General features: G+C 60.2%; 49 protein-coding genes (1 of these 49 running past the window's edge). 27 read left to right on the forward strand and 22 right to left on the reverse strand.

The window, feature by feature from the left end; all coding sequences use genetic code 11:
• Positions 1-473: 473 nt before the first annotated feature.
• From AC1Q8Q_RS24355 to AC1Q8Q_RS24370, 4 genes are read right to left on the reverse strand one after another with little or no spacing between them, the layout of a single operon-like run.
• Positions 474-1,928 carry a curlin gene (locus tag AC1Q8Q_RS24355; RefSeq protein ID WP_492615587.1) on the reverse strand — a complete coding sequence of 485 codons (1,455 nt, stop codon included), beginning with the start codon at positions 1,926-1,928 and terminating at the stop codon, positions 474-476.
• Positions 1,929-1,955: 27 nt separating this feature from the next.
• Positions 1,956-2,417, reverse strand: a complete 462-nt coding sequence (locus tag AC1Q8Q_RS24360; RefSeq protein ID WP_020796234.1) for a hypothetical protein — start codon at positions 2,415-2,417, stop codon at positions 1,956-1,958.
• Positions 2,418-2,477: 60 nt separating this feature from the next.
• Positions 2,478-4,730: an Ig-like domain-containing protein gene (locus AC1Q8Q_RS24365; RefSeq protein WP_492615588.1), complete on the reverse strand. Its 2,253-nt coding sequence runs from the start codon at positions 4,728-4,730 to the stop codon at positions 2,478-2,480.
• Between the two features lie 35 nt (positions 4,731-4,765).
• Entirely contained in the window at positions 4,766-6,112 is a 1,347-nt protein-coding gene (locus tag AC1Q8Q_RS24370) for a hypothetical protein (protein WP_454865703.1), read from the reverse strand.
• A gap of 289 nt (positions 6,113-6,401) precedes the next feature.
• Between AC1Q8Q_RS24370 and AC1Q8Q_RS24375 the strand changes: the two genes are divergently transcribed.
• The 5 genes from AC1Q8Q_RS24375 (at position 6,402) to AC1Q8Q_RS24395 (ending at position 14,950) form a co-directional block, all read left to right on the forward strand.
• The gene (locus tag AC1Q8Q_RS24375; protein ID WP_492615589.1) at positions 6,402-7,850 is read left to right on the forward strand and encodes a sensor histidine kinase; all 1,449 of its coding nucleotides are present in this window, start codon (positions 6,402-6,404) and stop codon (positions 7,848-7,850) included.
• Between the two features lie 186 nt (positions 7,851-8,036).
• Positions 8,037-10,844 (forward strand): multicopper oxidase domain-containing protein, encoded by a 2,808-nt coding sequence (locus AC1Q8Q_RS24380; RefSeq protein ID WP_492615590.1) that lies wholly within the window; start codon positions 8,037-8,039, stop codon positions 10,842-10,844.
• Positions 10,845-10,861: 17 nt separating this feature from the next.
• Positions 10,862-11,956, forward strand: a complete 1,095-nt coding sequence (locus AC1Q8Q_RS24385) for an SCO family protein (protein WP_489328033.1) — start codon at positions 10,862-10,864, stop codon at positions 11,954-11,956.
• A gap of 101 nt (positions 11,957-12,057) precedes the next feature.
• A complete protein-coding gene (locus AC1Q8Q_RS24390; RefSeq protein WP_489328034.1) occupies positions 12,058-13,551 on the forward strand; it encodes a sensor histidine kinase in 1,494 nt (497 codons plus the stop codon).
• Positions 13,520-14,950: a sigma-54-dependent transcriptional regulator gene (locus AC1Q8Q_RS24395; RefSeq protein ID WP_492615591.1), complete on the forward strand. Its 1,431-nt coding sequence runs from the start codon at positions 13,520-13,522 to the stop codon at positions 14,948-14,950. The genes AC1Q8Q_RS24390 and AC1Q8Q_RS24395 overlap by 32 nt, the downstream gene beginning before the upstream one ends.
• A 30-nt stretch (positions 14,951-14,980) precedes the next feature.
• Here AC1Q8Q_RS24395 and AC1Q8Q_RS24400 read toward each other — a convergent pair whose 3' ends face one another.
• Positions 14,981-15,361: a hypothetical protein gene (locus AC1Q8Q_RS24400; protein ID WP_168757854.1), complete on the reverse strand. Its 381-nt coding sequence runs from the start codon at positions 15,359-15,361 to the stop codon at positions 14,981-14,983.
• 178 nt (positions 15,362-15,539) lie between these two features.
• Between AC1Q8Q_RS24400 and AC1Q8Q_RS24405 the strand changes: the two genes are divergently transcribed.
• The 5 genes from AC1Q8Q_RS24405 to AC1Q8Q_RS24425 all read left to right on the forward strand — a co-directional run bounded on the left by AC1Q8Q_RS24405 (position 15,540) and on the right by AC1Q8Q_RS24425 (position 21,961).
• Positions 15,540-16,346 (forward strand): class I SAM-dependent methyltransferase, encoded by an 807-nt coding sequence (locus AC1Q8Q_RS24405; protein WP_151141820.1) that lies wholly within the window; start codon positions 15,540-15,542, stop codon positions 16,344-16,346.
• 186 nt (positions 16,347-16,532) lie between these two features.
• Positions 16,533-17,909 (forward strand): L-serine ammonia-lyase, encoded by a 1,377-nt coding sequence (locus tag AC1Q8Q_RS24410; protein ID WP_020796244.1) that lies wholly within the window; start codon positions 16,533-16,535, stop codon positions 17,907-17,909.
• 28 nt (positions 17,910-17,937) lie between these two features.
• Positions 17,938-18,957, forward strand: coding sequence for a GlxA family transcriptional regulator (locus AC1Q8Q_RS24415; protein WP_492615592.1), 1,020 nt, complete (start codon positions 17,938-17,940; stop codon positions 18,955-18,957).
• Positions 18,958-19,182: 225 nt separating this feature from the next.
• Positions 19,183-20,394: a creatinase gene (gene creA, locus AC1Q8Q_RS24420; RefSeq protein WP_492615593.1), complete on the forward strand. Its 1,212-nt coding sequence runs from the start codon at positions 19,183-19,185 to the stop codon at positions 20,392-20,394.
• Between the two features lie 226 nt (positions 20,395-20,620).
• Entirely contained in the window at positions 20,621-21,961 is a 1,341-nt protein-coding gene (locus AC1Q8Q_RS24425) for an MFS transporter (RefSeq protein WP_020796247.1), read from the forward strand.
• Positions 21,962-22,097: 136 nt separating this feature from the next.
• Here the strand turns inward: AC1Q8Q_RS24425 and cahR are convergent, their stop codons facing one another.
• From cahR to AC1Q8Q_RS24440, 3 genes are all read right to left on the reverse strand, one after another.
• Positions 22,098-23,114, reverse strand: coding sequence for a transcriptional regulator CahA (gene cahR / locus AC1Q8Q_RS24430; protein ID WP_020796248.1), 1,017 nt, complete (start codon positions 23,112-23,114; stop codon positions 22,098-22,100).
• A 309-nt stretch (positions 23,115-23,423) separates the two neighbouring features.
• The gene (gabP, locus tag AC1Q8Q_RS24435) at positions 23,424-24,818 is read right to left on the reverse strand and encodes a GABA permease (protein ID WP_020796249.1); all 1,395 of its coding nucleotides are present in this window, start codon (positions 24,816-24,818) and stop codon (positions 23,424-23,426) included.
• A 79-nt stretch (positions 24,819-24,897) separates the two neighbouring features.
• Entirely contained in the window at positions 24,898-25,680 is a 783-nt protein-coding gene (locus AC1Q8Q_RS24440; protein ID WP_020796250.1) for a creatininase, read from the reverse strand.
• A gap of 384 nt (positions 25,681-26,064) precedes the next feature.
• On the opposite strand from AC1Q8Q_RS24440, the gene AC1Q8Q_RS24445 reads away from it, so the two are divergent.
• Genes AC1Q8Q_RS24445 through AC1Q8Q_RS24460 form a run of 4 tightly spaced genes read left to right on the forward strand, consistent with a single transcriptional unit; the run spans position 26,065 to position 30,063 of the window.
• Positions 26,065-27,192 (forward strand): extracellular solute-binding protein, encoded by a 1,128-nt coding sequence (locus AC1Q8Q_RS24445; protein ID WP_492615594.1) that lies wholly within the window; start codon positions 26,065-26,067, stop codon positions 27,190-27,192.
• Positions 27,193-27,215: 23 nt separating this feature from the next.
• Positions 27,216-28,139: an ABC transporter permease gene (locus AC1Q8Q_RS24450; protein WP_042955250.1), complete on the forward strand. Its 924-nt coding sequence runs from the start codon at positions 27,216-27,218 to the stop codon at positions 28,137-28,139.
• A complete protein-coding gene (locus AC1Q8Q_RS24455) occupies positions 28,136-28,933 on the forward strand; it encodes an ABC transporter permease (protein WP_492615595.1) in 798 nt (265 codons plus the stop codon). The genes AC1Q8Q_RS24450 and AC1Q8Q_RS24455 overlap by 4 nt, the downstream gene beginning before the upstream one ends.
• 41 nt (positions 28,934-28,974) lie before the next feature.
• Positions 28,975-30,063 carry an ABC transporter ATP-binding protein gene (locus AC1Q8Q_RS24460; RefSeq protein ID WP_492615596.1) on the forward strand — a complete coding sequence of 363 codons (1,089 nt, stop codon included), beginning with the start codon at positions 28,975-28,977 and terminating at the stop codon, positions 30,061-30,063.
• Between the two features lie 28 nt (positions 30,064-30,091).
• On the opposite strand, the gene AC1Q8Q_RS24465 is transcribed toward AC1Q8Q_RS24460, so the two are convergent.
• Positions 30,092-30,490 carry a hypothetical protein gene (locus tag AC1Q8Q_RS24465; protein WP_492615597.1) on the reverse strand — a complete coding sequence of 133 codons (399 nt, stop codon included), beginning with the start codon at positions 30,488-30,490 and terminating at the stop codon, positions 30,092-30,094.
• A gap of 212 nt (positions 30,491-30,702) precedes the next feature.
• Here AC1Q8Q_RS24465 and AC1Q8Q_RS24470 point away from each other — a divergent pair, with 212 nt between their 5' ends.
• From AC1Q8Q_RS24470 to AC1Q8Q_RS24495, 6 genes are all read left to right on the forward strand, one after another.
• A complete protein-coding gene (locus AC1Q8Q_RS24470) occupies positions 30,703-31,371 on the forward strand; it encodes an ABC transporter ATP-binding protein (RefSeq protein ID WP_020796257.1) in 669 nt (222 codons plus the stop codon).
• A 1-nt stretch (position 31,372) separates the two neighbouring features.
• Positions 31,373-33,844 carry an ABC transporter permease gene (locus AC1Q8Q_RS24475; RefSeq protein ID WP_492615612.1) on the forward strand — a complete coding sequence of 824 codons (2,472 nt, stop codon included), beginning with the start codon at positions 31,373-31,375 and terminating at the stop codon, positions 33,842-33,844.
• Positions 33,834-34,907, forward strand: coding sequence for a lipocalin-like domain-containing protein (locus tag AC1Q8Q_RS24480; RefSeq protein WP_492615598.1), 1,074 nt, complete (start codon positions 33,834-33,836; stop codon positions 34,905-34,907). Before AC1Q8Q_RS24475 ends, AC1Q8Q_RS24480 begins: the two co-directional genes overlap by 11 nt.
• A gap of 117 nt (positions 34,908-35,024) precedes the next feature.
• A complete protein-coding gene (locus tag AC1Q8Q_RS24485) occupies positions 35,025-35,267 on the forward strand; it encodes a hypothetical protein (RefSeq protein WP_020796260.1) in 243 nt (80 codons plus the stop codon).
• 132 nt (positions 35,268-35,399) lie between these two features.
• The gene (locus AC1Q8Q_RS24490) at positions 35,400-35,981 is read left to right on the forward strand and encodes a hypothetical protein (RefSeq protein ID WP_033044852.1); all 582 of its coding nucleotides are present in this window, start codon (positions 35,400-35,402) and stop codon (positions 35,979-35,981) included.
• A 355-nt stretch (positions 35,982-36,336) separates the two neighbouring features.
• Positions 36,337-37,014: a type 1 glutamine amidotransferase domain-containing protein gene (locus AC1Q8Q_RS24495; protein WP_492615599.1), complete on the forward strand. Its 678-nt coding sequence runs from the start codon at positions 36,337-36,339 to the stop codon at positions 37,012-37,014.
• 107 nt (positions 37,015-37,121) lie between these two features.
• Here the strand turns inward: AC1Q8Q_RS24495 and hglS are convergent, their stop codons facing one another.
• The 3 genes from hglS to AC1Q8Q_RS24510 all read right to left on the reverse strand — a co-directional run bounded on the left by hglS (position 37,122) and on the right by AC1Q8Q_RS24510 (position 41,042).
• Positions 37,122-38,501 (reverse strand): 2-oxoadipate dioxygenase/decarboxylase HglS, encoded by a 1,380-nt coding sequence (gene hglS, locus AC1Q8Q_RS24500; protein WP_492615600.1) that lies wholly within the window; start codon positions 38,499-38,501, stop codon positions 37,122-37,124.
• Between the two features lie 111 nt (positions 38,502-38,612).
• Entirely contained in the window at positions 38,613-39,569 is a 957-nt protein-coding gene (locus AC1Q8Q_RS24505; RefSeq protein ID WP_492615601.1) for an alpha/beta fold hydrolase, read from the reverse strand.
• Positions 39,570-39,590: 21 nt separating this feature from the next.
• Positions 39,591-41,042 (reverse strand): flavin-containing monooxygenase, encoded by a 1,452-nt coding sequence (locus AC1Q8Q_RS24510; protein WP_492615602.1) that lies wholly within the window; start codon positions 41,040-41,042, stop codon positions 39,591-39,593.
• Positions 41,043-41,233: 191 nt separating this feature from the next.
• On the opposite strand from AC1Q8Q_RS24510, the gene AC1Q8Q_RS24515 reads away from it, so the two are divergent.
• Entirely contained in the window at positions 41,234-42,307 is a 1,074-nt protein-coding gene (locus tag AC1Q8Q_RS24515) for a diguanylate cyclase (RefSeq protein WP_492615603.1), read from the forward strand.
• A gap of 391 nt (positions 42,308-42,698) precedes the next feature.
• On the opposite strand, the gene AC1Q8Q_RS24520 is transcribed toward AC1Q8Q_RS24515, so the two are convergent.
• Complete coding sequence (locus AC1Q8Q_RS24520) at positions 42,699-43,568, reverse strand: isocitrate lyase/PEP mutase family protein (RefSeq protein ID WP_020800000.1); 870 nt, start codon at positions 43,566-43,568, stop codon at positions 42,699-42,701.
• 201 nt (positions 43,569-43,769) lie between these two features.
• Between AC1Q8Q_RS24520 and AC1Q8Q_RS24525 the strand changes: the two genes are divergently transcribed.
• Together AC1Q8Q_RS24525 and cobF are read left to right on the forward strand one after the other, a co-directional pair.
• Entirely contained in the window at positions 43,770-44,342 is a 573-nt protein-coding gene (locus tag AC1Q8Q_RS24525) for a histidine phosphatase family protein (protein ID WP_492615604.1), read from the forward strand.
• Positions 44,342-45,097, forward strand: a complete 756-nt coding sequence (gene cobF, locus AC1Q8Q_RS24530) for a precorrin-6A synthase (deacetylating) (RefSeq protein ID WP_020800002.1) — start codon at positions 44,342-44,344, stop codon at positions 45,095-45,097. The genes AC1Q8Q_RS24525 and cobF overlap by 1 nt, the downstream gene beginning before the upstream one ends.
• A gap of 8 nt (positions 45,098-45,105) precedes the next feature.
• Here cobF and ftrA read toward each other — a convergent pair whose 3' ends face one another.
• On the reverse strand, positions 45,106-46,080 hold the full coding sequence (gene ftrA / locus AC1Q8Q_RS24535) for a transcriptional regulator FtrA (RefSeq protein ID WP_492615605.1): 975 nt from the start codon (positions 46,078-46,080) through the stop codon (positions 45,106-45,108).
• 101 nt (positions 46,081-46,181) lie between these two features.
• On the opposite strand from ftrA, the gene AC1Q8Q_RS24540 reads away from it, so the two are divergent.
• The 3 genes from AC1Q8Q_RS24540 to AC1Q8Q_RS24550 all read left to right on the forward strand — a co-directional run bounded on the left by AC1Q8Q_RS24540 (position 46,182) and on the right by AC1Q8Q_RS24550 (position 49,045).
• Positions 46,182-46,601, forward strand: a complete 420-nt coding sequence (locus AC1Q8Q_RS24540) for a rhodanese-like domain-containing protein (protein WP_492615606.1) — start codon at positions 46,182-46,184, stop codon at positions 46,599-46,601.
• A 363-nt stretch (positions 46,602-46,964) separates the two neighbouring features.
• Positions 46,965-47,744, forward strand: a complete 780-nt coding sequence (locus AC1Q8Q_RS24545; RefSeq protein WP_492615607.1) for an ABC transporter substrate-binding protein — start codon at positions 46,965-46,967, stop codon at positions 47,742-47,744.
• A 188-nt stretch (positions 47,745-47,932) separates the two neighbouring features.
• Positions 47,933-49,045, forward strand: a complete 1,113-nt coding sequence (locus AC1Q8Q_RS24550; protein ID WP_020800006.1) for a succinylglutamate desuccinylase/aspartoacylase family protein — start codon at positions 47,933-47,935, stop codon at positions 49,043-49,045.
• Between the two features lie 8 nt (positions 49,046-49,053).
• Here AC1Q8Q_RS24550 and AC1Q8Q_RS24555 read toward each other — a convergent pair whose 3' ends face one another.
• Together AC1Q8Q_RS24555 and AC1Q8Q_RS24560 are read right to left on the reverse strand one after the other, a co-directional pair.
• On the reverse strand, positions 49,054-49,671 hold the full coding sequence (locus AC1Q8Q_RS24555) for a hypothetical protein (protein ID WP_033042159.1): 618 nt from the start codon (positions 49,669-49,671) through the stop codon (positions 49,054-49,056).
• The gene (locus tag AC1Q8Q_RS24560; protein ID WP_168759167.1) at positions 49,668-51,131 is read right to left on the reverse strand and encodes a PAAR domain-containing protein; all 1,464 of its coding nucleotides are present in this window, start codon (positions 51,129-51,131) and stop codon (positions 49,668-49,670) included. The genes AC1Q8Q_RS24555 and AC1Q8Q_RS24560 overlap by 4 nt, the downstream gene beginning before the upstream one ends.
• A gap of 223 nt (positions 51,132-51,354) precedes the next feature.
• On the opposite strand from AC1Q8Q_RS24560, the gene AC1Q8Q_RS24565 reads away from it, so the two are divergent.
• Positions 51,355-52,071, forward strand: a complete 717-nt coding sequence (locus tag AC1Q8Q_RS24565) for an alpha/beta hydrolase (protein ID WP_033042163.1) — start codon at positions 51,355-51,357, stop codon at positions 52,069-52,071.
• A gap of 3 nt (positions 52,072-52,074) precedes the next feature.
• Here AC1Q8Q_RS24565 and AC1Q8Q_RS24570 read toward each other — a convergent pair whose 3' ends face one another.
• The 6 genes from AC1Q8Q_RS24570 to AC1Q8Q_RS24595 all read right to left on the reverse strand — a co-directional run.
• Complete coding sequence (locus AC1Q8Q_RS24570) at positions 52,075-52,647, reverse strand: DcrB/PsbP domain-containing protein (protein WP_033042166.1); 573 nt, start codon at positions 52,645-52,647, stop codon at positions 52,075-52,077.
• 155 nt (positions 52,648-52,802) lie between these two features.
• Positions 52,803-53,477, reverse strand: coding sequence for a glutathione S-transferase family protein (locus AC1Q8Q_RS24575; RefSeq protein WP_020800009.1), 675 nt, complete (start codon positions 53,475-53,477; stop codon positions 52,803-52,805).
• 83 nt (positions 53,478-53,560) lie between these two features.
• Positions 53,561-54,349: a hypothetical protein gene (locus AC1Q8Q_RS24580; protein ID WP_492615608.1), complete on the reverse strand. Its 789-nt coding sequence runs from the start codon at positions 54,347-54,349 to the stop codon at positions 53,561-53,563.
• 230 nt (positions 54,350-54,579) lie between these two features.
• Complete coding sequence (locus AC1Q8Q_RS24585; RefSeq protein WP_033042172.1) at positions 54,580-55,761, reverse strand: acetyl-CoA C-acetyltransferase; 1,182 nt, start codon at positions 55,759-55,761, stop codon at positions 54,580-54,582.
• A gap of 11 nt (positions 55,762-55,772) precedes the next feature.
• Positions 55,773-56,438 carry a CoA transferase subunit B gene (locus AC1Q8Q_RS24590; RefSeq protein WP_033042175.1) on the reverse strand — a complete coding sequence of 222 codons (666 nt, stop codon included), beginning with the start codon at positions 56,436-56,438 and terminating at the stop codon, positions 55,773-55,775.
• A gap of 36 nt (positions 56,439-56,474) precedes the next feature.
• A protein-coding gene (locus AC1Q8Q_RS24595) for a CoA transferase subunit A (RefSeq protein WP_020800013.1) crosses the window boundary here: on the reverse strand, positions 56,475-57,101 show its 3' portion. 72 nt of this gene lie beyond the right edge of the window; 627 of the gene's 699 nt are visible here — the last part of the coding sequence; the start codon falls outside the window, past its right edge; the stop codon is at positions 56,475-56,477.

Here is a 57,101-nt window from a genome sequence, read left to right on the forward strand (position 1 = left end):
CAAGGATGGCCCATCGCGGCGACCCACGGAGCAGGACCGGAGCGAGGGCATGCCGAGCCTTAGCGAGGCACCGAACGTCAGGGGCAAGAGCCCTTGGTTACTTGGGGCTTTTCCAAGTGACTCGCCGTAAGGGCGAAACCCTAAGTGGCCGTTACCGCGGGAATGGATATGTACTCAGTCAATAGATAATAGGTCGGCTGTCAGGCCGCCATCGCCGGCAAGCCAGCTCCTACAGTAGATCGGGTACAGTTGCGAGAGAATGCTCGGCTGTAAGGCCGCCATCGCCGGCAGGCCAGCTCCCACAGTAGATCGGGTATAGCCGCGAGCGATTGGTCGGCTTGAGGCCGCCATCGTCGGCAAGCCTGGCTCCTACAAGATTGTGACGTCCAAAAAAAGAAGGTGTGAACGCCTGTCTGTAGCCACAAAAAAACCGCGACCCTCCCTCAAGAGCCGCGGTTTTTCACCCCATGCAGTTACTTCTGCAACACAGTCGCACTGTTAGCCGAACCAAACTGCTGCACGTTCGCCATCTGGGTCATGCCACTCTGGTCGACATTGGCAATGTTGCCAGTCCCGCCCTGGGTCACATAGGCGACGTTCATGGTGTCGGTCTGCTTGATGGTGATCATGTTGTCTTCGCCATACAGCTGCGTGGTGAACGCCTGGTTGCCGCTGCCTTCCTGGTTGACGTCGGTGGTGTTGTGGGTGCCGGTGCTGCTGCCCTGGGCCAGGTTGTTGGTGCCGCGCTGGTCGGCGATGAGGATGTTGTCGGTGCCGTTCTGGTCGAAGTACAGCTCGTTGTAGGAATCGGCCTGGGTGACCGTGGTTTTGTTGCCGTAGCCGGTCTGGTTGGTGGTCATGATGTGGCCGGCGTTTTTCTGGGTGAAGTTGGCGACGTTGCCGTTGCCGTTCTGGTTGACGGTGGCGCGTTGGTTGGTGCCGAACTGGCCGCCCATTTGCGTGGCCGGGCCTTTCCAGTTGCTGGCGTAGACCTTGTTGTCGTTACCCGTGGACGTGGCGTTGAGCACATGGTCGGTGCCGGTCTGGTAGGTGAAGTGGATGTTGCCGATGCCCTGTTGATTGAGGGTCACGGTCGAGCCCATGGACTCGAACTGGTCGGCATAGATTGCGTTGAGATCACCGACCTGAATCACTTGGGCAACGTTGTGGTCGCCGAAGCTCTGGTCGACGATGGCTTCGTTGGTCTGGCCGTTCTGGTCGATGGTGGTTTTGCTGGCGACCTGGGTGTCCTGCCAGACTTCGCTGCCGTTGCCGTCGCCATACTGGTTGATGGTCAGGTTACCGCCTTCGCCATTGCGCTGATCACCATAGGCATAGTTGGTGCCACCTGACTGGTTGATGTCGATCTGGCCGTTCATGTGATTGATCTGTTCGGCGGTGGCGTAGTTGGCGGTGCCGTACTGGATGATCACCGCGTTGTTGGCCGTGCCCACCTGGATCTGTTCGATGTTGGCCTCGTTGCTGTCGCCGTACTGGTAGGTTTTGCCGGTGGTGTTTTCCTGGCTGTCCTGGTAGATGAACGAGAAGTTACCGGTGCCTTCCTGTTGTTGCAGGACCTGGCCACCGCCGATCCCGATCGACTGGCTGGCGTGGCTGATGTTGGTGTCACCGCTCTGGTTCTGGATGATGCTGCTGTTGTTTTCGAACAGTTGCTCGGCGTAGCCGGCGTTGTAGTTGCCGCTCTGGTTCTGCTCGATGGTGCTGGTGGCGTTGTCCTGTACGGAAGCCGCGTCGTTGCCGGTGCCGTACTGGTTCTGGGTGGCGGTGCTTAGCGGTGCCGCCGTCTGCGTTACATTGGCGATGTTGGTGTCACCGAACTGGTTCTGGGTCGACACGCTGTCATTGGCCAATGCTTGAGCACTGACTATGACCAGGATGGCGGCGGTGAGGGGCGTCAATTTGAACATGATGAAACCTCCAAAAGGTGCAGTGCTTTAGCGATATTGAGTGACCGATACGCTCATTCCATTTCCTGCTTGGGTCACAGCGCTTTGCTGCCCCGTGCCGGCCTGGACAATGCTGGCGTCGTTGTTGTTGCCGTTCTGGGATATCTGCGCGCGGTTGTGGCTGCCGGTTTGGGTGATGGACGCGGCGTTGCCGGAACCTTGCTGGTTGATCAAGGCCATCAGGTCGCTGCCTTGTTGCAGGATGTAGGCTTCCTGATTGCTGCCCGACTGCACGATCTGGCCGAGCAGCGACTGGCCGTTCTGTTGCAACAGCGCGACGTTGGCCTGGCCGTTCTGGTCGATCAGGGCTTGCTGGCCCACCGGTGGTGGCAGCTCGCCGAGGTCGACACCGGGTGCAATGTCGTCGTTTTCCATCAAGTCGTCGGCGCGCACGCCCGCGCTGCTGCAGAGCAGAAGCAGGCAGAGCAGGGCGGCGGTCGACGTTTTCATGGCATGCTCCTTTGGCTGGAGACCTGCCCCATCAACTCAGCGAGTCGATGGGGCGCGGACTCAGTTCGAGATCACCTGCACCGTGCGCACGGTGCCTTGGGACGAGGTAATGGTGGCGGTCGGGTTGGCCGACGGAATCACCGTGGTCGAGTTGCTGACGGTCAGCCTCCAGCGTCCGGTCAATGGCACCGCCGTGCTACCCAGGGTTACCAGGCCGGTTGGCGTGGTCACTTGGACGGTGATGGTGTTGCCGGTGGTCACCGAGGAGGTCCCCGCGAAGTCCCAGTTGAAGCGGTTGTTGGAACGGGCCGTCACCGTGGCTGTCGTGACCGCGAAGGTTTCCGCAGCAGGCCGTGGCGAGACTTGCACCGTGACCGTGGCCGGCGTCGCCGACACAGCACCGAAGCTGTCCCGGGCGAAGTAGTTGAAGGTCGTGGTGAAGGCCGTGGGAACCGAGGCCGGTGGGTTGTAGGTCAGGACCGTACCGTTACTGGTGACGCTGCCGCGACCGGTCGGAGGTTGAGTGAAGCTGGCGACTGCAAGCGGCACGTTGCCTTCCGGATCGGTGTCGTTGGCCAGCACGTTGATCGGTATCGACACACCCAGGGTCGCGGCAGCGTCAGCGACGGCCGTTGGCGGCTGGTTAGGCGCAACGGTGATGGTGACGGTCGCCGCAGCAGTCGAAGCCAGGCCTTTGATGTCTTGCGCCTTGTAGGTGAAGGTTGTGGTCAGCGGCACGGTCACCACGGCTGGTGGCGTATAGACGACGGCCGTGGTTCCACTCAACGCCACGGTGCCCTGGCCGGTGGCCGGTTGGGTCAGCTCGGTGATGCTCAGCGGTGTGTTGCCGTCCGGGTCGCTGTCGTTAGTCAGCAGGCTGAGGGTAATCGGGATCCCGAAGCTGGTGCTGCCGCTGTCAGCGACAGCAATCGGCGCCTTGTTCTCGCCGGTGTCTGGTGCAGTGCCGACGACGACCACTGGCTCGGTGTCACTGCCGCCGGAGGCGGATTTGATAGTGACGGTGGCCGGTGGCTGCGGCAGGTCGGCAACCGTCAAGGTTTGCAGGGTGCCGGACTTGGTCAACCGTCCGTAGCCTTGGGCGACCATGTCCGGTACCACCACTTCGTCAGACGAAGTGGCTGCGATCAGCAGGCTGTGATTGTCCCAGCTGTAGCGCGCGGTCTGGACTTTCACCACGTCGCTGACTTTGCTCGATACTGCCGTAGGCCGGGTGGCACCAGTCGGGTCGGTAGCGGTGAGCACTACGACGGGAGGCACGGCGGTACCCGTCAGGCGGTGACCGAAGAACAGACCGGTGTTGTCGCCGAGCATGCTGGTTAGGCACGGTGTCTGCGGTGGTCCCGGAACCAGGGCCACGGTTTCGCGGAAGCACAGGCTCGAGCCGTTGACCGACTTGCCGAAGACTTCTACCCGGGTACTGCTAGTGCCTGGACCCGATGAGGTGCGGCGATACGTGGCGCGGCTGACCTCCACAGGGGTTTGCGCCCGGTTGTCGAGGACTTTGCCCGACAGGTTGAACAGGCTGGTCTCAATGGTCCCCGCCGGGCCCTGGATACGCAGGAAGTTGGTGTTGTTGGGGCTGCCGGTGACTGCTTCGGTGAGATTCGGGTCGCCGACGTAGGTCTCGATGGCGCCGGTGTCCGGATTCACTTCGGTGTAGGGACCGTTGACGCTGCGCAGGAACGGCCCAATGTCACCATTGACTGCGCCAGAGAAATTACCGGGTGCGCCGATGCCGATATCTCTGGTGATGTTGATCGCACGACGGCCCGGAGCGGTCACGTTGACGACTTCCACGCCGTATGGGTGGGTGATGGTGTAGGTCCCGGCGATGGGGATGTTCACTCGGATACGAATCCGCGCGAAGCTTGCCTGGTCGCCGTCGACAGGGTTTTCCGAAGCGAATGCCGCTTCAATCCCGGCCACGTAGGCATCCACGCCGTAGCCTGCGGCGTTGTCGGGGATGGCCGTCTCGGCGAGGAACCAGAACGCTTCCGGTGGCCAGTTATCCGGAAATACCATCGGCAGGGTGTCGTCAAAGATTCCCGGTTCGGGCAGCAGGATGCACATGTAGGAGGGTGCGCCAGGCGTGCTCGGTACCCGCGAACTCACGGCGCGGGACTGGCACAGTTCCATCGACAGCAGATTGTTGTCCTGATACCACAAGGGGAATTTCCCCGTGGCAAAGGTGTAGGGGCCGGGGTCGACGGCAGCGAGTTGCGCGAACGCACTGCCGGACAGCGAAAGAGTCAGCCCGAGCGCGTTGAGCGCGAAGCGTGGCCACTTGTTCATGATGCCTCCTGATGCGGATCTGGGCATGAGAGCGTTCATTGCACGATGACCACTTCTTCGGTGTCAGTGCCGCCATTGGATGACGTCACCGTAACCTTGGCCGGTGGAATCGGCGTGATGCCGGTCGACAGGATTTTCTCGGCGCCATCGCCGCTCAGGGCGCCGATGGCGGCACCGGTTCCGGAAGTGGCGGTGAGTACGGGGGGCGAGGTTTCATCGCTGGTCGAGGCCACGATGGTGAGTTGGCCGCTGTTGAGGCTGTACTGGGCCTGCGAAATCACCACCAGGTCGGTTAACGGCATGGACAGGGTGGTCGGCGTGCTGCTGGGGATGGCCAGGTGGTTGTCGGCGGTCACCTGCAAGCTGCTCGGCAAGGTCGGGTTTGTGGAGGATTGCGCGTACCAGTGGCCGGTGGTGTTGGCCTCGGTCAGGTTCAACACCGGGCTATTGCTGTCCAGGGTCACGGTGGCCGGTGGCGGCGGGGCCATCACGAATACATCCTGCTGTGCAACCGGTGCGCTTTCCCCGGCCTTGCGCGAATAAGTGCTGCGCTCGGAGATCATCGGAGTGGGCCGGACCACCGTCGACAACTTGCCGGAAATGGCCATCACCGTCGTGCGCAAGTCCAGTCCGTTAGGCCCTTCGATGCGGATGTAGTTGGTGTTGAACGGGCTGCCGGTGAAGGCTTCCGACAGGTTCGGATCACCCACGAACTGCTCGGCTTGACCGGTGACCGGGTTGGTTTCGGTGTAGGGACCGTTGACGCTGCGCAGGAACGGTCCGATGTCGCCCTTGAGTGCGCCGTCGTAGGTTTTCGGCGAGCCGATGCCGATGTCGCGGGTCATGTTGATTGCGCGACGCCCGGGGGTGTCGACGTTGAACACATCGACCCCGTAGGGGTGGGTGATAACATAGGTGCCGGCTGTGGGCACGTCGACCCGGATACGAATACGGGCGAAACTGACCTGGTCACCCTCTTTGGGTTCTTCGGCGGCGAAGGCTGCTTCGACGGCGCTGACATACCCCAGGTCGATGCCCCGGGCCGCGTCGACGATGGCGCCGTCGCCGGTGAACCAGAACGCTTCATCGGGAAAGTTGGTCGGGAAAACCACCGGCTGCGTGTCGTCGAAAACGCCGGGAGCCGGCAGCAGGTTGCACATGTAGGTCGGTGCGCCGGGAGCGCTTGGAACCCTGGAACTGACAGCTTTTGACAGACACAAATCGAGTGTCCGGCCATGGCTGTCCTGATACCAGGAGGCGAAGCCACCATTGTCTGGCAGGTAGGGGCCAGGATCTACAGCAAACAGCGCGGCCTGGGCAGCGCCTTGGGCCAGAGCACTCACGATCAGGGCGATCGCGGTTTTGGACAGTAAAGGGTGCATGAGTATTCCCTCTATCAGAGTACCTGCCCCTTGGGATATGGGTCAGTTGTGAGCACTTCGGCAACTCCCATGCCAACCTCCGAAAATGTCGGCCAGGGCCCCGGTACACAGGCGTTTGCGCTGCGCTCGTCGATCGAGCGGTGAATGATCGGGCGGGCCTCTTTCCCCAGCATTGGGGGTAGATCGGGGCAGAGGGGGAGTGGTGGGATGGGGAAGGAATGGCCCCGATGACGGGCAAACGGCTAGCGGTGCGCTATAAACCTATAGGGGGTTCGCGGGAACACTATCCATGACCACGCTTGCAAAGACACTGGCGTCCGACCAGGGTGAAGTTCGCTTGAGCTCGCGCAAACAGCCGTTCAATCTGCTGCGCTGGTTTTCGCTCATCAGCATGGCGGTGATCGGCACGGTGGCGGTGGCGTTGGGTTCGGTGTCGACCAAGTTCGTGATTACCGAAAGCGTGCAGCGCGATGCCCTGTTGACGTCGCAATTCATCCAGGCGATTGCCTCCGCCGAGGTGCGCCATGTGTCGATCCCCAATGTGCGGACCATGGGCGAGCTGCTCGACCCGCGCAAGGACCGCGACTTTCCCGACGTCGACCCGATGGCCCGCGCCAACGCCCGGGGCGAATTCCTCGACCACATTGAACATTTGCCGGATGTGATCCTGGCCAACATCTATGCCCCCGACCGCATGATCATCTGGTCGACCAACCCGGCCCTGATGGGCACTACGATTCACGCCGACGAAGACCTCGACCAGGCCTTTGCATTGAAGACGCCCGTGTCGGCCAGCTATCACGATGTCGACCAGGCTCGCATGGAACAAAAGTTCGTCACGCCGCCGGAATACATCTTCATTGAAAACTACATTCCGCTGTTCGATGCCGATGGCAAGAACGTCACGGCGATGGTCGAGATCTACAAGGAACCCAAGGACCTGATTAGCCGGATGGAACGTGGCCTCGTGCTGATATGGATGGCCACGGCCCTGGGCGGCGGCTTGATTTACCTGGGGTTGTACTGGATCGTGCGGCGGGCGGCGATCCTGCTGGCCACGCAACAGAAGCAACTGATCGTCAACGAAACGTTCGTCGCCCTGGGCGAGATGTCGTCGGCCGTTGCCCACAGCTTGCGTAACCCCCTGGCAACCATTCGCTCAAGCGCCGAACTGGCACTGGAGTTCGACAGTGGCCCGGCGCACAAGAACATCAACGACATCATCGGCCAGGTCGATCGCATGTCGAAGTGGGTACGGGAGTTGCTGCAATCGCTACGTCCGCTCAATGACGACGTCGAGCCGGTCAACCTGGTGGCGGCGCTCCACGACAGCCTGATGGCTTTCGAGCAGCAGATCATCAAGGGGCGGGTCAATGTGCTGTTCGAACCCATAGGCACGCCCATGGTGCTGAGCCAGCAGGTGCAGCTGACGCAAATCCTCAACAGTTTGCTGGCCAATGCGCTGGAGGCCATGGACGAAGGTGGTACCTTGGCCATTACGATGGCCCCTGTCGATGCCCAGCGTGTTCGCGTGGTGGTCAGCGATACGGGCAAAGGCATGACCGAGGAGCAACGCCTGATGGCGTTCCGGCCGTTTTTCACCACCAAGCGCGGCGGGCTCGGTGTTGGGCTGGTGCTGGTCAAGCGCATCATGGAGCGCTTTGGCGGGGCGGTGGCCCTTGAAAGTCGTGAGGGCGAGGGCACCCACGTCAGCCTGACTTTCAAACGGGTTCCCTGAAATTGGGTGGGAACTTTCCCCGGTAGCGGGTGCCATTCCCCAGTCGTTTATTTCGGTCATGGCACATTGATGTTGATAAGCCATTGTTTTGCTGAGTGTTAATACCTTTGTATAAAGCAGTTACAAATTTGGCCGACTCCTTGCAAAACCCCCATCACCCCCTTCATATATACGAGGCGGCTGGTGATGGACACAAAAGCGCGGCACCCCTTGAAATGGTTTGGTCTGTTGACGCCATTGAGCGTCGCCTTGGCGATGACACTCAGCACAGGGACCTTGCGTGCCAGCCCCATAGACGATGAGCGACAGCCGGAGCCGACTGATCCCTCTGCCTATTACGATGAACCGGAAGACCGGGCAGGGGCGTTGAACGCCATCCTGACCATGCCCGATGCCAACGAGGATGCCTTCGATCTGCCCGACGGGGTCAAGGGCTCACGCGATACCGAACGGGTGGAAAACGTCCTGCCGCCTGCCATGCAAACCAGTTTCAACTACCCCACCAACGGTAAGCCGAGCCCGCTGTTCAACGCCCAGCCATTCACCCAGCAACTGTTGCTGTTCGAAGAATTCGGCCCGGAAAAACTCGACCCCACCACACCGGCGGCACCCTTGCCGTTTCCAGCGGCGGCCATCGGCCCGTTACCGGCGCAAGACCCCAGCAGCGCGGCCCGCAGCGCACCACCGGGACCTGCGCTTGATGCCTTCCTGCGGCAACCAGGATTGACCCCGTTCCCCAGCCAGTACGCCAACGTGGTGGATCGCAACCCGTGGCAGGCGCAGATCGAATACTTCCTCAATCGCCGTATTGGCTCATCCGCTGAAGGTCGTCCGCCAGGAAAGGGCTGGTCACATCAGCGCTGGAATGAGTTCTATCCGCAAAACGCCTACAAGACCGTGCAGACCGGCGCGCGGATCAACGGTGGCTTGCGTGACGCCCGGCAGATGCACGGCTACGCCGTGGGCGAGTTCGGCCCCGGTGGCCTGTACCACAACGTCGCCGGCGTACCGGCCACGGACGGTACGGCCAAGGGTGTCGATACACGCTTTCACCCCAACATGCCGGTGCAGAACCACAACTCGGTCTGGACCTTCGACGGCACGCTGCCGCCCAAACTGCTGATGGTGCGCTATGGCCAACCGTTGCTGATGCGCCACTACAACGGCTTGCCGATCGATCCGTCGGCCAACATGGGCTTTGGCCTGCACACCATCAGTACCCACGAACACAACGGCCACGCGCCAGCGGAAAGCGACGGTTATGCCAACGCGTTTTTCTTCCCCGGGCAGTACTACGACTATCGCTGGCCGATCCAGTTGGCCGGTTACGACAGCATCAACACCAACGCCCATGACCCGCGCGCGGCGTTCCCTTGCGCGCCCGGAGAAACCCTGTGGACCAATGACATGAGCCCGGGCCGCAAGACCTGCGAGAACGGCACGATCAAGATCCGCGGCGACTGGCGCGAAACCATGAGCACCCACTGGTTCCACGACCACATGCTCGATTTCACCGCGCAGAACGTCTACAAGGGCAACGCGGCGATGATGAACTACTACAGCGCCCTGGACCGCGGCAATGAATCGGTGAACGACGGCGTCAACCTGCGTTTCCCCAGCGGCAGCGCCTTGCCTTGGGGCAACCGTGACTATGACGTGAACCTGGTGTTTGCCGACAAGGCCTGGGACGCCAATGGCCAGCTGTGGTTCAACCCCTTCAACACCGATGGCTTCCTCGGTGACCAGGTGCTGGTCAACTGGCAGTGGAAACCGACCCTGGATGTACGCGCCCGCAGCTATCGCTTCCGTATGCTCAACGGCTCGGTATCGCGCTACTTCAAACTGGCGTTGGTGCGTGAAATCAAAGGCACCGGCGGCGAGTTCCAGGGGCCCAAGGGTTCGGGTGTGTCCTATGCCCGCGTGCCGTTCCACATGATTGCCAACGACGGCAACATCATGGAGCACAGCGTGCCATTCGACGGCAGCATGGACCTCGACGCCGACGGCGACAAACAGAACCACAACGCCATCCTGCCGACCCAGGGCATTGCCGAGCGCTTCGACATCATCGTCAACTTCGCGAAGAACGGCATCAAGCCCGGGGACAAGCTGTTCTTCGTCAACTTGCTGGTGCATGACGATGGCAAGGGTCCGAAAGAACCGGTGTCGCTGGCGGACGCGCTCTCCGAAAACTACAAGGCGGTGATCAAGCAAACCAGCAAAGGGCCGATGTGGGACAAGGGTGACCCGGCGGTGGGCAAGGTGTTGCAACTCAACGTCAAGCCGTACACCGGCCAGGACCTGGCCATGGACCCGGCCGCCTACGAACCGGCCAAACCGGGCAAGGCTGAAGGCCTGGTGATGATCCCGCTGAAGATTCATCGCGACAACGCCACCGACAAGGCGTTGCTGGCCAAGGCCCGCCATCGCACCTTCACCTTCGGCCGCTCCGACGGCACCGATGAAGCGCCCTGGACGGTCAAGACCGATGGCGGCTTCGGTTTCCACATGGACCCTCGGCGCCTGAACGCCTCGGCGCAGTTGGCCAGCGGTCCGACCGATGCCGGGGTCGCGGGCTACGGCACCCTGGAAGTGTGGAACATCAAGGCCGGCGGCACGGGCTGGAGCCACCCGGTGCATGTGCACTTCGAGGAGGGGATCATCCTCAGCCGCGGCGGCAAGGCGCCACCGGAATGGGAAAAATGGGCACGCAAGGACGTGTATCGCATCGGCTCGGAAAAGGATGGGCTGGACAGCGTCGAGATGGCGATCAACTTCCGTGAATTCGCCGGGACCTACATGGAGCACTGTCACAACACCCAGCACGAGGACAACTCCATGCTGCTGCGTTGGGACCTTGAGAAGCCGGGGCAATTGCAGCTGATGCCGACGCCGCTGCCCAGTTGGGACGGAGTGCGCTACGTGAACTCTGCCGCGCTGCCAACCTTCCGCACTGGCGACGGCCTGGGGCCGAAAGTGACGGTCAAACCATGAACCGCGAGGGTGTCGACATGAAATTGCCTACCGCACGTGCGCAAGCACTGGGCATGCACCTGGTGCTGATTCTGGTCACCGGGTTGCTGGCCAGCCAACTGGTGGTCTCCAACCAGGCAGCGTCGACACCCGCAGCGGTTTCCCCCGCTTCTGTTTCCGAATCCGCCACCCCATGGGGTGGCGACTATTTCCCCAATACCCTGCTGACCGACCAGGACGGTCGGCAGGTGCATTTTTTCGATGACCTGATCAAGGGCAAGGTGGTGGTGATCAATTTCATCTTCACCTCGTGCAGCGACTCCTGCCCGCTGGAAACCGCGCGCCTGCGCCAGGTGCAGAAGCTGCTCGGCGACCGGGTCGGCAAGGACATCTTCTTCTACTCCATCAGCATCGACCCCTTGAGCGATACACCCGCCGTGCTCAAGGCCTACGCGCAACGTTTTCAGGTGGGGCCAGGCTGGCAGTTTCTTACCGGGGAGTTCTCCGACGTCACCGAGTTGCGGCAAAAGCTCGGGTTGTTCATCGAAGGCGTCGACAACGGCCGCACCAAGGACCACAACCTGAGCCTGATTGTCGGCAACCAGCAAACCGGTCGCTGGATGAAAGCCTCACCCTTCGAGAACCCCTGGATCCTGGCCGACCAATTGGCCAACACCTTGCATAACTGGAAACAGCCGAGCGTTGGCGAAAACTACGCCAATGCCCCCGAAATCCGCCCGCCGAGTAACGGCGAAGAATTGTTCCGCACCCGTTGCGCCTCGTGCCACAGCCTCGGTCCGATGGACGGGCAGGGCATCGGCATGCGCAGCATCGGTCCGGATCTGGTTGGCGTGACGCGCCAGCGCGATCCCGCCTGGCTGAACCGCTGGATTCGCGAGCCCGACCGCATGCTGGCCGAGAAAGACCCGATTGCCACGGCGTTGTTCGAGCGCTTCGACAAGATCCCGATGCCCAACCTGCGCCTGGATGAGCGCTCGGTACAGTCGATCATCGAGTTCCTGCAGGCAGAAACCGACCGCCAGCAGCCGTTGCTCACACCGCTGACTGTCGGCGCCGAGGAACCGCAACATCAACAAGCAATCGCGGCACCCGACAAGGCGCGGGTGCAGTAGTGGCGAAATAGTTTTATTGGGCAGCCAGTGACGGTCAATGCCACCTACACTGATCGGGAATGCGGCTGGAAAACGCTTGATTCAAGCAACCGGGACCTCCCATGCAGATACTGGAATCACCACAAGTACCTGCGCCGGTTACGTCGGCGACAGAGGGCAAGGATTGGCGATCGCCATTCAACCTGGTGCGCTGGTTTTCCCTGGCGAGCTTTTTCATCATTGCCGGCGTGGCCTTGGGGCTGGGCTACATTTCCACGCGCTTTGTGGTCGAGGAGAGCATCGAGCGTGACTCCATGCTGACCGCACAATTCGTGCAAGCCATTGGCGCGGCCGAAATTCGCCACGCCTCGATTTCGCCAAACCGAACCATGGGCGAAATGCTTGACCCACGCGCCGACGCGGCCTATCCCGACGTCGATCCGGGCGCTCGCGCGGCTGCCCGTATCGAGTTCCTCGATCATGTCGAACACCTGCCAGACATCCTCCTGGCCACGGTTTACGCCCTGGACCGCACCGTGGTCTGGTCGACCAACCCCGAGCTGATCGGGGTGCGCATCGACAACGACGAGGAACTCGACGAGTCCTTTGAAATGAAGGCAGCGGTGTCCACCAGCTACCATGAGATCGACGAGGAGCGCCCCGAGCAACGGCTGCTGCATGAACCGCAATACCTGTTCGTCGAGAACTACATTCCGATGTTCAACGCCGATAAAAGCAAAGTGGTCGCCATGGTCGAGGTCTACAAGGAGCCGGTGGACCTGGTGGAGCGTATCCAGCGCGGGTTCAGGGCGATCTGGCTGACCACCCTGCTCGGCGGAGCGGTCATCTACCTGGGATTGTTCTGGATCGTGCGGCGTGCGGCCCTGCTGCTGCACAGCCAGCAGAAACAACTGGTGGCCAACGAAACCTTCGTCGCCCTGGGGGAAATGTCCTCGGCGGTCGCCCATAGCCTGCGCAATCCGCTGGCGAACATTCGTTCCAGCGCCGAGCTGGCCCAGGAAATCGCCAGCCAGACCGCGCAGAAGAACATCGGCGACATCATCAGCCAGGTCGATCGCATGTCGCGCTGGGTCCGTGAGTTACTGGTGTCCTTGCGCCCGGTTAACGACGACCATGAAACCGTCGACCTGGTGCTCGCCATTGACGACACCTTGAGCGCCTACGCCCCGCAGATCCAGCGCTCGAACGTCGAGGTGCGCTTCACGCCGATGACGGTTCCACCGGTCGTCAGCCAGCAGGTGTTGCTCACGCAGATTCTAAATAGTCTGTTCGCCAACGCCCTGGAAGCCATGCCCAAGGGCGGCGTATTGAGTATCGACGTTGAAACACCGGCACCCGGTGAGGTGCGCATGATGCTCAACGACACCGGCAAGGGCATGACCAAACAGCAACAGCAAATGGTCTTCAAACCGTTCTTCACCACCAAACAGGGGGGGTTGGGCGTGGGCCTTGCGCTGGTCAAAAGAATAATGGAGCGATTCGAAGGCTCGGTCGAGTTGACCAGCCAAGAGCAGGAAGGAACCCGCGTGTGTCTCAATTTCAAAGTGGCAACGGGAGGGGAATATGGAGCACAGCATACTGCTGGTCGAGGATGATGAGCTGCTCGCCGAGAATATCCAGACCTACCTGGAGCGTAAGAACTTCGAAGTGACCGTCTGCCACTCGGCCGAAGACGCACTGTCGCAGTTGAGTACCTTCGTTCCGGATGTCGTGCTGACCGACAACTCGTTGCCGGGCATGAATGGTCACGACCTGATCCAGAAGCTGCGCATCAGCGCGCCGGATCTGAAAGTGATCATGATGACCGGCTACGGTAACGTCGAGGACGCCGTGGTGGCGATGAAAGAGGGCGCGTTCCACTACGTGACCAAACCGGTGGCCTTGCCGGAGCTCAAGCTGCTGCTGGACAAGGCCCTGGCCACCGACCGGATGGAGCGCACCCTGTCGTTCTATCAGGAGCGTGAAGCGCAGAAATCCGGGGTGCAGGCATTGATTGGCGAATCGGCGCCGATGGTCTACCTCAAGGGCACCATCGCCCAGTTGCTCGACGCTGAGCGGCGCATGGCCAACAGCGACCTGCCGCCGGTGCTGGTGGAAGGCGAGACCGGCACCGGCAAGGAACTGGTCGCGCGGGCGCTGCATTTCGACGGGCCGCGCAGCAAAGGGCCGTTCATCGAGTTCAACTGCGCTTCGATTCCTTCCAACCTGGTGGAGTCGGAGCTGTTCGGGCACGAGAAGGGCGCCTTCACCGATGCCAAGGACCGTCGCCTGGGGCTGGTGGAAGCGGCCGATGGCGGCACACTGTTTCTCGATGAAATTGGCGAAATGGACCTGATACTGCAGGCCAAATTGCTGAAACTGCTGGAGGACCGGACCATCCGCCGGGTGGGTTCGGTGAAGGAGCGCAAGGTCGACCTGCGGGTGATCAGCGCGACCAATTGCAACCTTGAGCAAATGGTCCAGCAGGGCAAGTTCCGCCGCGACCTGTTCTTCCGCCTGCGCATCATTTCGATCAAGGTGCCGCGCCTGTATGCCCGTGGCGAGGACATCCTGCTGCTGGCCCGACACTTCCTGGCAACCCATGGCAAACGCTACGGCAAGCCGCACCTGCGTTTCAGCGACCAGGCCGAAGAGTTGCTGCTCAACTACACCTGGCCGGGCAATGTGCGTGAACTGCGCAACATGCTTGAGCAGACGGTACTGCTGGCGCAACACGACACCATTGCTGCGCACCAGTTGAACGTGTGCCTGAGCCTGGTGGATGAGCCGGCGATGTTCACCCACGAGTTGCCGCCGATCGAACCGCGGGCGTCCCATAACGGCACTGAGTCGATGAACCTGCCGGAGGTAGAGCGCGACATGGTGCGCAAGATGCTCGACAAAACCGACTGGAACGTCACCAAGTCCGCACGACTTTTAGGCCTGAGCCGAGACATGCTGCGTTACCGGATCGAAAAACTCGGCCTGGCGCGCCCGGACAAACGGTCGTGGTAGAGGAGCAGTCTCAGGGCAGGCACGGCCTTGCTACAAGGCTGGGTTCTGACCGCTGCGGCAAGCCAGCATGCACGTCGGATCGAGGACCTCCTGGTTCACATAGACGCCGTGCTCGGCGTCATAGGTGCGAATGAACACGCGAACGGTGGTATCGGCCACCGTTGGCAATCGGGAATCGGAAAACACGTGCTGGCTGGAAACCGGGGTGAATGTCTGGGGCGAAGTCGGGATGTAGGATCCCGGCGGTACCGTGCTCAGGGTCGGAGGCACCGGATGGGCAAAGGGCTGGTCCGCTCCGTAGTAATTGAATTCACTGCTGGATTCTTCGGTTTGCATCGCACTGTCGTCCGCCTGTGCACAGCTGGCAGCCAGGCACAGGGCAAGCAATAGCGTGGGTACGGTTGTGTTCATGGCAGCACCTGCGGTGTCGGTTTTCGCGCATTTCCCCAAGGGTACTAACTATAGCGTTCCCGTGGGCGAACGTCGGCGCTGCGCGAGTTACAAAAACGCTACACAGCGGCGATGGGGGCGTTTGCAGGCGTGATCTAGACTCGGCCACTCGATTCAACAACGAATGCCGGAGCCTGCAATGGAAATGCCGACAAAACACCAAGCCATCGCCAGCAACCGCGATGCCTGGAATGATTCCGCCCGTCACCACAAGGACAGCCCTGAATGGCAGGCGCACTGGCGCGCTGTGGAACACGCGGATTTTTCCTGCCTGGATGAAACCCTGACCGGGGTGCTGAACCAGGTCGGCATCGCAGGCAAGGACGTGGTGCAATTGGGCTGTAACAATGGCCGCGAAAGCCTGTCGCTGTTCGCCCTGGGGGCTCGACACGTGGTGGGGGTCGACCAGTCCGCGGCGTTTCTCGAACAGGCGCGGGAACTGGCTTCACGCTCGCCCCATGGGCCTGAGTTCATCGAGGCCGACATTCACCACCTGCCACAAACACTGCAGGGGCGTTTCGACGTGGCCCTGGTCACCATCGGCGTGTTGAACTGGATGCCGGACATCGGCGAGTTCTTTCGCCATGCGGCGCAAACCCTCAAACCCGGTGGCGCCCTGGTGATCTACGAAACCCACCCGTTCCTGGAAATGTTCGACCCCGAGGCAGCCGATCCCTACAGCCTGGCCAGTTCGTACTTTCGCCGCGAACCCTTTGTCCAGAACCAGCCAATCGTCTACGAAGGCAAGGTCGAGCAGCAGGCCGCCCCGTCCTACTGGTTCGTCCACACCTTGGGCGCGATCTTCAGCGGCGCCATCGAAGCGGGGCTGCAGATCAGCCATTTCAGGGAGTATGCGCATTCCAATCGCGAAGAACTCTATGATCGCTACCAGGGGCAGGAGGCGCAGTTGCCGATGTGTTTTACCTGGGTGGCAGTAAAGCGTTGAACCGGGGTTGGCGCGGTGTATGCGAAAGCACTAAAGGGGACCACTTCAGCGCCTGGTAGCAACACATCCAGCTCGTATTTGGTATTGACGAGCACTTAGGGGTCGATATCTGACACATCTTGATGGCTCCTGACGCCGACAATCAGGTGAATTCCTGACACCTCTGAAGCGGCACGGAGATCGACGATGGCTATCAGTGTTTTTGACTTGTTCAAGATTGGAGTCGGCCCCTCCAGTTCCCATACCGTCGGCCCAATGCGTGCGGGGGCTCTGTTTGTCGAGGCCCTGCGCGAACGGAAAATGCTGACACAAGTGAAGCGTATCGAAGTGCGGTTGTATGGTTCGCTATCGGCCACGGGTATCGGCCATGGCACCGATAAAGCGGTGATCATGGGGTTGATGGGGGAATGGCCGGATAAGGTCGACCCGCTGCTGATCGAGCCACGCTTGCTGGAACTGCGCGAGACGCAATACCTGCTATTGGCCGGCGAGTTCCGTGTGCCTTTTATCTGGCAGAGGGACATGCGATTGCTGGAAGAAAACCTGGAATACCATCCCAACGCCATGACGTTGAGCGCATTTGCCGATGACCAACCCCTGTTGTGCGAAACCTACTACTCCATCGGCGGTGGCTTTGTCGTTGATCAACGGCAAGCCGCTACTGGCGAGCTTGACCAGGACAAGAGCGAGCTGCCCTATGATTTCAGCACGGCTGCGCAATTGTTGAACCAGTGTAATGTCCATGGGCTACGGATATCCCAACTGATGCTGGCGAACGAACGGGTGTGGCGCAGCGAAGAAGACATCCGCGAGGGACTGGGCCAGATCTGGCAGGCCATGCGTACTTGCGTGGATGCCGGACTCACGCATGAAGGCGTCTTGCCCGGTGGGTTGAATGTGAAGCGCCGCGCGGCGCGTCTGCACCGCAGCCTGCTGGAAATCGGCAAGCCGAATGTCATCGGTTCGACGTTGAACGCCATGGAGTGGGTGAATCTGTTCGCCTTGGCAGTCAATGAAGAAAACGCGGCCGGCGGGCGCATGGTGACCGCCCCCACGAACGGCGCGGCAGGGATTATTCCGGCGGTATTGCAGTACTACATGAAGTTCTGCCCCGAGGCCAGGGACAGCGATGTCGTGGACTACTTACTCGCCGCTGCCGCGGTGGGCATACTGTGCAAACGCAATGCCTCGATTTCCGGGGCTGAAGTGGGTTGCCAGGGCGAAGTCGGTTCGGCTTGCGCGATGGCCGCTGCCGGCCTGGCAGAAATTCTCGGCGCCAGTCCCGAGCAGGTGGAAAACGCTGCGGAAATTGGTCTGGAACACAACCTTGGGCTGACCTGTGACCCTGTCGGTGGCCTGGTGCAGGTACCCTGCATCGAGCGCAACGCCATCGCAGCGGTGAAAGCGATCAATGCCGCACAGATGGCGTTGCGCGGTGACGGTACGCATTTCATTTCGCTGGACCGGGTCATCCGCACCATGCGCGATACCGGTGCCGACATGCATGACAAATACAAAGAGACCTCCCGTGGCGGATTGGCGGTCAGCGCCATCGAGTGCTGAGTGACCTTGATCGACGGGAGAGCAGGACATGCTGCAATTGACTGAATCCGAACGGCCACGACCGCCGATGCTGCGTATTGGCTTCTGGTTGACGGAAGCCTTTGATATGTACACCTTGGCCAATGCACTGGAGCCACTGCGCCTGGCCAACCAGTTGGCAGGGTACGATGTTTGCCAGTGGCAAATGCTGAGCCTGGACAGACAGCAACTGAACGCCAGTAACGGCATCGCAACCGCCGCCGCTCGACTGGGTCAGTGGCAACCGTTCGATGTGTTGATCCTCTGTGGTGGCGATAACCTGCGTCTTGATCCAGACATGCGCCAGCAGTTGAGCCACTGGGCGGCGCAACCGATCAGCCTCGGGGCATTGGGCGAGGCAGGCTGGCTGCTGGCGCAAATTGGTGCCCTGGAGGGTGTCCGTTGTAGCTTGCCAAAGCCCGCTGCATCACTGGAGTTTGCCGCTTTCAGCAAGTTGACACCGGTGGCTGCGCCGTTCTGCGTCGACCGCCAACGCCTGACGTGTGTCGGCCCGCAGGCTGTTCAAGGGTTGATGCACGAGCTTCTCGCAAGGTACCACGGTCGTGGCTTGATACTACGGATGGCAAAGCATGCAGCACGCCAGGCCCGGCCCCTACTGCCCGTGCAGGATGCCCCGGAAAAACTTCAGGCAACCCTGGCTTTGATGAGCGAGCACTTGAGCCGAACGCTGGGTATCGATGAACTGGCCGAGACCATGGGCATTTCCCGTCGCCATCTGGAGCGGCTGTTCAAGCGTAGCCTGGGTTGTTCGCCATCCCGACACTACTTGGACTTGCGGCTTCAACAGGCGCGGCAGTTGTTGCATGCCGGCGAGCGGTCGCTGTCGGATGTCGCCAGGGCGTGCGGTTTCGTCTCGCTGCAACATTTCTTTCGCTGCTATCGCCAGTACTTCGGTGCGCATCCTCGCGACCATATGGGGGTGAAGGCGCCGAGTCAGCGGGCATCAATGTTGAATGCGCCGGCCTCATCGCGAGCAGTTCGAGTCGTCCTGCCGTCGTTCCCACACTGACCGCGCTACCCATTTGCCAATGCCCCCGCCAAGCGGCTTTTACCGCGCTTGCCGGGGGCTTTTTTGTGCGCAAAACCCCGAGGGGACGCTTTCGCAAACAGCGGATATGACCAATTACAGGTCGGATTCGCGCAAAAAACCTCACCTTGCATCTGTTCGAATGATCTTCAGCGGCCCGCCAGATTGGCGCCTCCTGTAGCTCAATCAATGACAAGGATAAATGACATGCAAATGCCGAAAACCATCCAGATCAAGAACGGCGAAAAGGTAAGTCCGACGTTCTCGGCCCAAGAATATGCCAACCGCCAAGCCAAACTGCGGGCTTACCTGGCGCAGAACAATATCGACGCGGCCGTCTTCACGTCCTATCACAACATCAACTACTACAGCGATTTCCTGTACTGCTCCTTCGGGCGTCAGTACGCGCTGGTCGTGACCCAGGACAGCGCGGTGACCATCAGCGCCAACATCGACGGCGGTCAGCCATGGCGCCGTACCGTCGGCACTGACAATATCGTCTACACGGACTGGCAGCGCGATAACTACTTCGTCGCGATCCAGCAGGCCTTGCCCAAGGCCGGGCGCATCGGTATCGAGTTCGACCATCTGAACTTGCTCAATCGCGACAAGCTCGCCAGCCGCTATCCGCAGGCTGAACTGGTGGATATCGCCGCACCGTGCATGCGCATGCGCATGATCAAGTCCGCTGAAGAACACGCGATCATTCGTCATGGTGCACGGATCGCGGACATCGGTGGTGCCGCCGTCGTCGAGGCATTGCGTGACCAGGTTCCGGAATACGAAGTGGCCCTGCACGCTACCCAGGCCATGGTGCGAGAAATTGCCCGCACCTTCCCGGATTCCGAGTTGATGGACACCTGGACCTGGTTCCAGTCCGGCATCAACACCGACGGCGCGCATAACCCGGTGACGTCGCGCAAGGTCAACAAGGGCGACATTCTCAGCCTCAATTGCTTCCCGATGATCGCCGGTTACTACACCGCGCTGGAACGTACATTGTTTCTGGACCATTGCTCCGACGAGCATCTGCGCTTGTGGGAAGTTAACGTCAAAGTGCACGAGGCCGGTCTGAAGCTGATCAAGCCGGGCATGCGCTGCTGCGATATCGCGCTGCAATTGAACGAGATCTTCCTGGAGCACGACCTGCTGCAATACCGCACCTTCGGTTACGGCCACTCCTTCGGCACGCTGAGCCACTATTACGGCCGCGAAGCCGGACTGGAACTGCGCGAAGACATCGACACCGTGCTGGAGCCGGGGATGGTGGTCTCCATTGAGCCGATGATCATGTTGCCCGAGGGCCTTCCAGGTGCCGGCGGGTATCGTGAACACGACATCCTGATCGTCAACGAGCAGGGCGGGGAAAACATCACCAAGTTCCCGTATGGCCCGGAACACAACATCATCAAGAAGTAAGGCCCTGCGCCGCACAGTGAAGCTGTGCGGCGTTTTGCTTTGACGATTGGCGAAAAATCTTCCCGGTGGCTGAGATAAACCGGAAAAAAATGGCGCATGCGTGCCCAAGAACGCGCAGCATCTACCGAGCCTTAACCCTGCCAAGTAAAACAATAGAGGGTTTTGTCATGTCCTACGTCCCGACCTTTCATTTCGATAACCGCACCTCTACCACCGGAGGTGCACAATGAGCACCCAAACCTCAAGCCTGACGCCAACCATGGCAGAAAAACTTGAACAAACGGCCGAACGCAAGGCCCTGCGGCGCGCAGCCAGTGCCAGCTTCATGGGCAACTTCGTCGAGTGGTTCGACTATGCGGCCTACGGCTACCTGGCAACCGTCATCGCCCTGACGTTTTTTCCGCAAACCGACAAGGCGACCGCGCTACTGGCGACTTTTGCAGTGTTCGCGCTGTCGTTCATCGTCCGCCCGCTGGGGGGACTGGTCTGGGGGCATTTCGGTGACAGATACGGGCGGCGCAGTGCGCTGTCCTGGTCGATTCTGATCATGTCTGTCTCGACCTTTTGCATCGGCATCCTGCCGACCTACAACCATATCGGCTTGTGGGCGCCGGCCTTGTTGCTGCTGATTCGCTTGTTCCAGGGCTTTTCAGCTTCAGGTGAGTACGCCGGGGCTTCGGCCTTTCTCGCCGAGTATGCGCCCGAGGGCAAGCGCGGTTTGTACACCAGCATTGTCCCGGCGAGCACGGCGGCGGGTTTGCTGTTTGGTGCGGTGTTTGTCGCCGGCCTGCATGCGTGGATGAGTGTCGAGGACCTGCACAGCTGGGGCTGGCGTCTACCCTTTCTGCTGGCGGCGCCATTCGGGCTGGTGGGGCGCTATATCCGCATGAGTTTGCAAGACACGCCCAAGTTCCTGGAGATGGAAAAACGCCTTGAAGCGAAGGAGTGCGCGACCCATGCTCCGGTTCGCGAATTGCTGACCGTGCACCGACGCAGCGTTATGATCGGGATCGGCGCTACCTGCCTGAATGCCGTGGCGTTTTACCTGTTGCTCAGCTACATGCCAACCTACCTGTCCACCGAAATGGGCATGAGCGAAAGTGATTCGTTCCTGGCGTCGACGGTGTCACTGGCGACCTATATCGGGTTGATTTTCCTGATGGGCAAGCTGTCGGACCGATTCGGCCGCAAGACCATGCTGGTGACCGCTTCGGTATTGTTCCTGGCGCTGACATTTCCGCTGTTCGGGATGTTGGAGAATCAGCCCCTGATTGTAATTCTGATGATCCAGATTGCGTTTGGCGCGATCCTGGCGATGAACGACGGCACCTTGCCGTGCTTTCTCGCCGAGATATTCCCCACTCGCGTACGCTTCAGCGGCTTTGCCTTCAGCTTCAACATCGCCAACGCGGTGTTCGGCGGCACCGCGCCGTTTATCGCGACCTGGCTGATCCAACTGACCGGCAACAAAATGGCCCCTGCCTGGTATCTTCTGGCGGCTGCGGCGGTGGCGTTGATTGCCATGCTGGCGAGTCGGGAGACGGCGCATAAGGCTTTGCAGGACTGATGTCTTGAGTGTTCTTGAGTAAGCCATCGCGAGCAGGCTCGCTCCCACAGTTGACCGAGTTGTCCAGGAGGACGCGGTTCAATGTGGGAGCGAGCCTGCTCGCGAAGGGGCCAGTCCAGCCAACATCAATATTGAATCAGTGCACCGCAGCCACCTGCTTGCGCTCACCAATAGGCGATACACCGAAGAATCGGCTGTAGCATTTGGAGAAATGCGCCGGCGAAACGAAGCCGCAGGCGAGGGCGATGTCACGTACCTGCGATTCGCTGCGCAGCAACAGCTGTCGCGCCCGTGCAAGGCGCAACTCCAGGTAGTACTGACTCGGCGTGCGTTGCAGGTGCTTGTGAAACAAACGTTCCAGCTGGCGCACCGACACCTCGTTCAACCGTGCGAGCTCCTCAAGGCCCACCGGCTCCTCAAGATTGGCTTCCATGATCGCCACTATCTGGCTGAGCTTGGGCTGCGAGGTGCCCAGCTTCTGCCGCAGGGGCACACGCTGTTGTTCCTGCGCCCCCCTGATCCGATCACACAAAAGCAACTCGGCGGTGTGGGCAGCGATGTCCCGACCACCGGGTTCGCGGGCGATCAACTGCAGGGTCATGTCCATGGAAGCCACGCCACCGGAGCAGGTATAGCGATCACGGTCCAGCTCGAACAGCTGGTTGGAAATGATGATCCCCGGGAAGCGTTCCTTCAGTGCTTCGATGTCTTCCCAGTGAATCGTGCAACGATAGCCCTTGAGCAGATCGGCGCGGGCCAACAAGTGGCTGCCGGTGCAAATCCCACCCAGTGGCACCTGATCATGCGCCAGCTTGCGTAGCCAATTGAGCAGTGGTCGGCTGCTGTGATTGGAGACGATCGGGTTTGATCCGACAACGAAAAGCATGTCCAGCTTTGGTGCATCGGTGATGCTGTGGTCGGGCAGGATGCGCATGCCGTTGCTGGCCGCCACCGGGTCCAGGCTGGCGGCGATGATGACTGTACGAAACATCGGTTTGCGCGCGGCCAGGTTGGCCATGCGCAGGGTTTCCACGGCGGCGGCGAAGCCGATGGTTGTGAAGTTGGGGATGACCAGGAAACCCACGGTCTTCACTGGCTGTTGTTCATTCGCCGAGCGTCCTGCGGCGGGTTTCGCCACCTGGAGTTTCGCCATTATTACTGCTCCTCAACTGCATCAGTGACGTGCTCCGCGGCAAGCTGCCGTTACGGGAAACGTCATCTCGTTCTTGTGATTGTAAGCCCTGTCTACAGGCTTCAGGATTTTACACCGAGTGTCCGGTCAACAGGCCGTGACGAAAGAAATATGCACGCAAGATGCCATGAGTCTGGATTGTCTGAAGGGGGCGCGGAAAACGTGGGGAAATAAGGCATGGGTGATCAACAAAAAAAACCGGCCCGCTCCGTGGTGGCGAGCGGCCGGAAAGAGGTGAACGAGGATGAGTGTTGCTATCGGGGATTGCGCTTAAGCATTTTCGGTTTGCGCAATGTCGAGGACCTGCACGGTCTTCTTCCTGGCGTTAAAGATTGCACCCATACAGACGATGGACAGGGTCAGCGCACCCGTCGCAATAACCTCCATGCGGTGCTGCGGCAAGATCAGCATGACCACCAGGATACTCAAGATGCAGGCGATGACCAGGTAGCTGAGCCAAGGGAAAAACCACATCTTGAAGGCGATCGGTTGTCCCGAAGCATTCATCTTTTTACGCAGTACCAGTTGCGAAACGGCAATCACCAGATAGACCAACAGCGCAACAGCCCCGGAGCTGGCCAGGAGGAAGGAGAACACCTCATCGGGTGCAAAGTAATTGAGTGCCGTTGTCAGGAAACCTACCGCCGTACTGGCCAGCACCGCCACAAAGGGCACTCCAGAAGCAGAAGTCTTCTGCAGTACTCGCGGGCCATCACCGCGTTTGCTCAGGGAGTAGACCATGCGTGACGCGGTATAGATGGCTGAGTTGAGGCAGCTGGCTACAGCAATCAGCACGACGATATCGACGATCATTTTCGCGTGTGGAATGTTCATCAACTCGAGCGCTCTCTGGTACGAACCGACTTCCATGAGCATGGGGTCGTTCCAGGGGACAATGGAGATGATGAGGAACACCGAGACGATATAGAAAATACCCATTCGCCAGACGACGGAGTTGGTCGCGCGGGTGATCTGTTTTGAGGGGTTTTGCGATTCGGCAGCGGCAATGGTGACAATTTCCGTGCCCATGAAGCTGAACACCGTGGTGAGCATCGCACCGACGACAGCGGTCATGCCATTGGGCATGAAACCGCCAAACTCATGGCTTAATTGAACGACACCACTGACCGTCGTATCCGGTAATCCGCCCACCAGGGCAAGCGCGCCAAGCGCGATAAACCCCAGCACCGCGATGACTTTGAGCATGGCGAACCAGAACTCGAACTCTCCGTACCGGGCGACACTGAACAGGTTGGTCAACGTCAGCAGGCCGGTGACTGCAATCGCGAACTCCCAGGTCTGAATGGAGGGAAACCAGGCATGCAGGATGGCGGCAGCGGCGATGGCTTCAATCGGAATGACCAGCACCCAGAACCACCAGTACAGCCAGCCGATGGTGAAGCCGGCACTGCGTCCCATCGCCCGCTCGGCGTAGGTCGAAAACGATCCTGTATCGGGCGACGCTACGGCCATCTCGCCGAGCATGCGCATCACGAGCACGACCAAAGTGCCGGAAAAAATATACGCCAGGATGGCGGCGGGGCCCGCCGAGGCGATGGCGTGTCCTGAACCGATGAACAGGCCGGCGCCAATGGCACCGGCAATGGACAGCATGGTGACGTGACGCTGCTTGAGGCCTGGGGCCAAGGTTGAGCTGCTGGACATGAGACTTACCCTTTTTATTGTACTTGGGGAGGGGGAAGCATTAACCGTGGATACTTGGTTCGGCACGTCCGTATGTTCGTCAGGTGTCCAAATCAAAAGCTTCGCGCACAGCGGTGCTGATGCCCGAGACGCAGACTTCGAGAATCAGCTCGCCTTTCTCGCGACTGGAGCCTTTGGGAGATGACAGTGTTCCGCAGGCGGGTGTGCGCTCCGGGATGACGGGGAAGACGTCGTAAGGCGGGAAGGTGGCGGGAGGGTGGTCAACCGCGCGGTTCAAATCGACCTTGTCGGGGTGAAGGGCCAGCATCAGCGACGTTTCGAAAACACCGCCATGTTCGATATCCCAGCCGAGGAATCCATCGGGGTAGAGCTTTTCGATGACGGCCGGATCGTTGACGAAGTCCCAGTAGGACAGTACGACTACCTTGAAGTCACTGATGCCACCGTAGCGCAGTTCTCGCAGGGCAAGGTCTATGCCCTCGACAATGAACATCGAGTTTTCGAAGTGACCGTTCATCATCACCAGTTTGCGGGCACCATGGCGTGCAAGTTCGCGGATGATGTCCTGCACGGTACTGGTCAGCGTGGCGCCATCGAGGCTGGTGGTTCCCGGAAAGTGGTTGCCGCCGCCTGATTTCTGCTGGGACTTGTAGCCGTAGGCCAGGGCAGGCAGCACCAGGCCGTTGACCTGTTGCGCGACTGCCTTGCAGATCGCGGTAGGCAGCAGTACATCGACCTCCATGCACATGTGATGTCCATGCTGCTCCAGTGCTCCCACTGGCAGAAAGATAGGGCAGCCAGTGGCGACCTTCTCTGCGTACTCCGGCCAGGTGAGTTCTCCAATTACGACACTGTTGTTCATCTACAGACCCTTGGAAAGTGGTTGATGGCTTGCTGGTTGTTAGCCGCGGGATGGGGTGTTTACCTGCCGTTAAAGCGGCCCTTTGGCTTGCAGGAATCGAAGGCGGTGCATGCAGCAATTCGATCAGAGGGTGGGGGCACCGAATTGTCTAAATCCGACCCGTAAATGACAAAACACCCTATGGTTTGTCATTTATGTCCGATTATCGGATAGGGGTGTGCCGCTTTTGATGGGGATGGAGGTCGGATCTGACAAAGTCCAGGTCGGGCGCGCACAAAAATGGGTGATGGCGAACTGCTGCAATGCATCCAGCCAGCGAATGACGCGTGTGGTTGGCAGCGACAGCAGGCAGGGGACAATTTCATCACCCAGGGCGAGACAATAATGAAAATTCGCATCGACCTTTCACGCCGTACCTTCCTCAAGACCACCGGCATCCTGGCTGGCACCGCAGCGCTGTCCGGCTTGCTGCCCTTGAGAAGCATTGCCGCAGCGGAAAAGGAACTGGTCATCCTTGCATGGGCCGGACACGCCGAGCCGGACATCGTCGCCGATTTCGAGCGCATGTACGGGGTCAAGGTCCGGGCCAAGTACTACACCGGTGGGGACAACATGCTGGGGCTGATCTCGCAATCCCCGCCCGGCACATTCGATCTGATTTTGTCCGACGCCGAATACGTCCAGCAACTCAATGCCGCCGAATACATCGAGCCACTCGACCCCGCTGACTACCCCTTCGATGACTTCTACCCGGAGTTCCAGCATTTCCCTGGCCATTGGCAGGGGGACAAGCTCTACTCGGTGCTGATCCGCTTCGGCTTCCTCGGCATCGCCTACAACACCCAACAGGTTCCCGAAGCCAAGGTGCAGAGCTATGACGTGTTCTGGGACCAGAGCCTCAAGGGCAAGGTCGGCCACTTCGACTGGCACCTGCCTAACCTCGGGCAGATCAGTTTGATGGGCGGTAATGCGCGCCCGTACGATATCGATGTCGCGCACTGGCAAAGCGTCCAGCAGAAGATGATGAGTCTGCGCCCGCAGGTCGGTGGCTTCTTCGATTATGGCGGGACTTTTTCTTCGCTCAAGAACGGGCAGATCCATGCCATGTGTGGCATAGGTGACTGGATCACCGGCGTTTTACAACGCGCCGGCGCACCGGTGAAAACCGTGCTGCCAAAGGAGGGCGGGTTGCAATGGACGGAGTCTTACTGCATCGCCAGGAAAGCACACAGCCCGGATCTGGCGAAGAAGTTCATCCAGTACATCACCTCACCGGAAGGCCAGGTCAAGTCGGCGAAGATGGCCGCCTACCCAGCGCTCATCCCGAGCAAAAAAGGCTGGGAGCTGCTCAACCGCACCGATCCCGACGAAGCCAGGCGCCAAGGCATGGTGCTGGGTCAGCGCAATGTCATGGACGACATCCGCGATGGTCGCATCAAGTACCGCGAACTCCCGGTCCAGCAAAGCCTGGATGAGTGGAACGACTTTTGGTCGCAATACAAGGGTACTTGACGAGCCGCGCGGAGGTGGTCCCCATGATTTCAGACAAGTTGAAGACTTCGCCGTCGGAGCTCTCCGATAACGCGCGCGCCGAAACGCGCCGCGCCACCAGCAAGAGGGGGTGGCGCTTACCGTGGTTTGGCCTTTGTGTCTCGATGCCGATCCTGATCTGGCAATTGATTTTCTTCGTATTGCCGCTGGTGTTTCTGGTGGCCATCAGCTTTTGGCTGGTACGCAATTTCCGGATGGTGCCGACGTTCGAGTGGCAGAACTGGAGTTACATGCTCAGCCGTGGCTTCTTCTGGGATGCGTACGTCCACACCCTTGCAATGGCGGCGGGTGCCACGGTTCTGGTCAGCCTGGTGGCTTTTCCCTGCGCTTATACAATCGCCTTCAAGTTCCGCGAGTCGGCAAAGCAGTTGCTGGTGTTGCTGCTGGTCACACCGTTCTTCACCAGCTACCTGGTGCGCACCTATTCATGGCAGGTGTTTCTCAGCGACAACGGTATCTTCAACGCCGCGCTTGGCCTGGTCGGCCTGGAGCCCTTTGCCATGCTGAACACGGCGTTCGGCACCTATGTCGGCTATTTCACGCTATGTCTGCCATTGGTGATCTTGCTGCAATTGTTCAGCCTGATGTACGTCGACCGCTCGTTGATCGAGGCCGCGCACAACCTCGGCTGCGGACGATGGCGAACGGTGTTGCTGGTGGTAGTGCCGTCGGCGCGGATCGGTATCGTCGTCGCGGCGCTGTTCTGTTTCATACTGACGTTCGGCGATTTTGTAAGCCCGCTTTATCTGGGCGGTGGTCAGCCGCCAACCCTGAGTACGCTGATCACTGACACCACCAAGTCCGGCCAGCAATGGCCACGGGCGGCGGTGATCGCAACGATGATGATCGCGACGTTGCTCCTCTCGGCTTTTGCCGCGGTTCGCTTCGCTTACCGGAGGCGTGCATGAACGAGCATCGGATGATCAATTTCTTGCTGCGCAGTTTTGTCGTACTGGTGTTCATCTTCATCTTCATGCCCATTGCCGGCAGTTTCGTGTTCTCGTTCAACATCGACCGCTTCCCCTCCTTGCCACTGGGCAGCTTCAGCCTGCACTGGTACGAGACGATCGCCTCCGACCCGGCTGTGTGGCAGGCCTTCAGGAACAGCCTCGCGGTGGGTGTGGTCGTGTCGCTGGTATCGACCCTACTCGGCTTCACTGCGGCTTACACGGACTTTCGTTACTCGTTCTTCGGCAAGTCAATCTACATGGCGCTCGCGCTACTGCCGCCTACCATTCCGGTGGTGATCATGGGGCTGGCGATGTTGGCTTTCCTGTCGCGAATCGGGCTTTCCGGCGAGATTTACGCCGTGATGATCAGCCACATCGTGATGTGTGCCCCCTTCGCAATGGCGGTCATCCGGATGCGTCTGGCGCAGATGGACCCGAACATCGAGGCTGCGGCCTGGAACCTGGGGGCCAATCAGTGGAAGGCCATGCGCTATGTAATCTTGCCGTTCACGGCGCCGAGCATTTTCGCCGCGCTGTTCGTGACCATGGCCGTTTCCTTCGATGAGTTCGCTGTCGCCTGGTTCGTATCGGGACTCAACGAGACGGTACCGGTGCGCATCCTCAACACCTTGCAAGGGCAGGTGAGCCCGACCATCAACGCGATCGGCACGATCGTGTTCATCACGACCATGACCCTGGTGATTCTCGCGCAATTGCTGTTGATGCGTCGGCGCAAGCCCGCGAGTGCCTGATACCACCCTTGAAAAATCATCCGGACACGAAGGATTCAGACATGACTCAACCGCTGGTGGTATTCGACAACGTGGTCAAGCATTTCGGCAGCTACCAGGCTGTCGAGCGCATGAACCTGGAAATCCATAAAGGTGAGTTCGTTGCGATCATGGGATCGAGCGGCTGTGGCAAGACCACGACTCTGCGCATGCTCGCGGGGTTGGATAAGCCCAGTGAAGGGGAAATTCGCCTTAACGGTGAGCGCATAAACGATCTCTACTCCTGGGACCGGGAGACGCCACTGGTCTGGCAAAACCTCGCACTCTTCCCGTTTCTGAACGTGCTGGAGAATGTCGAATTCGGCCTGCGCATGAGAGGAATGGCCAAGGCAGAGCGACGCAAGAAGGCGCTTGAATGGCTTGAGCGACTGGGATTGCAAGAGTTTGCCACGCGCGACATCAGCCTGCTCTCCGGTGGCCAGCGTCAACGGGTGGCGCTGGCGCGCTCGCTGGTCACCGAACCGCCAATCCTGCTGCTCGACGAGCCGCTGAGCGCACTCGACGCTCATCTAAGTGTGCGCATGCAAGGCGTGCTGACTGGACTGCAGAAGGACCTGGGTATCACCTTTGTCTACGTCACTCACAGCCAATCCGAAGCCTTCGCAATGGCCGATCGTGTGATGATCATGAGTCGAGGTCGGGTCGAACAGATAGGCACGCCGCAGGAGGTTTTCCTTGAGCCTCACAATCGCTTTGTTGCCGAATTCGTTGGCGGTAAAAACATCCTTGATGCCACTGTCGTTGGCTTCGACGATAGCGGGCTGGTTTGCCTGGATACCGAGCACGGTGGATTCCTGGCGCGGCTACCGGAGGGTAAAACGGTTGTTCCCGCTGAGCGCGTTACGGTCTGCGTAAGCGCCGAGCATATCGACTTGACCGCGCAGCCTACGCGACGTAACCGGTTGAACTGCACCGTCGTCGGTGAAGAGTTCATCGGATCGATGGTCAACATCTATCTCGAAGCCTGCGGCGGGATTGAGTTGCAGGTGCAGAAACGGCATGCCGATTACAACTTGCTTGGCGTGCGCTCCGGGCAAAAAATCTTCGCCGAGTGGGAGGGGGCGCATGCGCTGATTCTGCGCGGGGACTGACTCGTAGGCTTGCAACCAGGCACTCGGGCTAAAACAGCCGGGTGATTTCATTCAAGATCCGATCCTGGGTTTGAGTGCTTGGCCTTTTGCGATAAGCCACTGCAAAAAATGCAACGCCTTCATAGTCGCAGCGAATCGAAAAAGTCATGCCTTCACGCAACCCATAGACTGATCTTTCTCCTGCTTCAACAAAATATCTCGCTTTTGTCAGGGCCGCTCTGGCGCGCTGCAGACAACCAGTTTGGCTAAGTGAGTGTTGTAGCCAACTCGTCGTGATGCGCACAGACGACGTTTCGCTGTCATCGATAGGGGGCCGAGTTATTTCATTGGCGGCTTTCTCATCGCTGGTGCAAGCAGTCAGCCCCATTGAGATAACACCCAGAAGAAAAACAGATCGAACTCTCGAATGCTTGAGTGGATTTCGCATCGTGGGGCGTACCTGTGACGATTTGCAATGAATGAAGGGCAATCACTAACGTAATAGCGGGTTTATGATCTTTTGCTACCCGGGTTCAGTAATTGCGACGAGAAGCGTCGTTCGGTTTCATTCGAAACGGCCGCGCAGGGCCGCAATCGGCAACGGACAAAAACCATTGCGGGCCGCTATCCTTGGCCCACGCTCATTGAACGGGTTCTGCCATGCTTGAAGTCCAGGATGTCTTCAAAAGCTACGCCACCCCACAAGGCCCGTTGCCGGTGCTGCAAGGTGTCAACCTGACCCTCAAGCCCGGCAGCAGCCTGGCGTTGATGGGTGAGTCGGGCAGCGGCAAAAGCACCTTGTTGCATTTGATCGCCGGGCTGGACAAGGTCGATCGCGGCAGCATCCGCAGCGGTGAACATCGCCTGGAGCAGATGAGCGAGGGGCAACTGGCGAGCTGGCGGCGCACTGAGATTGGCCTGGTGTTCCAGCAGTTCAACCTGATCGGCAGTTTGCGGGTGGAGGATAACCTGGCGTTTCAAGCACGCCTGGCCGGGCGCCATGATCCACGCTGGCAGGCGCATCTGGTGCAGCGGTTGGGCTTGAATGATTTGCTGCGGCGTTATCCTGAACAGCTCTCCGGCGGCCAGCAACAACGGGTCGCATTGGGCCGCGCACTGGCGTCGCAACCGAAACTGCTGTTGGCCGACGAACCTACCGGCAGTCTCGATGAAGCCACCAGCGACGAAGTGCTGAAGTTATTGCTGGAGCTGCTCGATGACAGCCCGACGACCCTGCTGATGGTCACGCACAGCCCCAGCGTGGCAGCCCGCATGGCTGAAAAGGTGGTGCTGCATGGCGGTCGTCTGGCGCCTGTGGACGAACGCTGAGATGCGCATTTTTCGTGAAACCCTGCGCGCACTGCTCAGCCATTGGCGGCAGCACCCGGTGCAGTTTTTCAGTGTGCTGACCGGGTTGTGGCTGGCCACCAGCCTGCTCACCGGTGTGCAAGCACTGAACAGTCAGGCGCGGGACAGCTATGCCAGGGCCAGTCAGCTGATCGGCGGCGAACCTCAGGCCAGCCTGAGTGCACCCGGTGGCGGGACCTTTTCCCAGCAGCTGTTTGTTGACCTGCGCCGTGCCGGTTGGCCGGTGTCGCCGGTGTTGCAAGGACGGCTGACGCTCAAGGGCCACGAGGATCAGCGCCTGCAACTGATGGGCATCGAGCCCGTGTCGCTGCCGGCCGGCTCCGAGGTGGCGGGGCAGGCACTGGCCATCGAACAGGTCGTGGAGTTTTTCACCCCGCCAGGCAGTACCTGGATCGCGCCGCAGACCCTGCAGGCGTTGGGATTGGCGCCGGGCGAGCGGCCGCAGGCGTTGAACGGCCAGGCATTGCCGCCCCTGCGCGCCGAGGCTGACATGGCGCCGGGTGTGCTGCTGGTGGATATCGGTTTTGCCCAGCAGATACTCGGTTTGCCAGATCAGTTATCGCGCTTGCTGCTGCCCAAGGATTTCACCGCGACACTGCCCGATTCGTTCAAGGGCCAACTTCAGCTTAAGACCAGCGACGAAGAAAATAATCTGGCGCGCCTGACCGAGAGCTTTCACCTGAACCTGGACGCCTTGGGGTTTCTATCGTTCGTGGTCGGCCTGTTCATCGTGCATGCCGCGATCGGGCTGGCGTTGGAACAGCGTCGAGGTTTGCTGCGGACCCTGCGCGCGTACGGCGTCAGCGCGCGGATGCTGATCGCCTGCCTGGCCGTCGAGCTGGGTGCTCTGGCCTTGATCGGCGGCGTGGCGGGTGTCGTCAGCGGTTACCTGCTGGCCAGCGTGTTGCTGCCGGATGTCGCCGCCAGCCTGCGCGGGTTGTACGGTGCCGAAGTGGCGGGGCAGTTGAGCCTGAGCCCGCTGTGGTGGCTCAGCGGTATCGGCCTGGGCCTGCTCGGCGCCGCGCTCGCGGGAGCCAACAGTTTGTGGCGTGCAGCGCGTTTACCGTTGCTGGCCCTGGCCGACCCCCAGGCCTGGCATCAGGCCCATGCGCGCTGGCTGCGCCGCCAGGGCTGGGTCGCGGCGATGGCCTTGGGCGTCGCGTTGCTGGCGTTGTTGCGCGGTGACAGCCTGGCCAGCGGATTCTTGCTGATGGCCACGCTATTGCTGGGCGCAGCGTTAGCGTTGCCGGTGGTACTCAATGCCGTGCTCAATGGGCTGACGCACCACAGTTCGACGGTACTCGGTCAGTGGTTTGTCGCCGATTGTCGCCAGCAACTGCCGGCCTTGAGCCTGGCGCTGATGGCGTTGTTACTGGCCCTGGCAGCCAACATCGGTGCCGGCAGCATGACCGCCGGTTTCCGCCACACCTTCAGCGACTGGCTGGAACAGCGGCTGACCGCCGAGCTTTACCTCAATCCACAAAACCCGGCCCAGGCCCGGGAGATGTACGGCTGGCTCCAGCAACAACCGCAACTGACGGCGGTGTTGCCCAACTGGCAGGTGTCGATTCAATTGCAGGGCTGGCCGGCGGATGTGTTTGGCGTGATCGATCATCCGACCTATCGCCAGCATTGGCCGTTGCTTGAGGCCGTGGGCGACAAGCCTTGGGACAGCCTGGCGGCGGACGACGCGATAATGCTCAGCGAGCAACTGGCGCGGCGCTTGAAGGTCAGGCTCGGCGATCAGGTGACGATTGCCACGCCCAACGGTTCCTGGTCACCACGTATCGTCGGGATCTACGCCGACTACGGCAATCCCAAGGGGCACCTGCTGGTCAACGTCAACCACTTGCTGCGCGGCTGGCCACAACTGGCGCCGAACCGCTTCAACCTGCGCATCGAGCCGGCATTGATCACGCCGTTCGTGACCGCGCTGCAAGCGCGTTTTGCCCTGGAGGACAGTCGCATCGTCGACCAGGCCCGGCTCAAGGACTGGTCGACGCAGGTGTTCGAGCGCACCTTCGCCGCCACCGCCGCGCTCAATAGCCTGACCCTTTGCGTGGCGGGCGTGGCGTTGTTCATCAGCCTGTTGACGCAAAGCCAGAGCCGTCTCGGGCAGTTGGCGCCGTTGTGGGCGCTGGGCGTGACGCGCCGCCAACTGATGCTGCTCAACCTCGGGCAAACCTGGCTGCTGGCGGTGCTGACGTTGGTACTGGCGTTGCCGCTGGGCATTGCGTTGGCCTGGTGCCTGGACTCCGTGATCAACGTCCAGGCGTTTGGCTGGCGTCTGCCGCTGCGGGTATTTCCCTTGCAATTGCTGCAGCTGATGGGGCTGGCGTTGTTGGCGACCTTGCTGGCGTCGGCGTGGCCGCTGTATTCGTTGTATCGCACACAACCGGCGGACCTGTTGAGGACCTTTGCCCATGAGGATTAAGCGTTGGGCGTGGCTGGTCGGCGCGTTGCTCGCCGGTTGCGATCAGCCGGCGCCGGTCGAGAAGGGTTTTGCCGGCCTCGGCAATCAAGCGACCGCCTTTACGCCGGTGGTACCCGGTAGAGTGTTCAGCTTCCCGGCGGATCACGGCCCCCATGACGGCTTTCGCATCGAATGGTGGTACGTCACCGCCAACCTCAAGGATGAGCAGGGGCGCGAATTCGGCGTGCAGTGGACGCTGTTTCGCAGTGCATTGAAAGCGACACCCGAGACGACTGGCTGGGCGAGCCAGACGATCTGGCTGGGCCACGCGGCGGTGACCTCGGCCTCGGTGCATCACGCCGCCGAGCGTTATGCCCGCGGCGGCGTAGGGCAGGCCGGCGTGAGCCTTGCGCCCTTCAATGCGTGGATCGACGACTGGCGTTTCAGCAGTCAGGCAACGGGGGCCGACCCGTTGGCCGATCTGCAACTCAGTGCCCGTGACAAGGCGTTCAGCTATCAACTGCGACTGACCTCGAATGGACCGCTGGTGCTGCAAGGGGACAAGGGATTCAGTCAGAAATCCGAACAGGGCCAGGCTTCCTATTACTACAGCCAGCCGTTTTTCCAGGCCAGCGGCCTGCTTGAGATCGACGGCGAGCGTTTCCAGGTCCGTGGCCCCGCGTGGCTCGACCGGGAATGGAGCAGCCGGCCCCTGACCGCCAACCAGAGTGGCTGGGACTGGTTTTCCCTGCACCTGGACAGCGGCGACCAGGTGATGCTCTATCGCATGCGGCAAAAAAGCGGCGAACCTTACCTGACCGGAACCTGGATCGACGCCCAGGGCCAGGCGCAAATGCTTAGCGCCGACGACATCCTTCTCACTCCACAGGACACCGCCAAGGTGGCCGGGCGCACGATGCCGGTGCGCTGGTCGATCCGGATCCCCGGCAAACACCTTGATATCGTCATCAGCGCCCTGAATCCCAAAGCCTGGATGGATCTGCGCATTCCCTATTGGGAGGGGCCGGTGCGGTTGAGCGGCAGCCATGGTGGGCAGGGGTATCTGGAAATGACCGGTTATTAGCGTCTAAAGATCGCAGCCTGCGCCAGCTCCCATGGGAAATCGCATTGCGTGCAATCAACCGGAACTCCGCCCGGCGTCCACCTCTCTACCGTACGAACACCCCCGCAGGAGTCCGACATGCGCGAAGACCTCACACCGCCCGACCTTGACGCGTGGCAGCGCCTGTTTGAAGACGAGGCTTATTGGCAGCAGTCTCCTGACTCCTATTACATGGACTTGCAGCGCCTGGCTGACGATTTGCTGGGGCAGGGCGCCATAGATCTCGAACAATGGCAGGCGCTCAAGGCCCGGGCGGAGCAATCCCACAAGGACTCACCGGCGATCAACGTAACCCGGGAGCTGGATGATCCTGACGCATGACCGCCAGCGGCAAATCGACCGTACAAGAAACTGCGAACACTCCCGGATCAGCGTCTATGCTCATCCCACACACGGCGTTTGATCTTGTTTCGGCGCCGTTTGTCGTCATTCATCACAGGGAATGTTCTGCCTATGAAACTTCATGCACTGACCAAAGCTGTCACCCTTGCTACCTTGTTGTCCGCTGCCAGCCTCAGCGCCGTTGCCGCAGATATCCCGTTGTCTGCCGTCGTGGAGGCTGATCAAGTCAGCACCAAAGTCGTGTCGGTCGATGCCGCCAAACATCAAGTGGTGCTTGAAGGGCCGGAAGGTCGTCAGGTCCACGTGCAACTGACCGAAAAGGCAAAAAACCTCGGCCAGCTGAAACCCGGCGATCAGGTCGATATCAAGGTCACCCGCTCCGTCGCGGCCTACCTCGACACCGATGTCGACAAGGGTTTGCCGGGCAGCTCGGAGCGTGCCGGCGAAGCCCGCAATGCACCTGGTAGCGTGCCTGGCGGCGAAGCTTATCGTCAGGTTCAAGTCCAGCTGCAAATCACCGACATCGACCTGAAGAAAAACCAGGTGTCCTTTAAAAACCCGGCGGGGCAGACCAAAACCATCACTGTCGAAAAACCGGAAGTTCAAGCCAAGTTGAAGGACCTGAAAGTCGGACAAAGCGTTTACGTGACTTACACCGACATTCTGCAGGTGACCAGCAAGTCCGGAAGTTGAGCGATTTTTCACTGAATGTTCCTATGCAACTTTTTGTATGGGAACAACCAATTTTGGCCGAACTGGTGGGTTTAAATTGTTGGTTTTAATGGAATTTAAATCGACATCCAATCGAATATGTATCGGCAAATTTCATGTTTAAAGCACGGACATATCCATAAACATCTATTAAAATACACCCCGTTCGCCCAGTGTCTGGGTTCTTTACCAGCGCACGGATTGCCGAGGCCATAGCGCTGGGCGAACACTTTTTCAAAGTACGACTGCACTTTCAATCGAATGAGGGGCGCGGGCTTAAACTTGTAACTAACTGTTATATGTTGAGCTTGCAGTTCCGAGATGGAGTGACGACGACATGAAAATCCTGATGGTTCTAACGTCCCACGATCAGTTGGGTAACACCGGCAAGAAAACCGGCTTCTGGCTGGAAGAATTCGCTGCGCCCTATTACGTTTTCAAGGACGCCGGCGTGCAACTGACCCTGGCCTCGCCCAAGGGCGGCCAGCCCCCGCTGGACCCCAAAAGCGACGAGCCGGATGCGCAAACCGATGCCACCCGACGGTTTCGCCAGGACCCGGCGGCTCAATCCGCATTGGCCTCGACCGTCATGCTGGGCACGGTGAAGGCCGGTGACTACGACGCAATTTTCTATCCAGGCGGCCATGGCCCGCTCTGGGACCTGGCGGAAGACCGTGATTCGATCGCCCTCATCGAAGCGTTCTACAACGCCGGCAAGCCGGTCGCGGCTGTCTGTCATGCGCCCGGTGTATTGCGCCATGCCAAGGACGCCGACGGCCAACCTCTGGTCAAGGGCAAGAAGGTGACAGGGTTTACCAATAGCGAAGAAGAAGCGGTGCAACTGACCAAGGTCGTGCCGTTCCTGGTGGAGGACGAGCTGAAGGCCAAGGGCGGGATTTTTTCGAAGGGGCCTGATTGGGCGAGCTACGTGCTGACCGATGGCCTGCTGCTGACGGGGCAAAATCCAGCGTCTTCACAGGCCGCGGCCGAGGCTTTGCTATCAAAATTGAAATGAACATCCTGTAGGAGTCCGGCTTGCCGGCGAAGGCGCCCGATAGGCCACGCCATGCTTAAGGACGCCTTCGCCGGCAAGCCGGCTCCTACAAGGGTCGTCAGGTTAGTTTAGTGACTCAGGGCGGCCAGGCACTGCTCGATCGAGCGCTGTTGCGTTTGTGCATACAACTGCAGTTCATCAATCGTCGAACGCCCCAGGGCTTTTTCGAACGCCTGCTGGTTGGAGTGCACGCCGTAGTGGGTTTGCGCCGCATCGCCCAGGTTTGACTGAAAGATTCCGGCCGCGCTTACCGGCAGGAAATCCTCGTAGACCAGCGGTTCAACGCGCAGATACCCGCCGCTGACCAGACCTTCGAGCGTCAAGGTTTTCAGTTCAGCCGCAGCCAGGCCTTTTTCCGTCACAAAGTAGCGAAAGAACGCCAGTTCCTGTTGGCGCATGCCCTCATAGGTGTCGGGAAACTCGCTGAAGTGTTGCGCCATCAAATCGTTGTAGCGGGCGGCATTGGCTTCGTTGGGGAAGTCCTTGAGCTCGTCCCGGGCGGCATTGAGCAAACGGTCGTACAGCGCCCGGCCCTTGGGCGTCAGTGCGGTACCGCGTTGTTCGATTTCACCGAACCGGGCGCTGTGGCTGCCGCGAGTGTCGGATTGATCGGTGAAGGCAACGGGCTCGTCAAGCGCCTTGAAACTGGTCTGGCGCAGCAGGATTGGGCACTGGCGGCGGGGCGGGCCTTCGATCACCGCTTTGGGGGTGATGCCGTGCACTGGCATCTGCGCCTGCACGATGTCGATGTCCAGGGTGCGTGGCGTCAGGTGATTGATGTGCGGTCCCTTGAACGCCACCACGTCGGCAATCAGGCGATGCTGGGCGCTGAGTTTCTGATACTGCTCGGCGGTAACGGTGGCGCTGTGGTGCCAGCGGAAAGTTTCCAGGGCCTGGTCGACGAACTCATCGGCCTCTTTTTCGCTAAGGCCGCCTTGGGATTCGGCGCGTTCGATCAGCGTAAGCGCGGCGGCGGTGAAGATTGAACGCTGATCCAGCACCGACTGGGCAAAGGCCCGCAGCTCCAGGTCTTCGATCAATTCCAGGCGCAGCAGCGAGGTGAACACCCGGAACGGGCTGACCTGCAAGGACGCTTCATGCACCGCGCGAAACGCCGTGGAATGCACTGGCACCCCGGCCGGGGTCAAATCGTAATAACCCACCGGCTGCATGCCCATGACCGCGAACAGGCGGGCCAGGGTGGCCAGTTCAGCCGCGGTGCCAACGCGGATCGCGCCGTGGCGCTCCAGGTCCAGGCGCTCGATTTCACCGGTGCTGTTCAACTGCTGGGCCACTTGCGGGTCGTTGTCCAGCACGTGACGGTTGGTCTGTTCCACCAGTTCCATCAGCGCGCCGTACAGCGGCACTTCTTCGCGGTACATGTCGGACATCGCTTTGGAGAAGCGTTGGCGGATCAGGTCGGGGCTGATGAAGCTTGGCTGGCTCATGAACAAAATTCCTGGCGCGTTGACGAGAAGGATGGGCGAAAAGATCGCAGCCTTCGTCGACGCCGGCAAACGAAGTTTCTGACGGACTTCATTCTGCAAAGGACTGCCAGTTCAGTGCAGTCGTTGATCCTGAGGGCTTTCCGAGCGCAGCGATGCCAAAAACTCCCGATACAGGCGTGCCGAACCGGCGGGTGCTTCGAGCATCGGCATGTGCCCGATGCCTTCCCATATTTCCACCCGCAGGTCCGCCAGGCCCTTGCTCCAGATCGCCACGCTGCTGACATCGATCAAGCGATCCTTGCGCCCCCAGAGCAACAGTGCCGGCGCCTTGATCGCTGGCAGCCTGGGTTCCATTGGCGGGCTGGCGCGAAAGTCGCGGAAGATTTCTTCCAGTTCGTCACGCGACTGTTGGTAGCGATGGGCGACGGCATCCAGCACCACGCGCGGCACCCAAGGTGGTTCGGCCATGGTCATGCCATAGAAGTATTTGAATTCTTCCCGTGAGTGGATCAGGAACGGGTTGTGGCCCCTGGCCAAATGCCGCTCCAGGTCACTGGGTTCTGGCGCGGTCACCCCGGCAGGGTCGAACAGGGCGAGCGAGGCAATGCGCTCCGGATAGTTGGCCGCCAGCCAGGCCGCGATGTAGCCGCCCATCGAGTTGCCGATGACATGGACCTTATCGACCCCGCAGACATCGAGCAGCTGGATCATGCGTTTGGCTTGCAAGGGAATGTCATAGCCGCCACCCTCCTTGAACCCGGTTTCGCCATGGCCGGCGATGTCGGGGATGATCACCCGGTAGTTGCCGACAAAGTGCCGGGCAAAACGCAGCCAGAGGTTCTTGTCGGCACTGAAGCCGTGGAGCATCAACACGTTGCTGGACGCCTCATACGGCCCGCCTTGCCAGGTCGAGACGGTCATTTCGGCGATGGGCACGACGATCTTGTGCAATTTGTACAACTTGGCCTCGACGGCCACGCTCAAGTCGTACAGCCAGTACCCGATGGCCGGGTAGCTCAACCAGCTCCAGGCGGCAAATACCGCGATAGCGACAACCAGTAAAAGCATCAGCGTCTTCCTTCTATCTGATCAGGACACGATGTGGTCCGCCGGTTTCAGGGTTCGGGTCAAGCGATGAAAGCTGAAACTGAACCCGGGAAACATGGCAATCACATGACCGCTCTTGCTTTGATACCAACTGTGGCAGCCTCCTGACTTCCACACTGTGCGTTTCATCTCTCTATGGATCATTTCAGTGTAGGTACGTTCTGCCTCGGGGCGTACTTCGATGCTGCGCAAACCGCGTGCTTTTATCGTGCGGATGCAATCGAGGATGTAGTTCATTTGCGATTCGATGATGAACAGTGCCGATGTGTGGCCGATTCCAGTGTTCGGCCCGGTGACGATAAACAGGTTGGGGAAGGCCGGCAGGCTGGTGCCGAGATAGGCGCGCGGATATTGCGACCAGACGTCCTTGAGGCAGATGCCGTTTTTTCCCGTGACGGGGTAGGAAATCACCCCGTCGGTAGCGTCGTAACCGGTGGACCAGACGATCAGGTCAAGGTCGATGTGCTGGCCGTCCTGCATGAGGATGCCGGTTTCATCGATGGCCTTGATGCCCTGTTCGCGGCTGTGCAATGTCACGTTGGTGCGACACAGCGCGGGGTAGAGCGTGCTCGACAGAATTACCCGCTTGCAGCCGATCGTATAGTCGGGCGTCAGTTTACGCCGCAGTTCGGCGTCCGGCACTTGGCGTTTGAGAAAGCGCAGTGCCTGATGCTGCACCATGCCGATTGCCGGCTTCGAGTATTTGAAGGCAATCACCCGGGTTTCGAATTGCCAGTAGATCATCCAGCGCAGCAGCTTGTAGGCCGGTTTGAGGCCGAGCAACCAGCGCTGGAAGCGGCCAAAGGTGCGGTCGGCCCTTGGCAGTACCCAATGCGGCGTGCGCTGGAACACATGCAGGTGCTCGACATCCGGGGCTATCGCCGGAATCACTTGGGCTGCGCTGGCGCCACTGCCGACGATGGCCACACGCTTTTGCCGGTAGTCGTAGGAATGATCCCAATTGTTGGTATGAAAAGATTTGCCGCTAAAGCGTTCCTGACCTTCGAAGTGTGGGATCACCGGTTGGCTCAAGGGACCGGTGGCATTGATCAGGAACTGTGCATAAAAAGCGCCCTTGGTGGTGTGAACCGCCCAGCGTTTATGTTCTTCGTCCCATTCGACACGCTCGACATTGGCCTGCAGTTCCACCTTGTCCCGCAGGCCGAAGTGCTCCACCACGTAGCGGGTGTAGCAGTGCAGTTCAGCCTGTTCGGCGAACATCTGCGTCCAACGGTAGGGCGCGAACGACAGCGAATAGAGTGGCGAGGGCACGTCGACTGCGGCGCCCGGGTAGGTATTCTGGCACCAGGTGCCGCCGAAGAAATTCCGTCGTTCCAGCAGGCGAAAATCGTCGATGCCGGCCTTGAGCAAATTGATCGCCGCGCACTGGCCGCCAAAACCGCTGCCGATGATCAGCACTTCGAAGGTGTGCATGGGCCTCCTGTTCAACGTTGTGATTCAGTCCTTCACTTCATGTATAGCCGTTTCTGCAGATTCAACGATTTGCAGGCGACGGGAGTTCGTCCCGCCAGCCGGTGATGGCTATTTGCCGTTGCCCTGTTAGACTTCGGGCACACCCTGCAATCGCGGTGTGAACAGGTTCGTTCTGTGGTGCAGAGGTCCCAATGGGAAAGACGGGAGGAAAAGGACTTTCACTGGCCAAGAGGCTCTACACGTCGCGCATCCTTGGCCTGGTGTTAGGTTTGATCTGCGTGAGTGTGGCGATGTATCCCCTGGACCCGGCTCCCTGGGTATGGGGGGTGATGCTGTTCAACGGCTTGCTTTGGCCTCACCTGGCCTATCTGTGGGCGCGACGTGCCAAGGCCGCTTATCACGCCGAACACCGCAACTTGTTGATCGATGCCTTTATGGGCGGCTTCTGGGTCGCCGCCATGCAATTTAATCCGCTGCCCAGTGCCACCACCTTGTCAATGATGGCCATGAACAACGTCGCCATCGGCGGTTTGCGTTTTCTCCTGGTGGGCAGTGTGGCGCAGCTACTCGGCGTGTGCGTCGGCTGGTTGATCTTCACCCCGGCCTTCATTCCAGAAACCAGTCAGCTGCAGCTTTACGCCTGCTTGCCCTTGATGTGTTTTTATCCCATCGCACTGGGCTGGATCTGCTATCGCCAGGCCTATACCCTCGGCAGGAAAAAGCGTGAACTGCTGGCCCTGAGCCGCACCGACAGCCTGACCGGCCTGCTCAATCACGGCGCCTGGAAGGATCAGTTGGAGATTGAATTCCAGCGCTGCCAACGCCAGCAGCAGGGCGGGGCCATTGCCCTGATCGACATCGACCACTTCAAAAGCATCAATGACACCTACGGCCACGTTGCCGGTGACATCGTGCTGCGGCAACTGAGCAAGATGCTCAAGCAGAACCTGCGGGTGAGCGATGTGGCCGGGCGTTATGGCGGCGACGAGTTCTGCGTGATTCTTCCCGACCTGCCCCTGGGCAGTGCAGCTGCGGCCATGGACGCCTTGCGCGACCGCTTCGCGACCCTGGGCTACGAGCAAAACCCGTCACTGAAAGTCAGCTTGAGCATCGGCCTGGCAGCCTTCGACGTACGCCACGCTGACGCGACCCTGTGGCTCAACGACGCTGACCAGGCGCTCTATGAGGCCAAGAGCACGGGGCGTAATCGTGTTATCTGTAGCAGTAATGACCGGCCTCACCACGAGTTGCTTGACTCGGCCTGACCTTCTGCGCCGCCCCCTGTAGGAGCTGGCTTGCCAGCGATGACGACCTGAGAACCGAGCAATCTCTCGTGGCTATACTTGATCTATTGTGGGAGCTGGCCTGTCGGGCCGCCGCATCGCAGCGAAGGCGGCCTGAGAGCGGACCTGTGTTTTGTTGACTGTGTACATATCCATTGCTGCGGTAACGACGGCTTATGGTTTCGCCCTTACGGCGAGTCCCTTTTGTCAAACGCCCTCCGGTTGGCTTCGCTGCACCTACATGCAGCGTGTTCGACTGCGTCGAACGGCGCTGCGCGCCACTCCCCGGATGAACACCGGAACGAGGCCTCCCGATATAGGCGGGTGGATCAAGAGCAATAGCAAGAGCCGGCCAGAGCCAACCCTTCAGCCCTTACTCTTTAACATGCATGAACTCCTCCGCCCAACGGATGTATTCCTCTGGCTGGGTGTAGGTATGCGTCAGTTCGGTAGCGCTGAGATCTGCCGCCTGGGTAAATATCTGGCGCTGTTCGCGCAGGCTGTCGTACGTCGCCTTGATGGCGGCGAAGTAGGCGCCGTGGCCGTCGATGACGACTCGCACGCCCAGTTCGGCGAGGCGCTTGTCGTCACGCAACAACGGATTGCCGTAGGTCACCAGCATCAGGGGCACGCTCAGGTGTTCGGCGATCTGCTCCAGGTGGTCGAAATCCTTTACCCCCACCATGCAGATGCCGTCCGCGCCGGCGGCTTGGTATTGCTTGGTGCGGCTGATGATTTCCTGGACCGGCAGGATGCCTGCATGGGTGCGGGCGATGATTGCCATTTCCGAGTCGCACCGGGCTTCCAGTGCCGCGCGAATCTTGCCGACTCCTTCGGCGACCGTGATCAGGTCCGTGGATTTTCGACCAAATTGTGCTGGCAGCAAGGTGTCTTCGATGGTCAGCGCGGCCACGCCGGCACGTTCCAGCTCAACGATGGTGCGCATGACATTGAGCGCGTTGCCGTAACCGTGGTCGGCGTCGGCAATCACCGGCAATTGGGCGACGCGGCCGATACGGGTGGCCTGTTCGGCGAATTCGCTGAGGGTGATCAACGCAAAGTCCGGGGCGCCCAGGACCTGCAAAGACGCGACCGACCCACCAAGGATCCCCACCTCGAAACCGAGGTCAGCAGCGATGCGTGCCGACATCGGGTCGAAGACCGACGCGGTGTGATAGCAAGTGTTGGAGGCGAACAGTTGGCGAAAATTGCGGCGCAAATCTTGATGAGAAAGCCTGGACATATGAGTTCCACCAATGGAAATGGAAAGGCTTGAGCAAAAGTGTCAACGCCGAAGAAGTGGAAGGCTATCACGTGGGCCGGTCTGAAATGATGACGAATTTGCAGGTTTTCCGGCCAAGACGATCTGTCTTACGGCACAATTGTGCAATGACTGACGGCCAGGCACTGATTTTCCTATTTATCCCATAGAGTGATTTTTTTCGTGCAGGCAACCCGTTTGACCTTGATCTGCCACGCTCGAACCCAGGCACAGAAACTGGCGCGCTTTCCTTTGGACGAACCCCTGGAGATGGATTGGCAATCGGCGCGTGGCTCTCGGGGCGCTCGATTCTCGCAGGCATCGCGCCTGCTGTGTGCTCCAGAGTTACGTACACGACAGACCGCCGAGCTGTTCGGTACGCCCGTGGAAATCGTCGACGCCCTGCGCGATTGCGACTTTGGTCATTGGCGCGGCATGCAAATCAGCGACCTGCAAAAAAACCAGGACGAACGACTTCAGGCCTGGCTTGCCGACCCACGTTCGGCACCCCACGGTGGCGAGTCGGTGGCGCAAGTCGGCAAACGCGTCGCCACCTGGTTGAAAACCCTGGAAGCGCAGCCCGGCCATGTACTTGCCGTGACCCATCCATTCGTCATGCGTGCCGCATTGATGCACGTGCTGCAGGGTTCAGCCTTCAACCTGATCGATGTCGAGCCGCTGTCGACGATAGACCTGCAGTTCCATGGTTGCTGGCGGCTCCGGCTGTCGTGCAACGATAACGAGAGAATGCCTTGATGAAAAAACTGCTGGTCATCGGCATCGGCGCCGGCAACCCTGACTACATCACCCTGCAGGCCGTGAAGGCGCTGAATCGGGTGGATGTTTTTTTTATCATGGACAAGGGCCAGAGCAAGGATAAGCTGATCGACCTGCGCCGCGAGCTGTGCGAGCGCCATATCACCGATCCGCACTACCGTTTTGTCGAAGCCTCGAGCCCGGAGCGCGAGCGTGGCGACGTCGACTACAGAACCAGCGTCGATGCGCTGAACCTGGCCAAGCAGCGAACCTTCGAGCGGCTGATCAATGAAGAACTGGCCGATGACCAGTGCGGCGGTTTTCTGGTGTGGGGCGACCCGGCGTTGTACGACAGCACCATTCGCATCCTGCAGGCGATCCTGGTTTCAGGCACCTGTGCCTTCGAGTTCGAGGTAATTCCCGGCATCACCAGCGTCCAGGCGCTGGCCGCGCAGCACAAGGTGGCGCTTAATCAAATAGGCCGCTCGGTTGAAATTACCACCGGCCGGCGCTTGGCCGCGGGGCAGGTGAGTGATGCCGACAGTCTGGTGGTGATGCTCGACGCCCAGGATGCTTATCAGCATGTTGAGGATCGGCAGACAGAGATTTACTGGGGCGCCTACCTCGGGACGCCGGATGAAATCCTCATCAGCGGCAAGCTCGAGGAGGTAGCGCAGCAGATCGAGCGGGTGCGCAAGGCGGCCCGGCAGGCCAATGGCTGGATCATGGACACCTATCTATTGCGCAAGCCCTGAAGCACCCCTCAGGAGATGCGCTTGTCCGTTTGCCCAAACCGTTCCCGGTACACTGACGGCGGCAGGCCGACCACATTGCGAAATGCCACGCGAAAGCTTTCCACTGAACGATAACCACACAGCTGGGCGATTTGCTCGGTGTGCTGGTCGGTGCTTTCCAGCAATTCCCGGGCACGCCCCAGGCGCTCATGTTGCAACCAGGTCTTGGGCGACTGACCGCTGGCTTCGGTGAAACGGCGCAGGAACGTGCGCTCGCTCATGGCGGCTTCGCTGGCCAGGTCGCGAACCTCCAGCGGTTCGTGCAAACGCTCGCGTGCCCACTGCATGACGCGCGAAAGATCGCTGCGCGGCGTAGGACTGACCGGTGTCGGAATGAACTGTGCCTGGCCCCCGGTGCGTTGCGGTGACATCACCAGGCGCCGCGCCACCGAGTTGGCGACCTGGGTACCGAAGTCCCGCGCCACCAGATGCAGGCAGGCGTCGATACCGGCTGCGCTGCCGGCCGAGGTGATCAATTGACCCGAGTCGACATAGAGCACGCCTGGGTCCACCAGGATATTCGGGAAGCGTTCGGAAAGCTCCGCGGTGTAGCGCCAGTGAGTGGTGGCTCCGCGACCGTCGAGCAAGCCGGTGGCGGCCAGTACGAACACCCCCGAGCAGATCGACAGTAACCGCGCGCCCCGCGCATGGGCCTGGCGCAGTGCCGTCAGCAATGCCTCAGGCACGGCTGCATGACGATCGCGCCAGCCGGGAATGATCACGGTCCGGGCTTGCTCCAGCAGCTCCAGGCCACCATCGGCCAGTATCCGGATGCCACCCATGGCGCGCATCGGGCCTTGATCGACGGCCGCGATCTGATGGCTGTACCAAGGGAAATCGAACTCTGGCCGCGCCAGCCCGAAGATCTCCACGGCGATGCCGAATTCGAAGGTACATAGGCCGTCGTAGGCCAGGATCGCGACCAACCCTGGGGAAGCATGCATTTGGCGGAAAATTCCCGGTGAGTGTCTTGTGCGCCACTTTAGCCCCTGGCGCCGCGTAGATAAAGTCTGTTCACACCCACTGACCTTCCGGAGCCCTGCCCATGACCAGCCTCGTGCGCGAAATACCAGCCGCCCCTTCAGCCATTGCCTTGATGCATTTCAGCAACCGCCTGACATTCGAAACCGACTGTTCCGACGTCTACGCCAGCCAACAAGCCGGTGAAGTCGATTTTGTCCTGGTGGATGTGCGGGGGCCGCTGGCGTTCGACCGGGGGCATGTACCTGGCGCGATCAACATTCCCGGGCGACTGCTCACCGCCGATGGTTTGCGTGACTACCCGAAAACCAGCCTGTTCGTGGTCTATTGCGCCGGCCCCCACTGCAACGGTGCGAACAAGGCAGCGGTGAAACTGGCGGCGCTGGGTTACCCGGTCAAGGAAATGATCGGCGGCGTGACCGGGTGGCTGGACGAAGGGTTCACGTTGAGTGCGGCGAGTGCCGCTGTCGGCTGTGCGTGCTGACCCCCTGTAGGAGCGAGCATGCTCGCGATGCACCTGAGAACGCCGCGGGGTGTCAGGTACCCCGCGTCATCGTTGACGACCATCGCGAGCATGCTCGCTCCTACGTGTCGGTGGCGACCACGGATCGACGTCTCGGCAAACCTCGTCCTTTGTAGGAGCGAGGTGGTTTTCTATCGGACGTTGCACCGCTTTAGCGCATGCTGGATTCGCTTGCGCGTCGCTGACCACTTTCCGTAAATATTTGTCGCCTCCAAATAATTTACCCTGTGAAGGCCGCTCTAGACTGCCGGCCACTTCGGTTTCCCGGCCACAAGCTACCGACCGAAAGCTATCAATAAAAGTCTCCGCACACAGGAGTTATAAATGAAAAAGCTAGTGATGTTCGGTGCCCTGGCACTGTCGATGTTGTCCCTGACCGCCGTGGCCGCGGATACCAAGCCCATCCGCATCGGTATCGAGGCCGGTTACCCGCCGTTCTCGATGAAAACCCCTGACGGCAAACTCACCGGTTTCGACGTGGACATCGGCGACGCACTGTGCGAGCAGATGAACGTCAAGTGCACTTGGGTCGAGCAAGAGTTCGACGGCCTGATTCCTGCGCTGAAGGTCAAGAAAATCGACGCCATCCTCTCGTCCATGACCATCACCGACGATCGCAAGAAAAACGTCGACTTCACCATCAAGTACTACCACACCCCGGCGCGTTTCGTGATGAAGGAAGGTTCCGACGTCAAAGATCCGTTGACCGAGCTCAAGGGCAAGAAAGTCGGTGTCCTGCGTGCCAGTACCCATGAGCGTTTTGCCACCGAAGTGCTGCAACCGGCAGGGATTATCCTGGTGCGCTACGGTTCCCAGCAGGAAGCCAACCTGGACATGGTGTCCGGTCGCGTCGACGCACTGCTGGCCGATTCGGTCAACCTCGACGACGGTTTCCTGAAGACCGACGCCGGTAAAGGTTTCGCTTTCGTGGGGCCTGAGTACAACGACCCGAAATACTTCGGCGGTGGCGCCGGGATTGCCGTGCGCAAGGGCGATACCGCCTTGGCCGAGCAGTTCAACAAAGCCATTACCGAGATCCGCGCCAACGGCAAGTACAAGCAAGTTCAGGACAAGTACTTCAAGTTTGACGTTTACGGCGAGTAATCGAGCCGTTCAAAAAAATGGCCCCGTTGACGCGGTGGCCATTTTTTTATGCTCATGATTTATCCTCCCTATCACATTGCTCACTGTAGGAGCTGCCGCAGGCTGCGATCTTTTGATCTTGCTTTTAAAAAATCAAAATCAAAAGATCGCAGCCCGCGGCAGCTCCTACAGAGAATCGGAGTCTTCCCATGCAACGCATCGACCATTCACTGCCCTGGAGCCACCTGGGGACCGAGCGCACCCTCAGCGTGTTTCGATATGGCGCAGGCACCCGCAAAGTCTATATCCAGGCCAGCCTGCACGCTGATGAACTGCCAGGCATGCGCACGGCCTGGGAGCTCAAGCAGCGCCTGGCGGAACTGGAAAGCCAGGGTCAACTGCAAGGCCTGATCGAACTGGTGCCGGTGGCCAACCCCATCGGTCTCGATCAGCACCTGCAAGGCAGCCACATGGGTCGCTTCGAACTGGGCAGCGGCAAGAACTTCAACCGCTCGTTCGTCGAACTCAGCGCACCGGTAGCGCAGCGGGTGGGTGATCGTCTGGGCAGCGATGCCGAGGCTAACATCGCCTTGATTCGCCAGGCCATGGGCCAGGTACTCGACGACCTGCCGGCCCCGGCGTCGCAACTCGAAGCAATGCACCGCCTGTTGCTGCGCCACGCCTGCGACGCCGACATCACCCTCGATCTGCATTGCGACTTCGACGCGGCAATCCACCTCTACGCCTTGCCGCAACACTGGCCGCAGTGGCAATCGCTGGCGGCGCGCCTGAAAGCCGGGGTGGCGTTGCTGTGCGAAGATTCCGGCGGCAGTTCCTTCGACGAATCCTGCTCTTCGCCCTGGTTACGCCTGGCCAGGGCTTTCCCCGAAGCCGCCATCCCACCGGCCAACCTGGCAACCACGCTGGAGCTTGGCAGCATGGGCGATACCCGGGTCGATCAGGCCCGGGCCAATTGCGAGGCGATCCTGGGCTTTCTCGCCGAGCAGGGGTTCATCAAGGGCACCTGGCCCGTGGCACCGAGCGAGTGCTGTGAGGGCATGCCGTTTGAAGGCACTCAATACCTATTCGCACCGCATCACGGCGTGGTCAGCTTCCTGCGCGATGCCGGTGAATGGGTGGAGCAGGGCGATGCACTGTTTGAAGTGGTCGACCCGCTGAACGACAAGCTCACTACCGTGCGCGCGGGCACCAGTGGCGTGTTGTTCGCGATCGATCGTGGTCGCTATACGCAACCGGGCACCTGGCAGGCGAAAGTGGCGGGGCGCAAGCCGATTCGTGTTGGGAAGTTGATTAACGATTGAGGGGAGATTCATTGCACGCCTCGTGATCGGTGGATGCCCAAGGTGATGAGGTAGCGTTCTTCAGTGGGGTGCTTGACGTCCTTGAAACGGCCAACCACCAGCATCAGTTGGTACTTGTCACCTGCTCGCCAGTAAGCTTTTTCGACGTTTTTTACACCTTGCAATTGGGCACGCCATTGCGGGGTGTCGGCGAATGAGGGGAAGTCCTTGACCCGGATGGGTACCCAGCCAGCGTTGCGCCATTGCTCCTGCAGATCCAGCACAACCTTGAGGGTGTCGTCGAGTAATAGCGGCTCGACTTGCGGAGACATGCGGACACCGTCAATCCGTTCATCGCGTCCAAAACCTACCGTGAAGAAACGGGCCAGCGGAGTCACAAAGCCAAACTCAGGATCTGCGAAGCGCAGACGGGCATCAGACTTGGGAACATTGAACCAGGAGTGCCCTGGTATGACTGGGTCGATTCTTGCGCTGGAGCGCTGGCGCATGGCCTCGTACGGCTCGCCAATCACGAGAGCGATTTCCGGCTCATCCGAAAGTTTTTGAATCGCCGCCAGCGTCAGGAGGGCGGCGACCGCCATTACCAACGCACCACGTCGCGAGCCCACGCGTTGCAACAGGCTCATCGCACGCCACCACCCAGGGCAATATCCCGAATCGACCGCTCAATCTGCTCGCTCTGGTCGCTGTGCAGCAGATCATCAAACTGCTTCGCTGCCCTCAGTACGAAGGCCATGCGCTGATTGATATCGGCCAGGTTGGCAAAGGGGGTGTTGCTGAAACCAATGGTGCGTCCATCATCGATGCGGCGGCACTGACTGGCCAACGTCAATTCGATGGCTTCGGCGGCACCGGACGGAAAACCGACCAGGTAGGAAAGATGATTACTGTACAGCAATGAATTGAATCGCCAGTCGCTGTACATCGCTGGTTGCAGAATATTGACCTGTTCGTGTTTGGCCAGATGCTCAACACTTTCGGCGATGTTACCCGCCTCAATCGCCTCGAAGGCCAGGAGAATTTCCTCATGGTCAATCCCGAACTCTAGAGTTTTCTGCCCGACCGGCCACAGCACGGGATGTTGGCCATGCCCATAAATGTTGCTACGTGAACCCAGACAATCCTTCATCGCCTCCAGCCCCCGCTCCCGGTAGAACACATGCAGCGGATATACATCCAGAAACAGCGTGGTATTCCCCATGGCCAGCATTTCGTACACAAACCGGTACATCCGTTGCGAGTAGGACAAGGGAAGGTCGGCCCCCCAATGGGTGAAGCCCCACACCGGGTTGTCCCGGTTGGCCTCTTCATACTCGCGTTGGCGCTGCTCAAACGCGCGAATGGTCGCGCGCTTTTCCCGCTCACTGGGGCTGAGCAAACCTCTCAATCCTTGTCTGGCGCTGTCCTTCAGTTGCTGTATCGTTTCCTCTTCCGCCTGAATTTTCTCGATCGTGTCGGCCGCGTGCAGCAATCCACAACCCACCTGTTTCGAGGCGAAGGCCGCCAGCCCGGCCCACTGGAAACGCGGGTCGTGGCGCCACAGCTGGGCATAGGCGGCATTGATCGCCTTGTTGCGCGCCTTCGGGTCGGCGATCAGCTTGCCGTTCGGTGCCACGACGTTTTCGACCCGCTGCTGGTAGCCGCGCCAATGGTTTTCGCAGGCCGTTCCTGGCCGTTCGCTGAGCGTCGGTGAGGGTGCCCGCGCCGAAGTGAAACTGGATTGTCGCGGCGTCACCGGGTTGCTGGGGGCCACTGGCGTGGCCTCCTGTTGAGGGGCACTTCTCGCGGCTGGTGGCGCAGCACCCTGTCGGGACTCATAGGTGGCGGTGGTAAACGAGGGGACGAGCCCAGCCTTGCAGGGACAGCCGCTGCGGCTGTCCAGCGAGCCCGCCACCAGGCCCCCGTGACTGCCAAAGAACGCGATGCCACCCTCGATTTCGTAGGTTTCATCATTTTTGCCACAGGACACCGGATCCCCTGCGCGAGCATGGGCGAAGCCAAACATCATGACGCGGGTATCGGCGTCCAGCACCTCGCCACCACAGGTGGTCTTGTCACCCTTGCGAATGAAATATCCCTTTGCCATTGCTTGAACTCCTTGTCTGATGACGATCAAATTGCTCCTGCTCCCGATGGGACGGAGGAGTGGCAAAGTGCCGCGCACAGGGTTCACTACGAGGCTGTCGTGCGTAAATCAGACGTTTCCTTGTCTGCTGTAGTCCGATTCCGCAATCGTGCCAATGTTGGGAGTCGCTCCAACGAAGGTGCTAGGCTCTGTCCTGAATCCTGCGCACGGTGAAGGAAGGTTTATGCTGAAGTTTCTCGCTCTGTTCACGCTGCTGGCATCCGCCACTGTCCACGCTCAACCCGCCCTGCAAACCGATCTGCCGCTCAAGTACATGGAACAGGTCAACCGCGATTCCAGCGGGCAGCCGCTGGTGATTTTTCTCCACGGCTATGGCAGTAACGAGCAGGATCTGTTCGGCATCAAGGATGACTTACCCAGCGAATACAACTACCTGTCGGTGCGGGCGCCGATGGTGATGCAAGAGGGAAGTTACCAGTGGTTTCGCAAGAAAGGCGAAGGTGCCTACAACGGCGAGACAGATGACCTGAAGTCCAGCGGCCAGTTGCTGCTGGAGTTCATCGCACAGGCGACGAACAAATATCACACACAACCGCATAAGGTGTTCCTGGTGGGTTTCAGCCAGGGTGCGATCATGTCCTACGAAGTCGCCCTGCGTCATCCCGAGGCGGTGGGCGGGATTGCCGCGTTGAGCGGGCGGATCCTGCCGGTGCTGCAGTCCGAGCTCAAACCGGATGAAAAGCGCCAGTCGCTGGCGATTTTCATCGGCCATGGCACGGCGGACCAGCGCCTTCCCTTGAGCGATGGCACCGAAGCCAACAGCCTGTTGCAAAGCGTATCACTGGAGCCCGAGTTCCACGCTTACCAAGGTGTTGGCCACAGCATCAGTGCCGAAGAACTGAAGGACTTGAGCGCCTGGCTGCAGCGCCTCAATCCCTGAGGCTTATTTGCCGCTGACGATCTGCTTGATCAGGGTTTCGTGGGCCGCCATGTCGCCGGGGCGGGAGATGACCTGAATCACGGTCATGTGGTTGCCCGATGCCGCCATCAACGTGGTGTTGAGGGTCGTGCCGCCGCCCTGGGTGGCGGTGCTGTCGACCTGGCGCACGCCCAGTCCTGTTGCCTTCAGGGTCAGGCTTTTTTCGCTGAGTTTGTTGTAGTCCGGCAGGGCTTGGTGTTGCGCCGAGTCGAAATCGGCCGCGGTGCCGTCGAGAAACTCGCCGTCGTTGTCCTTGACCTTGACCCCCTCGGGCAGGCTGTTTTGCGCAGCGATCACCACGGTCTTGGTGGTTTCATTGGCGTACATGGTGCCGCTTGCGCCCGTGGGGCTGGCTGGCAACGGGTTGGCGATGAAACCCTTGGGCAGGGTGAAGGTGAACTTGCCGTCGAGCATCGAGACCTTCTGCCCCTGCACCGTCTCTTTGGCGGGGGCCTTGGCCGCCTGCACAGTCAAAGCCCCCAGGCTGGCAGCTGCTGCCAGCAACAGGACAACGGCTTTTTTACTCAACAGTGACATTCGAAAACTCCAGGGATGGTCGCGCGGTGGGGGCGCGATCATCCCATGGAGGTCGTGACGCATTCCAGTGCGGGCTAACGGACGGTCACTCACTCCAAAGAGCAGGCGCCCGCCGTGATCACTCATTTTCATCACCTTCGAATGTCGTGAACGTCTTACCGGGCCTGGTTCTGCGGGAACAGGTTACGGCGAGTCTCTTCGTCGAATTCGGCCTTTAGCACCAGCTTCTCTTTCAGGCCCAGGGCTCGCTGGGCCGCCGGGCGGGCGCTGATTTCGTCAAACAGGCGCTTGACGTTGGGGTAGGCAGCCAAGCCGTTTTCGCCAAGGATGTACGGCGCATAGTTGGCCCAGCCCCAGAGTGCCATGTCGGCGATGCTGTAGCTGTCGCCAGCCAGGTACTGATGGTCGGCCAGACGCTGGTCGAGTGCGCGATAGTGGCGTTCGACTTCCTTGAGATAGCGATTTTTCGCGTAGGGCAGGTCCTCTGGGGCGTGATGCAGGAAGTGCACGGCCTGGCCGGAGAACGGCGACAGGCCGGTGGCAATGAACATCAACCACGACAGCAACTCGGCGTTGCCGGCAGCGCTGCTGGGCAGGAAACGCTCATGCTTTTGCGCCAGGTGCAGCAGGATGGCCTGGGAGTCGAAAACCGTCGCTTCGCCATCGACCAGGGCCGGAACCTTGGCGTTCGGGTTGATCGCGAGGAAGGCTGGCAAGTGTTGCTCGCCCTTGAAGGTGTCGACGCCGATCAACTCATAGGGCGTTTGCAGTTCTTCGAGCAGCAGGGCGACTTTCATCGGGTTAGGCGAAGGATGGAAAAAGAATTTCATGGTGTAGGCCTCAGTCGGGATTGGTTTGGAACTGAGGCTGATGGTGGAGCAAACCTGTTCGATTGACGTACGAGGATGTTGCGCTACTCGTTCGAAATGGTTGAACGTGTTGCCTGGGAAGCGGGTTTCGCCAGCAACCGCCTGGTGACGCCGAGCATGGCTACCGAGACGGCCACGCCAACACCAAAACCCATCATGCCCATGCTGGGCAAGGTCAGCGTGACGACCAGGCAAAAAGCGGAAAATGAATACATACCGGTGGCCGTTGCCCGCAGTAACGCGGCGGTAAACGCCGGGCCTCGGGTTTGCTGGGAGAACACCGCCATCACACTGCCCAGCACCGGGAACACGGCGAGCAGGCCGCTCCAGCGGTCGCCAACGGTGCTCGCGAGCCACGTGACAGCCAGCGTCAGCAAGGCGCCGGCAATCATGCGCAGCAGCAATTTATCGGACTTTGGCGCCGGGCCTGAAACGATCGGCTGCACGGCCGGGAATAAGTGCGGCGCGGCCAGCAGTGCAGTGGCGGCGGCAATCACCGAGAGGGGGAGTGACGGTGGGAGCAACGACAGGACCACGGCAACCAAGGCCCATACCAGGAGCGAGATCGTCAATGCCAGCGGCCATTTTGCGCGTTGCGCGACCTGCGCATAGGTCACGCAGAAGGCAATCATCGCGAACATCGCCGACAGTGCGGCCATGGCCGACTGGGCGGCGAATGCCTGGCCTTGCTCGATGGCAAGGAACAACAGGATAGGTCCGACCACCACCGGCAACCCCGACAACCAACCCGCCACGCTGGGCCCCCAGCGTTTGCCCGCCAGGGAGATCAGTAGCAGAAAGCCAGGAATGACCAGCAATTTGAGCATCAACACGCGCACGTCTCCGACCTGTGTATGGGCGGCAACGTTAGCATCTGGCGGGGTGATTTGCTCTAGTGTTGAACAATTTTTGTATACAAAATGGAGTGCCCGCTGGCTCCTACAAGGAGGACGAGCCGTTCAGCCAATAAAGAAACCCGGTACGACGTGAATCGCACCGGGTGTTTTGCCAGGCGGCGGCGGATCTTCGTGGGTCCCCGCGCCGTCTGTTAAACGCTGTCGTCTTAAGCCCGTTCGAGCGCCAAGGCCACGCCCTGACCACCACCGATGCACAGGGTGGCGAGGCCTTTCTTGGCGTCTCGCTTGATCATTTCATGCAGCAGGGTCACCAGGACGCGGCAGCCCGAGGCACCGATCGGGTGGCCGAGGGCGATAGCACCGCCGTTGACGTTGACCTTGTTCAAGTCCCATTCCAGGTCCTTGGCCACGGCCAGCGATTGTGCGGCGAAGGCTTCGTTGGCTTCGATCAGCTCAAGCTGGTCGATAGACCAGCCAGCCTTGTCCAGGCAGCGGCGAGTGGCCGACACCGGGCCGATGCCCATGATTGCCGGGTCCACGCCAGCGTTGGCGTAAGCAGCAATTTTTGCCAGTACCGGCAAGCCCAGGGCCTTGGCTTTTTCGGCACTCATCAGGATCACGGCCGCGGCGCCGTCGTTGAGCGACGAAGCGTTGCCAGCGGTCACCGAACCGTCCTTCTTGAAGGCCGGCTTGAGTTTGCCCAGGGACTCGGCGGTGGTGCCGGCCCGTGGCTGCTCGTCGGTGGCGAAGGACAGCGGATCGCCCTTGCGCTGTGGGATCAGGATCGGGGTGATTTCATCGACGAAACGCCCGGCTTCGATGGCGGCCACGGCTTTCTGCTGGGAAGCGGCAGCGAAGGCATCCTGCTGCTCGCGGCTGATGTCGTACTTCTGCACCAGATTCTCAGCGGTTATGCCCATGTGGTAATCGTTGAACGCATCCCACAGGCCATCGCTGATCATGGTGTCGACGATTTGTGCGTTACCCATGCGCAGGCCGGTGCGGGCACCGGGCATGACGTAGTTGGCCAGGCTCATGTTTTCCTGGCCGCCAGCGATGATCACCTCGGCGTCGCCGCAGCGGATCGCCTGGGCGCCCAGGTGCAGGGCCTTGAGGCCCGAGCCACAGACCTTGTTCAGGGTCATGGCCGGCACGGCAAACGGCAGGCCTGCCTTGATGGACGCCTGGCGCGCGGGGTTTTGCCCGGCACCGGCGGTCAACACCTGACCCATGATCACTTCATCGACTTCGGCCGGGTCCAGACCAGTTTGTGCCAGCAATTGACGGATCACCGCCGCGCCCAGGTCAACGGCGGAAACATTGGCCAGGGAACCCTGGAAACTGCCGATCGCGGTGCGCGTGGCGGCAACAATGACGACTTCTTGCATGGAATGGTTCCTCACTGGTCAGCGAACTGCATTTCCGGAACGTGGTCCGGGACGATCAGTTTACCAGCGGTTTTGGCGACGATTTCTTCAACGCTGACGCCAGGTGCGCGTTCCTTGAGGACAAATGCGCCATTCTCGATTTCCAGGTAAGCCAGGTCCGTCAGAACGCGCTTGATGCAACCGGCGCCTGTCAGTGGCAGGCTGCATTGGGACAGCAGCTTGGACTCACCGTCCTTGGACGCGTGGGTCATGATGACGATGATGTTGTCTGCGCCAGCCACCAGGTCCATGGCACCGCCCATGCCCTTGACCAGCTTGCCGGGGATCATCCACGAGGCGATGTTGCCTTGCACGTCGACCTCAAAGGCGCCCAGCACGGTCAGGTCAACGTGGCCACCGCGGATCATCGCGAAGGACTCGGCCGAGGAAAAGATCGAGGCGCCGATACGGGCGGTCACGGTTTGCTTGCCGGCGTTGATCATGTCGGCATCGATGGTTTCTTCAGTTGGAAAAGGACCCATGCCCAGCAGGCCGTTTTCCGACTGCAGCATGACTTCCATGCCTTCGGGGATGTAGTTGGCGACCAGGGTCGGAATGCCGATGCCCAGGTTCACGTAGAAGCCGTCCTGCATTTCGCGGGCGACGCGTTGAGCCATTTGTTCGCGGGAAAGTGCCATTGTTGTTATTCCTTCATTCGGTCCGGGGGCAGGGGATCACTTACGTACGGTGCGCTGTTCGATGCGCTTCTCGAACGTGCCGCAGATGATCCGGTCGACGTAGATGCCAGGGGTGTGGATCTGCGACGGCTCCAGCTCGCCGGGTTCGACGATCTCTTCGACTTCAACCACGGTGATCTTGCCGGCGGTGGCAGCCAGCGGGTTGAAGTTCTGTGCGGTGTGGCGATAGATCACGTTACCGAAATGGTCGGCTTTCCAGCCTTTGACGATGGCGAAGTCACCGGTGATGGATTCTTCCATCAGGTACTTGCGGCCATGGAATTCGCGCACTTCCTTGCCGTCGGCGACTGGAGTGCCGACGCCGGTGGCGGTGAAGAAGGCCGGGATGCCGGCACCGCCTGCGCGCATTTTTTCAGCGAGGGTGCCTTGCGGGGTCAGGATGACTTCGATTTCGCCCTTGAGCAGTTGCTCCTCGAACAGCTTGTTTTCGCCGACGTAAGAGGCCACCACTTTGCTGATCTGGCGGTCGGTCAGCAGCACGCCGAGGCCGAAACCGTCGACGCCGCAGTTGTTGGAAACGACGGTGAGGTCGCGAGTGCCTTTGCGCTTGATCTCGTTGATCAGGTTCTCCGGGATCCCGCACAGGCCGAAGCCGCCGGCGAT

The sequence above is a fragment of the Pseudomonas sp. GW823-FHT06B06 genome, assembly GCF_058795195.1.

Coding starts and splice junctions, on each gene's coding strand:
- AC1Q8Q_RS24355 (WP_492615587.1), bottom strand. CDS start 1,928: ATGTTCAAATTGACGCCCCTCACCGCCGCCATCCTGGTCATAGTCAGT.
- AC1Q8Q_RS24360 (WP_020796234.1), bottom strand. CDS start 2,417: ATGAAAACGTCGACCGCCGCCCTGCTCTGCCTGCTTCTGCTCTGCAGC.
- AC1Q8Q_RS24365 (WP_492615588.1), bottom strand. CDS start 4,730: ATGAACAAGTGGCCACGCTTCGCGCTCAACGCGCTCGGGCTGACTCTT.
- AC1Q8Q_RS24370 (WP_454865703.1), bottom strand. CDS start 6,112: ATGCACCCTTTACTGTCCAAAACCGCGATCGCCCTGATCGTGAGTGCT.
- AC1Q8Q_RS24375 (WP_492615589.1), top strand. CDS start 6,402: ATGACCACGCTTGCAAAGACACTGGCGTCCGACCAGGGTGAAGTTCGC.
- AC1Q8Q_RS24380 (WP_492615590.1), top strand. CDS start 8,037: ATGGACACAAAAGCGCGGCACCCCTTGAAATGGTTTGGTCTGTTGACG.
- AC1Q8Q_RS24385 (WP_489328033.1), top strand. CDS start 10,862: ATGAAATTGCCTACCGCACGTGCGCAAGCACTGGGCATGCACCTGGTG.
- AC1Q8Q_RS24390 (WP_489328034.1), top strand. CDS start 12,058: ATGCAGATACTGGAATCACCACAAGTACCTGCGCCGGTTACGTCGGCG.
- AC1Q8Q_RS24395 (WP_492615591.1), top strand. CDS start 13,520: ATGGAGCACAGCATACTGCTGGTCGAGGATGATGAGCTGCTCGCCGAG.
- AC1Q8Q_RS24400 (WP_168757854.1), bottom strand. CDS start 15,361: ATGAACACAACCGTACCCACGCTATTGCTTGCCCTGTGCCTGGCTGCC.
- AC1Q8Q_RS24405 (WP_151141820.1), top strand. CDS start 15,540: ATGGAAATGCCGACAAAACACCAAGCCATCGCCAGCAACCGCGATGCC.
- AC1Q8Q_RS24410 (WP_020796244.1), top strand. CDS start 16,533: ATGGCTATCAGTGTTTTTGACTTGTTCAAGATTGGAGTCGGCCCCTCC.
- AC1Q8Q_RS24415 (WP_492615592.1), top strand. CDS start 17,938: ATGCTGCAATTGACTGAATCCGAACGGCCACGACCGCCGATGCTGCGT.
- creA (WP_492615593.1), top strand. CDS start 19,183: ATGCAAATGCCGAAAACCATCCAGATCAAGAACGGCGAAAAGGTAAGT.
- AC1Q8Q_RS24425 (WP_020796247.1), top strand. CDS start 20,621: ATGAGCACCCAAACCTCAAGCCTGACGCCAACCATGGCAGAAAAACTT.
- cahR (WP_020796248.1), bottom strand. CDS start 23,114: ATGGCGAAACTCCAGGTGGCGAAACCCGCCGCAGGACGCTCGGCGAAT.
- gabP (WP_020796249.1), bottom strand. CDS start 24,818: ATGTCCAGCAGCTCAACCTTGGCCCCAGGCCTCAAGCAGCGTCACGTC.
- AC1Q8Q_RS24440 (WP_020796250.1), bottom strand. CDS start 25,680: ATGAACAACAGTGTCGTAATTGGAGAACTCACCTGGCCGGAGTACGCA.
- AC1Q8Q_RS24445 (WP_492615594.1), top strand. CDS start 26,065: ATGAAAATTCGCATCGACCTTTCACGCCGTACCTTCCTCAAGACCACC.
- AC1Q8Q_RS24450 (WP_042955250.1), top strand. CDS start 27,216: ATGATTTCAGACAAGTTGAAGACTTCGCCGTCGGAGCTCTCCGATAAC.
- AC1Q8Q_RS24455 (WP_492615595.1), top strand. CDS start 28,136: ATGAACGAGCATCGGATGATCAATTTCTTGCTGCGCAGTTTTGTCGTA.
- AC1Q8Q_RS24460 (WP_492615596.1), top strand. CDS start 28,975: ATGACTCAACCGCTGGTGGTATTCGACAACGTGGTCAAGCATTTCGGC.
- AC1Q8Q_RS24465 (WP_492615597.1), bottom strand. CDS start 30,490: ATGCGAAATCCACTCAAGCATTCGAGAGTTCGATCTGTTTTTCTTCTG.
- AC1Q8Q_RS24470 (WP_020796257.1), top strand. CDS start 30,703: ATGCTTGAAGTCCAGGATGTCTTCAAAAGCTACGCCACCCCACAAGGC.
- AC1Q8Q_RS24475 (WP_492615612.1), top strand. CDS start 31,373: ATGCGCATTTTTCGTGAAACCCTGCGCGCACTGCTCAGCCATTGGCGG.
- AC1Q8Q_RS24480 (WP_492615598.1), top strand. CDS start 33,834: ATGAGGATTAAGCGTTGGGCGTGGCTGGTCGGCGCGTTGCTCGCCGGT.
- AC1Q8Q_RS24485 (WP_020796260.1), top strand. CDS start 35,025: ATGCGCGAAGACCTCACACCGCCCGACCTTGACGCGTGGCAGCGCCTG.
- AC1Q8Q_RS24490 (WP_033044852.1), top strand. CDS start 35,400: ATGAAACTTCATGCACTGACCAAAGCTGTCACCCTTGCTACCTTGTTG.
- AC1Q8Q_RS24495 (WP_492615599.1), top strand. CDS start 36,337: ATGAAAATCCTGATGGTTCTAACGTCCCACGATCAGTTGGGTAACACC.
- hglS (WP_492615600.1), bottom strand. CDS start 38,501: ATGAGCCAGCCAAGCTTCATCAGCCCCGACCTGATCCGCCAACGCTTC.
- AC1Q8Q_RS24505 (WP_492615601.1), bottom strand. CDS start 39,569: ATGCTTTTACTGGTTGTCGCTATCGCGGTATTTGCCGCCTGGAGCTGG.
- AC1Q8Q_RS24510 (WP_492615602.1), bottom strand. CDS start 41,042: ATGCACACCTTCGAAGTGCTGATCATCGGCAGCGGTTTTGGCGGCCAG.
- AC1Q8Q_RS24515 (WP_492615603.1), top strand. CDS start 41,234: ATGGGAAAGACGGGAGGAAAAGGACTTTCACTGGCCAAGAGGCTCTAC.
- AC1Q8Q_RS24520 (WP_020800000.1), bottom strand. CDS start 43,568: ATGTCCAGGCTTTCTCATCAAGATTTGCGCCGCAATTTTCGCCAACTG.
- cobF (WP_020800002.1), top strand. CDS start 44,342: ATGAAAAAACTGCTGGTCATCGGCATCGGCGCCGGCAACCCTGACTAC.
- ftrA (WP_492615605.1), bottom strand. CDS start 46,080: ATGCATGCTTCCCCAGGGTTGGTCGCGATCCTGGCCTACGACGGCCTA.
- AC1Q8Q_RS24540 (WP_492615606.1), top strand. CDS start 46,182: ATGACCAGCCTCGTGCGCGAAATACCAGCCGCCCCTTCAGCCATTGCC.
- AC1Q8Q_RS24545 (WP_492615607.1), top strand. CDS start 46,965: ATGAAAAAGCTAGTGATGTTCGGTGCCCTGGCACTGTCGATGTTGTCC.
- AC1Q8Q_RS24550 (WP_020800006.1), top strand. CDS start 47,933: ATGCAACGCATCGACCATTCACTGCCCTGGAGCCACCTGGGGACCGAG.
- AC1Q8Q_RS24555 (WP_033042159.1), bottom strand. CDS start 49,671: ATGAGCCTGTTGCAACGCGTGGGCTCGCGACGTGGTGCGTTGGTAATG.
- AC1Q8Q_RS24560 (WP_168759167.1), bottom strand. CDS start 51,131: ATGGCAAAGGGATATTTCATTCGCAAGGGTGACAAGACCACCTGTGGT.
- AC1Q8Q_RS24565 (WP_033042163.1), top strand. CDS start 51,355: ATGCTGAAGTTTCTCGCTCTGTTCACGCTGCTGGCATCCGCCACTGTC.
- AC1Q8Q_RS24570 (WP_033042166.1), bottom strand. CDS start 52,647: ATGTCACTGTTGAGTAAAAAAGCCGTTGTCCTGTTGCTGGCAGCAGCT.
- AC1Q8Q_RS24575 (WP_020800009.1), bottom strand. CDS start 53,477: ATGAAATTCTTTTTCCATCCTTCGCCTAACCCGATGAAAGTCGCCCTG.
- AC1Q8Q_RS24585 (WP_033042172.1), bottom strand. CDS start 55,761: ATGCAAGAAGTCGTCATTGTTGCCGCCACGCGCACCGCGATCGGCAGT.
- AC1Q8Q_RS24590 (WP_033042175.1), bottom strand. CDS start 56,438: ATGGCACTTTCCCGCGAACAAATGGCTCAACGCGTCGCCCGCGAAATG.